Annotated in this window: 41 protein-coding genes (1 of these 41 running past the window's edge); 19 read left to right on the forward strand and 22 right to left on the reverse strand. The window is 62.9% G+C overall.

The window, feature by feature from the left end:
- From V7M64_RS12220 to gspD, 11 genes are all read left to right on the forward strand, one after another.
- Positions 1-533 (forward strand): ATPase, T2SS/T4P/T4SS family (locus tag V7M64_RS12220; RefSeq protein WP_333679427.1); only part of this gene is annotated, 533 nt, incomplete at its 5' end.
- A 390-nt stretch (positions 534-923) separates the two neighbouring features.
- Positions 924-2141 carry a type II secretion system inner membrane protein GspF gene (gspF, locus tag V7M64_RS12225; protein ID WP_333679428.1) on the forward strand — a complete coding sequence of 406 codons (1218 nt, stop codon included), beginning with the start codon at positions 924-926 and terminating at the stop codon, positions 2139-2141.
- 60 nt (positions 2142-2201) lie between these two features.
- Positions 2202-2642: a type II secretion system major pseudopilin GspG gene (gene gspG, locus V7M64_RS12230; protein ID WP_333679429.1), complete on the forward strand. Its 441-nt coding sequence runs from the start codon at positions 2202-2204 to the stop codon at positions 2640-2642.
- Positions 2643-2785: 143 nt separating this feature from the next.
- Positions 2786-3286 (forward strand): GspH/FimT family protein, encoded by a 501-nt coding sequence (locus V7M64_RS12235; protein ID WP_333679430.1) that lies wholly within the window; start codon positions 2786-2788, stop codon positions 3284-3286.
- Positions 3283-3693: a type II secretion system protein gene (locus V7M64_RS12240; RefSeq protein WP_333679431.1), complete on the forward strand. Its 411-nt coding sequence runs from the start codon at positions 3283-3285 to the stop codon at positions 3691-3693. Before V7M64_RS12235 ends, V7M64_RS12240 begins: the two co-directional genes overlap by 4 nt.
- Positions 3694-3752: 59 nt before the next feature.
- Positions 3753-4427 carry a prepilin-type N-terminal cleavage/methylation domain-containing protein gene (locus V7M64_RS12245; protein ID WP_333679432.1) on the forward strand — a complete coding sequence of 225 codons (675 nt, stop codon included), beginning with the start codon at positions 3753-3755 and terminating at the stop codon, positions 4425-4427.
- Positions 4424-5302, forward strand: a complete 879-nt coding sequence (locus V7M64_RS12250; RefSeq protein ID WP_333679433.1) for a type II secretion system protein GspK — start codon at positions 4424-4426, stop codon at positions 5300-5302. Before V7M64_RS12245 ends, V7M64_RS12250 begins: the two co-directional genes overlap by 4 nt.
- Complete coding sequence (locus tag V7M64_RS12255; RefSeq protein ID WP_333679434.1) at positions 5299-6459, forward strand: PilN domain-containing protein; 1161 nt, start codon at positions 5299-5301, stop codon at positions 6457-6459. The genes V7M64_RS12250 and V7M64_RS12255 overlap by 4 nt, the downstream gene beginning before the upstream one ends.
- A complete protein-coding gene (gene gspM, locus V7M64_RS12260) occupies positions 6456-7124 on the forward strand; it encodes a type II secretion system protein GspM (protein ID WP_333679435.1) in 669 nt (222 codons plus the stop codon). The genes V7M64_RS12255 and gspM overlap by 4 nt, the downstream gene beginning before the upstream one ends.
- Entirely contained in the window at positions 7121-7849 is a 729-nt protein-coding gene (locus V7M64_RS12265; protein ID WP_333679436.1) for a hypothetical protein, read from the forward strand. Before gspM ends, V7M64_RS12265 begins: the two co-directional genes overlap by 4 nt.
- Before the next feature lie 3 nt (positions 7850-7852).
- Positions 7853-10249: a type II secretion system secretin GspD gene (gene gspD, locus V7M64_RS12270; protein WP_333679437.1), complete on the forward strand. Its 2397-nt coding sequence runs from the start codon at positions 7853-7855 to the stop codon at positions 10247-10249.
- Positions 10250-10338: 89 nt separating this feature from the next.
- Here the strand turns inward: gspD and V7M64_RS12275 are convergent, their stop codons facing one another.
- From V7M64_RS12275 to V7M64_RS12290, 4 genes are all read right to left on the reverse strand, one after another.
- Entirely contained in the window at positions 10339-11184 is an 846-nt protein-coding gene (locus V7M64_RS12275; RefSeq protein ID WP_333679438.1) for an aldose epimerase, read from the reverse strand.
- A complete protein-coding gene (locus tag V7M64_RS12280; RefSeq protein ID WP_333679439.1) occupies positions 11174-12190 on the reverse strand; it encodes a glycoside hydrolase family 43 protein in 1017 nt (338 codons plus the stop codon). The genes V7M64_RS12275 and V7M64_RS12280 overlap by 11 nt, the downstream gene beginning before the upstream one ends.
- 33 nt (positions 12191-12223) lie before the next feature.
- A complete protein-coding gene (locus V7M64_RS12285) occupies positions 12224-13708 on the reverse strand; it encodes an MFS transporter (RefSeq protein ID WP_333679440.1) in 1485 nt (494 codons plus the stop codon).
- Positions 13709-13813: 105 nt separating this feature from the next.
- Entirely contained in the window at positions 13814-16711 is a 2898-nt protein-coding gene (locus V7M64_RS12290) for a TonB-dependent receptor (protein WP_333679441.1), read from the reverse strand.
- A 439-nt stretch (positions 16712-17150) separates the two neighbouring features.
- On the opposite strand from V7M64_RS12290, the gene V7M64_RS12295 reads away from it, so the two are divergent.
- Complete coding sequence (locus V7M64_RS12295; protein WP_333679442.1) at positions 17151-18413, forward strand: MFS transporter; 1263 nt, start codon at positions 17151-17153, stop codon at positions 18411-18413.
- A 90-nt stretch (positions 18414-18503) separates the two neighbouring features.
- Positions 18504-19928: a glucuronate isomerase gene (gene uxaC, locus V7M64_RS12300; RefSeq protein ID WP_333679443.1), complete on the forward strand. Its 1425-nt coding sequence runs from the start codon at positions 18504-18506 to the stop codon at positions 19926-19928.
- 348 nt (positions 19929-20276) lie between these two features.
- On the opposite strand, the gene V7M64_RS12305 is transcribed toward uxaC, so the two are convergent.
- The 7 genes from V7M64_RS12305 to V7M64_RS12335 form a co-directional block, all read right to left on the reverse strand.
- Positions 20277-21887, reverse strand: coding sequence for a DUF5597 domain-containing protein (locus tag V7M64_RS12305; RefSeq protein WP_333679444.1), 1611 nt, complete (start codon positions 21885-21887; stop codon positions 20277-20279).
- Positions 21884-23374 carry a mannitol dehydrogenase family protein gene (locus tag V7M64_RS12310; RefSeq protein ID WP_333679445.1) on the reverse strand — a complete coding sequence of 497 codons (1491 nt, stop codon included), beginning with the start codon at positions 23372-23374 and terminating at the stop codon, positions 21884-21886. The genes V7M64_RS12305 and V7M64_RS12310 overlap by 4 nt, the downstream gene beginning before the upstream one ends.
- 199 nt (positions 23375-23573) lie before the next feature.
- Positions 23574-24602, reverse strand: coding sequence for a sugar kinase (locus tag V7M64_RS12315; protein ID WP_333679446.1), 1029 nt, complete (start codon positions 24600-24602; stop codon positions 23574-23576).
- Between the two features lie 119 nt (positions 24603-24721).
- Entirely contained in the window at positions 24722-26872 is a 2151-nt protein-coding gene (locus V7M64_RS12320) for a glycoside hydrolase family 3 C-terminal domain-containing protein (protein WP_333679468.1), read from the reverse strand.
- Between the two features lie 246 nt (positions 26873-27118).
- The gene (gene manD / locus V7M64_RS12325; RefSeq protein ID WP_333679447.1) at positions 27119-28369 is read right to left on the reverse strand and encodes a D-mannonate dehydratase ManD; all 1251 of its coding nucleotides are present in this window, start codon (positions 28367-28369) and stop codon (positions 27119-27121) included.
- An 8-nt stretch (positions 28370-28377) separates the two neighbouring features.
- Entirely contained in the window at positions 28378-30333 is a 1956-nt protein-coding gene (locus tag V7M64_RS12330) for a sialate O-acetylesterase (protein WP_333679469.1), read from the reverse strand.
- A gap of 29 nt (positions 30334-30362) precedes the next feature.
- Positions 30363-32504: an alpha-glucuronidase family glycosyl hydrolase gene (locus tag V7M64_RS12335; RefSeq protein ID WP_333679470.1), complete on the reverse strand. Its 2142-nt coding sequence runs from the start codon at positions 32502-32504 to the stop codon at positions 30363-30365.
- Positions 32505-32692: 188 nt separating this feature from the next.
- Between V7M64_RS12335 and V7M64_RS12340 the strand changes: the two genes are divergently transcribed.
- Positions 32693-33769, forward strand: coding sequence for a LacI family DNA-binding transcriptional regulator (locus tag V7M64_RS12340; RefSeq protein WP_333679448.1), 1077 nt, complete (start codon positions 32693-32695; stop codon positions 33767-33769).
- Between the two features lie 127 nt (positions 33770-33896).
- On the opposite strand, the gene xylA is transcribed toward V7M64_RS12340, so the two are convergent.
- A complete protein-coding gene (xylA, locus tag V7M64_RS12345; RefSeq protein ID WP_333679449.1) occupies positions 33897-35234 on the reverse strand; it encodes a xylose isomerase in 1338 nt (445 codons plus the stop codon).
- 315 nt (positions 35235-35549) lie between these two features.
- On the opposite strand from xylA, the gene hrpB reads away from it, so the two are divergent.
- Positions 35550-38048: an ATP-dependent helicase HrpB gene (gene hrpB, locus V7M64_RS12350; protein ID WP_333679450.1), complete on the forward strand. Its 2499-nt coding sequence runs from the start codon at positions 35550-35552 to the stop codon at positions 38046-38048.
- Positions 38049-38292: 244 nt separating this feature from the next.
- Positions 38293-39276, forward strand: a complete 984-nt coding sequence (locus tag V7M64_RS12355; RefSeq protein ID WP_333679451.1) for a DUF3472 domain-containing protein — start codon at positions 38293-38295, stop codon at positions 39274-39276.
- 494 nt (positions 39277-39770) lie between these two features.
- On the opposite strand, the gene V7M64_RS12360 is transcribed toward V7M64_RS12355, so the two are convergent.
- Positions 39771-40787, reverse strand: a complete 1017-nt coding sequence (locus tag V7M64_RS12360; RefSeq protein ID WP_333679452.1) for an NAD-dependent epimerase/dehydratase family protein — start codon at positions 40785-40787, stop codon at positions 39771-39773.
- Positions 40788-40878: 91 nt separating this feature from the next.
- Here V7M64_RS12360 and V7M64_RS12365 point away from each other — a divergent pair, with 91 nt between their 5' ends.
- The 3 genes from V7M64_RS12365 (at position 40879) to V7M64_RS12375 (ending at position 45619) form a co-directional block, all read left to right on the forward strand.
- Positions 40879-41811, forward strand: coding sequence for a LysR family transcriptional regulator (locus V7M64_RS12365; protein ID WP_333679453.1), 933 nt, complete (start codon positions 40879-40881; stop codon positions 41809-41811).
- Between the two features lie 28 nt (positions 41812-41839).
- Entirely contained in the window at positions 41840-42538 is a 699-nt protein-coding gene (locus tag V7M64_RS12370; protein WP_333679454.1) for a helix-turn-helix transcriptional regulator, read from the forward strand.
- A 657-nt stretch (positions 42539-43195) separates the two neighbouring features.
- Complete coding sequence (locus V7M64_RS12375) at positions 43196-45619, forward strand: protease pro-enzyme activation domain-containing protein (RefSeq protein WP_333679455.1); 2424 nt, start codon at positions 43196-43198, stop codon at positions 45617-45619.
- Positions 45620-45816: 197 nt separating this feature from the next.
- Here V7M64_RS12375 and V7M64_RS12380 read toward each other — a convergent pair whose 3' ends face one another.
- From V7M64_RS12380 to V7M64_RS12420, 9 genes are all read right to left on the reverse strand, one after another.
- Positions 45817-47130 (reverse strand): carbohydrate porin, encoded by a 1314-nt coding sequence (locus V7M64_RS12380; protein ID WP_333679456.1) that lies wholly within the window; start codon positions 47128-47130, stop codon positions 45817-45819.
- Positions 47131-47315: 185 nt separating this feature from the next.
- Positions 47316-48839, reverse strand: a complete 1524-nt coding sequence (locus V7M64_RS12385) for a CoA-acylating methylmalonate-semialdehyde dehydrogenase (RefSeq protein ID WP_333679457.1) — start codon at positions 48837-48839, stop codon at positions 47316-47318.
- A 23-nt stretch (positions 48840-48862) separates the two neighbouring features.
- Positions 48863-49660 carry a 5-deoxy-glucuronate isomerase gene (gene iolB / locus V7M64_RS12390; RefSeq protein WP_333679458.1) on the reverse strand — a complete coding sequence of 266 codons (798 nt, stop codon included), beginning with the start codon at positions 49658-49660 and terminating at the stop codon, positions 48863-48865.
- 106 nt (positions 49661-49766) lie between these two features.
- Complete coding sequence (iolE, locus tag V7M64_RS12395; protein ID WP_333679459.1) at positions 49767-50684, reverse strand: myo-inosose-2 dehydratase; 918 nt, start codon at positions 50682-50684, stop codon at positions 49767-49769.
- Positions 50674-52563, reverse strand: a complete 1890-nt coding sequence (gene iolD / locus V7M64_RS12400) for a 3D-(3,5/4)-trihydroxycyclohexane-1,2-dione acylhydrolase (decyclizing) (protein ID WP_333679460.1) — start codon at positions 52561-52563, stop codon at positions 50674-50676. Before iolD ends, iolE begins: the two co-directional genes overlap by 11 nt.
- Positions 52560-54506 (reverse strand): 5-dehydro-2-deoxygluconokinase, encoded by a 1947-nt coding sequence (iolC, locus tag V7M64_RS12405; RefSeq protein ID WP_333679461.1) that lies wholly within the window; start codon positions 54504-54506, stop codon positions 52560-52562. The genes iolD and iolC overlap by 4 nt, the downstream gene beginning before the upstream one ends.
- 226 nt (positions 54507-54732) lie before the next feature.
- Entirely contained in the window at positions 54733-55521 is a 789-nt protein-coding gene (locus tag V7M64_RS12410; RefSeq protein WP_333679462.1) for an ATP-binding cassette domain-containing protein, read from the reverse strand.
- A 10-nt stretch (positions 55522-55531) separates the two neighbouring features.
- Positions 55532-56677, reverse strand: coding sequence for an ABC transporter permease (locus V7M64_RS12415; RefSeq protein WP_333679463.1), 1146 nt, complete (start codon positions 56675-56677; stop codon positions 55532-55534).
- Positions 56678-56699: 22 nt separating this feature from the next.
- A protein-coding gene (locus V7M64_RS12420) for a sugar ABC transporter substrate-binding protein (protein WP_333679464.1) crosses the window boundary here: on the reverse strand, positions 56700-57671 show its 3' portion. The gene runs 69 nt beyond the window's last position; the window shows 972 of its 1041 coding nt (coding positions 70-1041); its start codon lies beyond the right edge, outside the window; it ends in the stop codon at positions 56700-56702.

The raw sequence follows: 57671 nt of genomic DNA on the forward strand, positions 1-57671 counted from the left end.
TCATGATCGGCGAAATGCGCGACCTGGAAACCTGCCGCATCGCGATCCAGTCCGCACTGACCGGCCACTTGGTGCTGTCCACCCTGCACACCAACAGCGCATCGGGCGGCGTCACGCGCTTACTCGACATGGGCGTGGAAGATTACCTGCTCGGCTCCACCGTCAACGGCATCCTTGCGCAGCGCCTGGTGCGCCGCCTCGACCCGGAAACCGCCATCCCCTACGACGCGCCGCCGGAAGTCATCAAGGAATTCGAGCTGGAGAAATACACCGACGAGCGACCGATCCGCTTGTGGAAACCCGGCACCAGCGCGTCCAATCCCACCGGTTACCGTGGCCGCCGCGCCATCATGGAATTCCTGGTGATGAGCGACTCCCTTCGCCGCCTGGTGATGCAACGTGCCGATGCCAGCGAAATCGAACGCCAGGGGCGCGCCGAGGGCATGCGCACGATGTACGAGGACGGCATCGCCAAGGCCGTGGCGGGCATCACCACCATCGAGGAGGTGTTGCGTGTTACGCAAGAGGGTTGAGGGCCGCGAGCTGCATCGACTTATTCCCTCCCCTACGTGCAATAGGGGAGGGCTAGGGTTGAGGTATCCCGACGTTTTTGTTCGTCATTCCGGCGAAGGCCGGAATCCAGTGGAACACGATGTGCGAAGCACTCAGAATAAAAAAGTAATGTGTGCTGCACACGACGTATTTGGACTGGATTCCGGCCTTCGCCGGAATGACGATTCGCTTCGAAATGGACTCCATGTAACCCCAGGATTTTTCCGAGTTAGCTGGCAAAAAAACCTGTGGATACCTCAGGGGCTGGGGTGGGGTGAAGTCCCCAGTTCCGCGATGATTTCAAACATCACGGCAAGCTCGAACAACCCCCTCCCCACCTCCCCCTGCTTGCAGGGGGAGGAGCCCCATCTATGAGCCAGTTCCGCTATCGCGCCGTCAGCACCTCCGGCGAAATCGTGGAAGGACAGATGGAGGCCGCCAGCCTCGACGAAGTGATCGTGCGCCTGCAGGACCAGGGCCACACACCGCTGGAAGCCAAGCCCGCGGATGCGGAAGGCGCCGGCGGCGGTTTCGCACGCTTGTTCAAGCGCGGCCCTTTCAGCGGCGACCAGCTGGCGCAATTCACGCATCAACTGGCGACGCTGCTTGGCGCAGGCCAACCGCTGGATCGCGCACTCGGCATCCTGATGGATCTGCCCGAAGGCGAGCACGCCAAGAAACTGATCGAACGCGTGCGCGATCGCGTGCGCGGCGGCACGCCGCTGTCGCAAGCGATGGACGAAGAACACGGCGTCTTTCCAAAGCTCTACATCGCATTGGTGCGCGCCGGCGAAGTCGGCGGCTCGCTGGAAGACACGCTGCGCCGCCTGGCCGACTACCTGGAGCGCACGCAACAGCTGCGCGGCAGCATCATCAATGCGCTGATCTATCCGGCGTTCCTGATGGTCGGCGTGCTCGGTTCGCTGCTGTTGCTGCTCACCTACGTGGTGCCGCAGTTCGTGCCGATCTTCCAGGACATGCAGGTGCCGATTCCCTGGATCACCCGCGTCGTCCTTGCCTTGGGCACGACCATGCAGGACTGGTGGTGGCTGATCATCGCGATCGTGGTCGGCGGCGTCATGATCTGGCGCTCGCGCATGCGCGATCCGGTATCGCGCCTGGCCTGGCACGAGCGGTTGTTGAAGATGCGCCTGATCGGCCCGCTGGTGCTGAAGGTGGAAACCGCGCGCCTTGCACGCACGCTCGGCACGCTGGTGAAGAACGGCGTGCCATTGCTGTCCGCCCTGGGCATTGCGCGCATGGTCACCTCCAATCGCGCACTGGACGAATCGCTGGTGCACGCCACCGACATGGTGAAAGACGGCAACGGTTTGAGTCTCGCGCTCGGTCAATCGCAGCGTTTCCCGCGCCTGGCCATCCAGATGGTGCAGGTGGGCGAGGAAGCCGGGCAGCTCGACACCATGCTGCTGAAGGTGGCCGACACCTTCGAGCTGGAGAGCCGGCGCTCGATCGATCGCCTGCTGGCCGCGCTGGTGCCCGCGCTCACCATCGTGATGACGGTGTTCGTGGCCATCATCATGGCGGCGATCCTGCTGCCGCTGCTCAGCCTTACCAGCAACATCCAATGATCGCCGTTGTCCGAATTCCATAGTTTTTTATTCCACGCTTCGATACGGAGAAACCAACCTATGCAGTACAGATATCCGCGGACCCGGCAGCTGCGCCACCCTCATCGCAGCGCGGGTTTCACTTTGCTGGAAATGCTGGCCGTGATCGTGCTGATCGGCATCGTCGGTGCCATCGTGGTGCGCCAGGTCGGCAGCAGCGTGGACAAGGGCAAGTTCGGTGCCGGCAAAGCCCAGCTCACCACCTTGAGCCAGGCCATCGACGCCTATGCCCTGGACAACGGTTCGCCGCCCGGGCAGATCGGGGATCTGGTCAGCAAGCCTGCCAATGCCACCAACTGGCAGGGCCCGTACGTCAAGCCGTCGCAGCTGAAGGATCCGTGGGGTCACGACTTTGGCTACAAGTATCCGGGCGAGCACGGCAACTATGACCTGATTTTCTATGGCCGCGATGGCAAGCCCGGCGGGGAGGGCTATGACGCGGATGTGGGGAACTGGCAGTGATTGATGCGCGCGCCCGACTTCTTTTCCCCATGGGGAAGAGGATCAGGGCGAGGAACTGCTCTCGCGACGAGAGCGGTTCCAGGCACGTATTTGAAAGCACCACCGATTCGTCGCCCCGGCGAACGCCGGGGCCTAGCGACTTGGTGGGGCGAGCAAGACACAGGCGCCCGACGTGCGCCGGGACGACGAGAGAGAAAAGCGCGCGCGGCTTCACCTTGCTGGAAATGCTCGCCGTCATCATCCTCATCGGCATCGCCGCCGCGGCGGTGTCGATCTCGGTGGCGCATGGCCTGGCCAGCGCGCGCATCAATGCCGCGGCCGGCGAACTGGCCGCATCGCTGCGCGCCACGCGCACACAAGCCATCGTGCACGGCGAGCAGCGCGTGTTCGAGGTGGATACCACCGGGGCCACGTATCGCGGCGCGGACAAGCACGACATACGTCTGCCGAAAGGGTTGGCGCTTTCCGTTACCAGCGCCGCCAGCGATCAATCCGGCGGCCAGATCGCACGCATTCGTTTTTTCCCTGACGGCAGTTCCACCGGCGGACGCATTACTTTGCGCAGCGGCCAGCGCGAATGGCACGTCAACGTGTCGTGGCTGACGGGCGCCATCACCATTTTCGATACGGCCAAGCACACGTGAGCCGATCGCTTCGCCGCCATGCACGGGGATTCAGCCTGCTGGAAGTCATCGCCGCCATCATGTTGCTGGCAATCGCTTTCGGCGCACTGATGGAAGTGGCTGGCGGTTCGATCCGGCTGACGCAGAAGGCCTCCGACTATACGCAGGCGGCGTTGTGGGCGCGCTCGGCGCTCGATACGCGTTTTGTACTGGAGCCGTTGCAGCCTGGCGTAACGCAAGGAAAGTTCGACAAGCGCTTTCGCTGGCGCTTGCAGGTCTCGCCCTGGACGCTGCCGAACAGTGCGCCGGCAACTACGCCCTACGCGTTCCGGATGTACAAGCTTGATCTCGATGTGATGTGGGGCGCGGCGCCGTTCGAGCACACGGCGCGTTTCAGCACGCTGCGGATCGGTAGCAACGCGCCATGATGCACTTCATGCGCCAACCCTGCCGCAAAGCTCACCCCTCTCCCTCCGGAAGAGAGGCGATGCGCCAATGCAAACAAATGGCCGGCTTCACCCTGCTCGAAGTCCTCGCCGCCATGGCCTTGCTCGCGCTGCTGCTGCTCGGCGTGTACTCCGGCGTGCGCTCGGCCACGCACACCGTGCAGGCCGGCTCGGTGAAGATCGAGCAGCTCGACGAAATACGTTCCGCACAACAGTTCCTGAGCCGCGAACTCGCGCAGGCAATGGCGCAGCCGATGGCGCACGACAACGACGGCAACGGCGTGTTCTTCGTCGGCAGCGGCGACAGCATGCGTTTCGTCGCGCCATTGCCCGGCTATCTCGGGCGCATGGGGCCGCAGCTGATCGAAGTGAAACTGGTCGATGGCGAACACGGCAAGCAACTGGTCGCCAGCCTTGCCGTATTGCCGCCCGACGGCGGCGAGCCGAAGGCGCTGGGTGAACCGCAGGTGCTGCTGGACGGCGTGGTCGATGGCAGCTTCAGCTATCGCGGCCTCAACCAGCAAGGCCAGCCGATGGATTGGCAAAACAATTGGAACGCGCCCGCGACCATGCCGAACCTGGTCACCATCAAGTTGGCGCTGGATAAAGACCGCCCGTGGCCGACGCTGAGCGTGCCCTTGCGCGTGAATGCGGCGGCCATGCAGGGACCGGGCAACCTGCTGCGCGGCTTGCGCGGACCGGGAGTGGGGCCATGACGCGCACGCTCGGCAGACATCAACGCGGCGTCGCCTTGCTGTTGGTGATGTGGGCCTGCACCTTGCTCGCCATCCTGCTGGGCGGATACGCGGTGCTGGCGCATACCGAAGGCTTGCAGTCCAGCTACCAATTCGAACAGGCGCGGGCGCATTACGCCGCGGAAGCGGGCGTGATGCGGGCGATCTATGCGCTGCAGGCGCCCAACGTCAACGACCGCTGGATTGCCGACGGCCGCGTCTATCCGTTCGAATTCGAGCATGCCAAAGTCGGTGTATCGGCCACGGCGGAAAGCGGCAAGGTGGATCTCAACGCAGCGTCGCCCGATGTGCTCACGCGTTTGCTGCAGAACGCGGGTGTCGATGTGCCGCATGCGAGCCAGATCACGCAAGCGATCGTCGATTGGCGCAGCTTTCCGATTTCGCCGCAGCAGATCGCGCAGCGCAAGGCGGCCTACGTTGCGGCCGGCCGCGACTATGGTCCGCGCAACGGCCCGTTTGCCAGTGTGGAAGAGTTGCAGATGGTGCTGGGCATCACACCCGATCTCTACGCGAAAATTGCGCCGTACGTCACGATCTGGTCAGGCCGCGCCAGCCCCGATCCCAACACCGCGCCGCTGCTTGCCCTGGCGTCGGTTCCTGGCATGGATCTGCAACATGCCGCAGCGATCATCGCCGCGCGTCCCACCTCGTCGGCAGGCGCCAATGCTGCAGCGGGGCTGGTCGCCAACAATGGCATCACGCATAGTATTCGTTCAGAGGCCGAGCTCGCCGACGGCACGCGCGCTATCTTGCGTGTCACGGTACGCTTGCAAGGATATCGGCCCGGTTCGCAGGCTTTTGCGGTGCTGCGCTGGCAAGAGGGAGACGGGGAGTGAATTCCGCAACGCAGACACTGCGACCGCAACTTGAGCGCGCACGCCGTGCATGGCGCGGCTCGCCGTTGCCGGCCTTCTTCGCCTGGTGGTGGGGCGAGTTGCGCGCGCTGCTGCCGGTGCGCTGGCAGGCATTTTTCGGCGGCGGCAACGTATGGTGCCTGCTGCACCATCACGACGGCCAATGGTCCGTGCGCCGCAGCGGCCAGCCGCAAGCATCGGCGCCGTGGGCCGACACGCTGGATGCGCCCGAGCAGCAAGCCCTGTTGAATGCCGCCGTGGCTGACGTGGACAAGCAAGATCTGCGCTTGGCGCTGTGCCTGCCGCAGGAAGCGGTGTTGCGCCGTCGCCTGCTGTTGCCCGAAGCCGCGCGCGACAACCTGCGCCAGATAGGCGCGTTCGAAATGGATCGGCAAACGCCGTTCCGTGTCGACCAGGTTTACTACGACCTGCGCGAACTGAAGAGCCCTGCGCCGGCCGGCCGCATCGCCGCCGAACTGGTGGTAGCCCCGCGCGCCGCGGTGGATGCCAAGCTCGAACATCTGCGCAATGCCGGCATTGCCATCGACGCGGTGGATTTGTGCGACGGCGATGCGCGCCTCGGCGTGAACCTGCTGCCACCGGAACGCGCACGCGCGCATCGCGATCCGCGGCGACGGCTCAACCTTGCGCTCGCTGTGGGGGCATTGCTGCTGCTGGTGCTGTGCCTGGGCCAATACCTGCACAACCGCCAGGAAGCGCTCGCCGCCATGCAGACCCAGGTCGACGACATGCGCGCCGATGCTCAGAAGATCGCGCAGCTGCGCAAGCAACTGGAAGACAGCACCGGCGCCGCCGGTTTCCTGGCCAAGCGCAAGACCGATTCCGTTGCCGTAGTGGACGTGTTGCAAGACCTCACCGCACGCATTCCGGACGACACCTGGCTGGAGCGCTTCACCGTCGACAGTTCCGGCCGCGTCGGCATCCAGGGGCAGAGCGCCAAAGCCGCTTCGCTGATCGACGTCCTGCAAGGCAGCAAGCTGCTCACCGGCGCGAACTTCCAGGGTGTGATCCAGCGCGACCCGGCCACCAACAAAGAGCGTTTCTTCATGGATGCGCAGCTGCACAAGCCTGCCACCGGCAAGCCTGCCGCGAGCAGCAGCGCAGGAGGCACGCCATGAAGATGCGGCCCATGAAGCCGGCGGAAAGCCGCATCGCGGCAATAGGCCTGCTGCTGCTTGTGCTGGTGCTGGCGTATTTCCTGCTGCTGCATTGGTGGTTCGTGTCGCCGCTGCGCGACGTCGACAGCCAGATGGACGACCTGCGCGACACGCAAAGCCGCTACGCCGCCGCCATCGCGGAAAAGCCGCAACTGCAAAAACGCATCGAAGAACTCGGCCACAACCAGACCGACAGCAGCACCTTCCTGCCGGAAAGCGATCCCAATGCAGCATCGGCCGCGCTGATGCAGCGTGTGGTGGACGATGCCGCCAAGTTCGCGCAAGAAGGCAGCTGCGAAGTCAGCCAGAAAATGCCAGTGAACAATCCAGGCGCGACCTCCACCGATCCTTATCAGAAGGTCGTGGTCAGCATCAGCCTGCATTGCGACATGCAGCCGCTGGTCGGATTGCTCTACACGCTGGAGAAAGGCAAGCCGTACCTGTTCGTGCAGGACTTCAGCGTGTACCGCAATCCGCTGGTCAACCAGCAAAAGAACGTCGCGCCGCTGGAAGTGCAGTTCACGCTGGCCGGCTACGTGCGTGCATCCAATGCGTCCGGCACGCCGCCGGCCAATGGCAATGGGGCGAACCCGACCGAACAGCCGGCAGGAGGGGACGAGGAATGAACGCCGCCTCGCAACGTCGTCTGACGCCTGTGTTCGCGGCCGCCGTGGCGGTGCTCGGCATCGTGCTGGTGTCGCTGCTGTTCGGCGTGGGGCATGGCGTCAGTTGGGATCCGCCACGCCCGGTGCCGCCGCTGCCGGCCGCGCGCGCCGTGATGCTGCCTACGCCCGCGCCGCTGCCGAGCTATGCGCAAACCTGGGAACACCCTTTGTTCAGCGCCGACCGCAAACCGATCGTCACCCAGGGCGGCGGTAGCGAAGGCGTAAGCCTGGGCGACCTGCAGCTCACCGGCATCATCCTTACGCCCAAGCTGCACATCGCCTTGCTCGGCCCCGTCAACGGCAAAGATGAAGACAAACAGGTAAGCGTACGCGAGGGAGCGACCTTGCCCGACAGCAACTGGAAGTTGATCCAGGTATTACCTCGCTCGGCCATTTTCACCTCGCCCAGCGGACGCACGGAACTGAAACTGCCTGCCGGTGCGCCCATCGACCAGCCGGCCCCCCAGCCCAATGCGCCAGCAGGCGCGGTACCGATGAACCCGCCGCCGGGACCGGGGCCGGGCACACCGCAGCCGCAAAACGGCGAGATGATGCATCCCACGCCGCCATCGCCCTCACCCAACAATGCGCAAGCGGAGCGCTTGCAAAAACTCCGGGCCGCCATCCTCAAGCAGCGTTCCCAGCAGCAACAGCAACGGCAACAAGGGAACCAGGGAGAACACTGATCCATGTCACACACGCGCACGCAACCTAACCCACGCCATGCCCTGCGCATCGGCGCGATCGCGCTGGCGGTTTTCCTGAGCGGCTGCGCGGCCAACAAGCCGATGGTGCAGGACAACCACGAGCTGGAACGCGAGGCAGTCGCCGGCACCGAAAAGCCCGCGCCACAGCCCGAGCCGCTCAACAACAATCTCAACAACACGCCACCGGCGCCGGCGGTGGCCAGCATCAAGGAAGGCACCGGGCAGTTCGTCAAGCCGACCGGCCTTGCCACGCCACGGCGCGCCGCTTCCGGCGCCGGTGCGGTGACCTTCAACTTCGAAAACCAGCCGGTGCAGGCGGTGGTGAAAGCGATCCTCGGCGACCTGCTGCACGAGAACTACACCATCGTGCCGGGTGTGCAGGGCAACATCTCCTTCTCCACCTCCGAGCCGGTGGACAGCAGCCAGGCGATGCCGATCCTGGAGACGCTGCTGTCGTGGACGCATAACGCACTGGTGAAAACCGATGGGCGTTACGTCGTGATGCCCGAGAAAGACGCCGTGGCAGGCAATGTTGCACCCAGCCTTGGCGCTGCGGCACCTGCTGGTGGCTTGCAGGCGCGCCTGTTTCCGCTGCACTACATCGCTGCCGACCAGATGCAGAAGCTGCTGAAGCCGTTCGCACGCGCGGATTCGATCTTGCTGGTCGACAATGCCCGCAACGTGATCGTTGTATCGGGCACGCCCGACGAACTCGATAACTACAGCCGCACCATCCACACCTTCGATGTGGATTGGCTGCGCGGCATGTCCGTCGGCGTGTTCAACCTGCAACACGCCAACGTCGAAGAGTTGATGCCGCAGCTTGATGGCATGTTCGGTCCAAAAGGCGATACGCCATTGGCCGGCATGTTCCGTTTTATTCCTATCAAGCGCACCAATGCGCTGGTGGTGATCAGCACGCAGCCGAGCTATCTCAGTGAAATTCGTGACTGGATTGCGAAGATCGATCTGGGTGGCGGCAACGAGCCGCAGTTGTACGTCTATGACGTGCGCAATATTGCTGCCGCTGACATGGCGCACTATCTGGCGCAAATCTACACCGACAATGGCGGCGGATCTTCTGACCGCGGCGGCAGCGTTGCGCCTGGCGCAGGCGGCGCCACCACATTAGGTATAGGCAACAACGCCAGTGGCAATAGCAGTGGTATGGGCAGTACCGCCGGCAGCTTCGGTAGTTCTACTGCAGGTGGCACCGGCAGCGGGCTTTCCAGTGGCATCGGTGGCAGCAGTAGTATTGGCGGCAATTCTTATTCGAGCGGAGGCTTTGGTTCCTCGTCGACAGGGGGGACCGGCACTGGTACCGGTATAAGTGGCGTTGGCTCGAACGGTGGTCTAGCCAATACACAAAGTCAGGACCAGGGCTACAGCTCGAAAGACGGCAGCATTCGCATCGGTTCGGTTAGTGCCAACAATCAGTTGCTGGTTCGTGCGCGCCCCGCACAGTGGCTCGAAATACTCAGCGTGATCAAGCAACTCGACGTTGCACCATTGCAGGTGCAGATCGAGACGCGGGTGTTCGAGGTATCGCTGACGGGTGAATTCCAGTTCGGCGTACAGTGGTATTTGCAGGGACTGGCCGGCGGCCAGCAAACCAGTAATGGATTTACGCCAGGCTATCCTGGTGCGCACCGCTGGATTGGCCTGGGCGGTGGAATTGGCAATGGCAGTGTCTCAACCAACACGTACAGTGGGCAGCCCTTCTACTATTCATTCCTGAGTCCAGGCGGAAAGTTCCAGGTTGCGCTCAATGCACTGGAAACCAGCCAAAATACAAAAACACTGTCCGCGCCGTCGCTGGTTGTTCTCAACAATCAAGTCGCGCACATCGCGGTAGGTGACCAGATACCGGTGAACCAGACCTACTACCAAGGCGTAGGCACAGGTACAGGCACTACCGTGGGCGAAGTTCAATACATCAATACAGGTGTCATTCTCGACGTGCAGCCCCGTGTGAACCCAGGTGGCCTGATCTACTTGAATATCGACCAGCAGGTCAGTCAATCCCAGGGCATTGCCAGTGGCGCGAACAATCCCACTATCTCGCAACGCCAGATCGCCACTCAGCTAAGTGTGCAGAACGGCCAGACCGTGCTGCTCGGTGGCCTTATTCAACAACAGGATATCGGTGCCAATTCTGGCGTTCCGTTTTTAAGCCGTGTTCCTATTCTCGGTAAGTTGTTTGGTTCAACTGACAACAAAAAGGATCGCACGGAGCTGATTGTGCTGATCACGCCGCGTGTGATCAGTAGCAGCGACGATGCCAAGCAGATCACCGACGAATATCAGGAGAAGTTCGAGTCGCTGGCGCCGTTGCACGGCCAGAAAGCACCGCCGCTGGAATATCCGTTGCGGCGATAAGTAACTAGGCTGGGATGAGCAACGCAAATCCCAGCATCCAGGCTACACGCCTTCGGCAAGCGTTTCTGCGACCCCAACGGCGGGTTGTCTTATTTCAGCCATTTCAACAGCAACCAGACGGATAGCGATGAATCCGGCGACAAATACGCCGCGCGCCCAAGATTGAACGCATCGGGCGGCCCACTTTGTGGCTCGATGCACGTCGCGTGCGTCGGTTCGTCATAGACCACGATGTGATCGCAACTTGACGTAAGCTGGACGCTTTGCCCCTGCCCGTGAATGACTACGGGCTTGTCGTTGAGAAAGCAATCGTTCCAAGGGCCGGGCGGCGGATCGGCCAAGGGCAGGGTAGCAATATCTTCCGCGTCGCGCGGGTAGACAAGGCCAGGGTGGATATCGACGCGATTAGGTTTGTGAAACCATGGGTGCCATCCGATCGTCACCGGCATCGCACGCTCGCCTGCACGTACCGTCAGCGTCATCCTCAGCTGATCTTCGCTCACCTCGATGTGTTGGTGAGCCGAGCCGCCGAAAGGCCAGTGCGCATCGGTAGGCAGCGCAAGCGATAGTTCGACATGCGCGGGTGCATGCGCATCGACCCGCCATGGCATGGCCAGCGCAACACCATGAATTGCGTGATGGTCCAGATTGATCGGCAGCTGATAATCCCGACCCTCAAAGCGAAATCGTCCATGCCGGATGCGACCCGCCCAAGGCAGCATGGGATAGGAGCCCCACGCAATCATCGCGGCATGATTCGCATCGTAATCGACCAGCCAAGGCAAACCGTTACGCGTGATCTGCGCGATGCGACCGCCCGCTTCTGGAGCAACATCAACCACCATTTCGCCATGGCGGATCCGTAGACGAGCGCCAGGCGCCAACGGCGTCAGCGCATGGGCGCGCGGCAGTATGTTTCCCGTGTCAACGTCCATAGGGATCAATACGCAGAATTCGGCCCTGCGCATCATGCTGCAATTCCGTCATCTTGATCGAGCGCAGATGCGTGGCGCCGCCCGACAAAACCGAGTCGTGGTAGAACAGGTACCACTTGCCGGCGAACTGGCAAATGGAGTGATGTGTGGTCCAGCCGACCACTTCGCTCAAAATCTGCCCCTGGTAGGTAAATGGCCCATAGGGATTGTCGCCGGTGGCGTAGCAGATGAAATGCGTGTCGCCGGTGGAGTACGAGAAGTAATAGGTGCCTTCGTGCTTGTGCAGCCACGGCGCTTCGAAGAAGCGGCGCGCATGATCGCCTGCCCGCAGCGGATGTCCATCCTGGTCGAGAATGACGACCTCGCGCGATGCTTCCGCAAACTGCCGCATGTCATCGCTCAGCCGCGCGATACGGGGCCCTAGCGCGGGCTCGTCGCCGGCAGGTTCCTCGTGGCGTTCGTCATACGCATTGTCGCGATAGTTCTGCAGCTGCCCGCCCCAGATGCCACCGAAATACATGTAGTGGGCGCCGTCATCATCCTCGTATACGGCGGGATCGATCGAATAGCTACCGCGAATGGGTTCTGGTTCCGCCGTGAACGGACCTTCCGGCCGCTCCGCCACCGCCACGCCAATCTGAAAAATGCCGTCCGCGCGCTTGGCTGGAAAATAAAGGTAGTAACGCCCGTTCTTGCTGGCAGCATCCGGAGCCCACATCTGCCGCGCTGCCCACGCGACGTCTTTCACGTGCAGCGCTACGCCGCAATCGATGGCCTTGCCGTCGGGGGAGTCCATGCGAAAGACGTGATAGTCCTCCATGCAGAAATGATCGCCGTTGTCGTTGAACGGCGTGCCGCCTTCGATATCGTGCGAGGGATAAATGTAGATCGCGCCATTGAAGACATGCGCGGAAGGATCGGCGGTATACAGGTGCGTGACCAAGGGCGCTGAGATGGCATTGGCGGCCAATGCAGGTAGGTCGCGCTTTTCCGTTTCGTCGGACATCAAACAAATCCATCGAGAAAGTTGTTTTGAAATTCAGGAAGGCAGGGCCGCCTCAAGCCGGCGTGCGCCCAGTTCCTGCTCGATACGCAGCTCCAGTGGCTTGTCGATCTCATACAGGAACATCAACGCCACCGCGGCCAAAAAAGGCAGGGAGCACAGCACGCTCACGGCCAGGCGAATGCCGGTGACGGCATCGGCCGATTGCACCGGCGCGTCGGCGTGATAACCGTAGAGCGCCAGAATGCCCGCCACCAGCGCGCCACCGACGCTCAGCCCCACCTTCAACCCGCACAACATGGCGGAAAAGATGATGGCGGTTGCACGGCGGCGGTTTTTCCATTCGGAGTAATCGGCCACGTCGGCAATCATCGCCCACAGCAGCGGAATGGTGATGCCGTAGAAAAAGCCGTGGAAGATATAGGAAACGACAACGGGCGCCACCGCCGTTGGTGGATAGGCATAGAACGCAAGCAGAAACAGCGTCGACGCCAGCAACGCGCCACGGAACACGTTGCGCTTGCCGAACCGGTCCGCCAGCCGCTTGGAAAAACCGATGCCGACCATCATGAAAATGATGCCGAGCGCATTGAACAGGCTGAAGGCCGACGTCGGCGCATCTTTCGGCCAGCGGAACTCGGTCAGGCCAAGCGCGGCAAGCAGTCGATTCAAGCCCGCGATAAAGCCGTTGAAACCGACGCCATCGAGGAACGAAGCAAGCTGTGCGTCGTTGAGGTAATACTTGAAGTAGTAGATGTACATCCCACCCTTCAAGGCGAGATTGACGAACACCAGAATGGTCACCGCCAGCATGATCTGCCACGGCCGATTGCGCAGCAGGTCCGCCAGGTCGTCGCGGATGCTCGACGTCTGGTCGCGTTGCGGCACGATGCGTTCCCGCGTCGTAAAGAAGGTGATCAAAAAGAACAGCGTGCCAACGATGGCGAACAATGTCATGACGTTGTGGAAACCGCGCGCCTTGTCGCCATCGCCAAGAATCAACACCAGCGGCAGCAACAACACCTGGATGATGAATTGCGCCACCATCACTGCCACAAAGCGATATGACGAAAGACTGTTACGCTCGGCCATGTTGCCGGTCAGCACGCCGCTCAACGCCGCATACGGCAGGTTGTTCGCGACATACACGAACACCAGCAGGGAATAAGTCGCCCAGGCATAAGTCACCTTGGCTTGCGGCCCGAGCGCAGGCGTACTGAAGGCAAGCAGTGACAGCGCGCCGAACGGAATCGCCGTCCACAACACCCATGGCCGGAATTTGCCCCAGCGCGTGTGCGTGCGGTCCGCCATCAACCCGATGGCCGGTGTGAACACGAACGCGCCAAACATGCCGACGACGAAGATGATGCTGGCGGCGGTCGCGGCAGGAATCCGGAACACGTCGGTGTAGAAGAACGCCAGAAAGGTCACCAGCGTTTGAAAAATCAGGTTGGCAGCCAGGTCGCCAAGGCTGTAGCCGATTTTTTCCAGGACCGTAAGCGTTCGCGGAATGCTATTCATGCGTTCTGACTCGTGGCTCCCTCGGGCGTCGTCGAAAGTTGGATACGATACGGCCCGCCTGTCAATGCGATTGAGCGAGGCGGGCCACCGGTTCATCAAGTGCGATCAGAAACTGCCGCGGATGCCGAGCATGACCGTAAAGCCCGGGGTGTAGAACGCATACGTGGCGTTGGAGTAGGTGAACGTCTGCCGGAAGTTGGCTTTGGTTAGGTTGGTCGCATCCAGCGTGATCATCGGCTTCGATGGCAGATGCTCGAACTGGTAGCTCGCGCCAAAGTCGAGCTGGCCGCGCGCATCCGTCTTGATCTGCCCGAACGGCAGGCCGTTCTGATTCAGCGTGGAGCTGATCTGCGCGGAATTCCACACATAGGCCAGGCGCAACGTCGCACCATGACCTTCCCAGTAACCGGTAAGGTTGTACGTGTGCGGCGAGATGCCGATCGCCTGGGCCGGCACGCCCGAACCGATATTTCGCTGCGAGACGACGGTGTAGTTGGTCTGGATGCCAAGGCCCTTGTAGATGAAGTCCAGCGGCTGCACCCAGGTTACTTCGGCGCCCTTGATGGAAAGCGTGCCGTTCGCATTCACCTGCTGCGTCACCTGCACCTGCGCCGAATCGGGGCCGCCGCGCAGATCGAGCGACTGCTGCTGTGTCGGCGTCAGGCTGTCGAACGCCACGCCCAGCGAGTTGAAGGGCACCAGGCTGGTCTGGTTGACGGTAAAGCCGGTGATGCGCTTGCCGAACAGGTCCAGCGCCACGTAGCCCTCGTTGCCGGTGTACCACTCGCCGCCGAAATCCAGGTTGGTCGCCAGATAAGGCTTGAGCTTGTCATTGCCTTCGCTGGCGATTTCCGCGGCCGGATCGGTGTAGTTGACGCCGGGCGTCATCGCGCTCGGGTCGGGCCGTGTCATCGAGCGCGAGGCCGCCAGGCGCAGCACGATGTTGTCCGTCGCGTTGAAGGCGGCGTTGAACGAGGGCAGATAGATGCCATAGGCGTTCCTGTCTTCGACGGTGCCGGCGCCGACCTTGCCGGTGGAGGTAATCACCGGGCCGGTGACGGCCTGGCCGGTATAGGCGTGACGGACACCGCCGTTGATCCGCAGGTCGTGGCCGCCAAGGTCGAACTTGCCGTTGCCTTCGATGTACCACGCCCAGGTGCTCTCCTCGATACCGCCGACGTTGGCGCCCGTAACCGCGCCCGTTGCCATTGGCGCAATCGATGTGTAGTACGGATAGTGGGTGGCATTGAGCACGCTGTTGAAGTTCGGCGCGATAAAGCCGTCCGGCCCAGGCATGAAATACGAGGGAATCGCCGACTTCGGAATGGCGCTTTCGCCGTAGCCCTGCCATGCCGTGCTGTCGACATACGCCTTGATCTGGCGTGCGATATCGTCGTAGGCGATGCCGGCGCGCAGATTGTTGTCGTCATCGCCCCATTGCAGGTCCACGCGCGCACCCTTGTTGGCGGTGACGCGCGTTTCGTTGGCCACTTGCAAGCGATACCACGACCAGCCTGCATTGGGATCGTTGAGATCGAGGCTCGGTGTGATGGTGGGGAAGGGGCCGCCGGTATTGCTGAAATTCACCGTGGTCGTCGGCGAGATCACGCCCACCGTCGGTTGATAATTGCTGTACCAGCTGCGTTGCGTATAGCCCTGGAAATCGAGCTTGATGTTTTCATCGGCGCCGAACAGCAGCTCGCCACCCGGATTGATATTGTAGAAATGCACATGTTCCCGATAGGGAATGGCTTCCAGGAAGTATTGCGCGTTGGCAAACGTGGCGTTGGTGACCACGTCGTTCTTGTCCACCTGCATGTTGAGTGGAATCATCGAACCGCTGCGGCCGATCAGGTCCATGTCCAGGCGGTTGAAGTCGCGCTCCTGCTTGGAGAACAACGTATCCAGGTAGAAATGCGCGCGTTCGTCCGGGCGGAATTCGAACGACAGCAAGCCCGCCTGGTGATCGTTGGTGCCCTGGATGTAGGCCGGGCGCCCCAGGCGCGGAATCAATGCATTTTCCAGCTGCGACGCGTTCAGGTCAGGATTGTGCTGCAGCAGCCAGGCGCTGTTGATGGCTTGCCCGGGAACCAGGCCATTGCCTGCATTCGCCGGCACGGTGCGCGGAATCACCCAGCTGCTGCCGCCCGGGCTCTGGCACGGACCGGAAATGCCGACGCACTGCGCGCCAGCGGGCGAGGGTGTGGTCCAGCCGATGGTTTCGAAGCCGCGGACATCGTAGTCGCTGCGCGAGGCGGTCAGGCCGACCAGTACGCCGAACGTGTTGGACTTGTTGGTCCAGCTGCCGATGACGGCGCCGCGAGGCTTCACGTCGTGGCCGATCGAGTTGTAGTCGCTTTGCGCCGAGTACGTCAGGTGCGTACCGGGATTGTCGAATGGGCGCGTCGTGCGCATGTCCACCACGCCGGCAATGCCGCCCTCGGTCATGTCTGCCTGCGGCGTCTTGTTGACGGTCAGCTGGGTGAAGAATTCGCTCGGCAGGAGATCGAGGTCGACTTCGCGATTCTGGTTTTGCCCGCCCAGCGTGCCGGATGAAGCGACCGCGATCTGGTCGCCGTTGAGCAGGATCTTGGTGAAGTCCGTACCCAGGCCGCGAATCTGCACGTTCATGCCTTCGCCATCCACGTCGCGCGAAATCTGCACGCCGGGTACGCGATTGAGCGATTCGGCGATATTGGTGTCCGGGAACTTGCCAATATCTTCGGCATACACCGAATCCACCACATTCGTCGCATCGCGCTTGGCGTTGGTGGAGAACTCGATACTGTTGCGATAGCCGCCGCTGACATTGACAGTCGCCAGTTGCTTGGGCTGCTTGGATGACGCTGGCTGCGCCTGATTTTGCGTGTTGGCTGATGGCTGATTCGGCGCAGGCGCCGGCGATGGCGTTGATGTGTCCTGCGCATAGGTCGCACCCGCGGTACCGAGCAACGCAAGTGTCAGGGCACGCGACAACAGGGTTCTTGCAACTGATTTTTGCACCGTACTCCCCTCCCAAAATTCTTATGGCTCTGGTTATGCCGTCGAACGTCCGGTGAAGTGACTTGGCGTGATGTCTGCCTGGCGCGCCGGCCGCCCTTGGTTCGCCAACGGTAGCGCTAACATTTTCGGGTGGCACGCTGCATGGCAGCATGAGAGGTGGACGGCACGCCGACTTCGGGAAAATAACGGGAAAACAGCCAAATCAGGCTGGTTACGAAGCGCGGAAAAGGGGCTTTGCGGCTATGCAAGGTGGTTTTTGTCATTGCCTGTGTTAATGATAGCGCTAACAAATATGCGCCCGCCCCGGTTGGCGGAGCGGTGCCGGGCAAAGGCGCCGGGCCGGTCCAGGCAGGGTATGCCGATGTTCGATGAGGGGCCGCGCAAGCGGCCGGATGCGAGTGGGGCTGTACGTGACATGGATAAACCAGGCGAAGCAAGCATGACCACATCGCCCGTTGCGAGGGTCGGCAGGTATCGCTGGCGCGTCTGCGCCATGCTGTTGCTGGCCACCACCATCAATTACACCGACCGCCAGGTGCTAGGCGTGCTGGCGCCGTTCCTGCAGCAGAGCATGGGCTGGAGCGAGCTGCAGTACAGCTACATCGTCACCGCGTTCCAGACGGCTTATGCCATTGGCCTGTTGGGCGCCGGCTTCATCGTCGACACGTTCGGGACGCGTATCGGTTACGCCTTGTCGATCGGCATCTGGAGCCTCGCCGCGGCCGGCCATGCGCTGGCCACCGGCGTCGTCAGTTTCGCGGCGGCGCGTTTTGCGTTGGGCTTGGGCGAATCCGGCAACTTCCCGGCAGCGATCAAGGCGGTCGCCGAATGGTTTCCGCAGCGCGAGCGTGCACTGGCCGCCGGCATCTTCAATTCGGGTTCGAACATTGGCGCGCTGGTGGCGCCGATGCTGGTACCGGTCGTTGCGACACGCTGGGGCTGGCAGGCGGCTTTTCTTTGCACCAGCGTGCTCAGCGCGCTGTGGCTGGTGATGTGGCTGAGCACGTATCGAACGCCCGGCGAACAAGCCAAATTATCCGCGGCCGAACGGGCTTATATCGGGCACCAACCCGCCGTTGCGGTGCGCGTGCCGTGGTCGCAATTGCTGCGGCATCGTCAGGCCTGGACCTTGGTCGCGGCCAAGTTCATCACCGATCCGATCTGGTGGTTCTTCCTGTTCTGGCTGCCGAAATTCCTGCATGCGCGCTATGGCTTGAGCTTGCTGGAACTTGGCTTGCCACTGGTGGTGATCTTTCTGATGGCCGATCTGGGCAGCATTGCCGGCGGCTGGCTGGCGGGTCGATTCATCCGCCGCGGCTGGAGCGCAAACCACGCGCGCAAAGCCACCATGCTGATATGCGCACTGCTGATCATGCCGGTCGTTTTTGCGGCACGAGCCAATCATCTGTGGCTGGCCGTGGCGTTGATCGGCATGGCGACAGCCGGGCATCAAGGCTGGTCGGCCAACGTCTATACGCTGGCCTCGGATATGTTTCCGCGCCATGCCGTGGCCTCGGTGGTCGGCATGGGCGGATTCGCCGGCGCGGTCGGCGGCATGCTGATCTCCACCGTAATCGGGCTGCTGCTGCAAGCCACCGGCAGTTACGTGCCGGTATTCATGCTGGCCGGTTCGGCTTACTTGATTGCGCTGGCCGTGGTGCATGCGCTGGCGCCACGCTTGCAGCCGGTGCTGTTGCCATGACGCGCTCTGCTTTCTCGGCCGGCAAATCGCCATGCGTCGAACCATGCGTCGGCTGAGCCGATCTCTCACTTCCTGGAATGTCCGTACGCCATGAAACTTGCCATGCTTCCCTTCAAGCTGCACCAGGATCGTCTGTTTCCGTCCGATCCCACGCAGCGGTCGATCGCGCGCCAGTTGTATGCGCAGGTCGCCGGTTTGCCGATCATCAGCCCGCATGGCCATACCGATCCGGCATGGTTCGCGGACAACGCGCCGTTCGCCAATGCCACCGAATTGCTGCTGGTGCCGGATCACTACGTGTTCCGCATGCTCTACAGCCAGGGCATCTCGCTCGACAGCCTGGGCATTCCACGCCGCGACGGTTCGCGCGCCAACGTCGATCCACGCGCCGCGTGGCGGGTGTTTGCGCAGAATTTCCATCTGTTCCGCGGCACGCCGTCGAGCATGTGGCTGAATCACGTTTTCCATGAGGTGTTCGGCTTGCGCATCCGGTTGGAGGCGCGCACGGCGGATATGTATTACGACCACATCACCGCCGCGCTGGGGCGACCGGAGTTCCGTCCGCGCGCATTGTTCGAACGCTTTCGCATCGAAGTGCTGGCGACCACCGAATCGCCGATCGATGCGTTGCAACATCATGCCGCCATTCGCGCCAGCGGATGGGACGGCAAGGTGATCACGGCCTATCGCCCCGATGTGGTGGTCGATCCCGGGCACGAACATTTTTCGTCGGCGTTGCAGACCTTCGGCGAGATCACCGGCGAGGACGTATACAGCTGGAGCGGCTATCTGCGTGCGCACCGCAAGCGCCGCGCGTTCTTTGCCGCAGCGGGCGCCACCTCCACCGATCACGGCCATCCCAGCGCGGCGGCCGCGAACCTCGCCGCCGCCGAAGCCGGCAAGCTGTTCGACCGGGTGGTGCGCGGCAAGGCGAGCGCCGACGACGCCGAACTGTTCCGCGCGCAGATGCTGACCGAGATGGCGGCGATGAGCCTGGACGACGGGCTGGTCATGCAACTCCATCCCGGTTGCTTGCGCAATCACAATCGTCAGCTGTTTGAGCGCCATGGCCGCGACAAGGGCGCGGATCTGCCGCTGCGTACCGACTATGTGCATGCGTTGAAGCCGTTGCTGGACCGCTTCGGCAACGAGCCGGGCTTCAAGCTGATCCTGTTCACGCTGGATGAAAGCACATATGGCCGTGAACTGGCGCCGATGGCCGGGCATTACCCGTCGCTATACCTGGGGCCGGCGTGGTGGTTCCACGATGCGCCGGAAGGCATGTGGCGCTTTCGCGAATGGACGTTGAGCAGTGCGGGGTTCTACAACACGGTCGGCTTCAACGATGACACGCGCGCGTTTTTATCGATTCCGGCGCGGCACGACGTGGCGCGTCGGGTGGATTGCGCGTTTCTTGCCAAGCTGGTGGCCGAGCATCGGCTGGAAGAGGATGAGGCGGCGGAGTTGGCGGTGGAGCTTGCGTATGACTTGCCGAAGCGCGCTTACAAGTTGTGAGACAAGTTCCCTCCCCTGCGATAGCAGGGGAGGGCTAGGGTGGGGTGCGAGCGAAGCGAGCGGCGAGGACCGGGCGTCACTGCAAAATAGATCTGGTGAATTCGGCTACACGCTAAAGCACAAGCAACCCCGCTCCTCTCAGGTTTTCCCACGTTTTTTGCTAGATATTCCAGAAAAAGTTTCTGGCTTACATCGAGACATTTCGGAGCGAACCGTCATTCCGGCGCAGGCCGGAATCCAGTGAAGTACGATGTGCGAAGCACTCAGCATAAAAATTGATGTGTGCTGCGCACGACGTATTTAAACTGGATTCCGGCCTTCGCCGGAATGACGAGAAAAACGTGCGCGTTACCGTTCCGCGGCATACAGGCGCACGCGATAAATCCGCATCTGAGTGGGATCCATGCTGAGCTGCCGGCCCTGATTGCTCTGATCGCCATTCAAGCGCCGAACAACTTTCCAATCGGTGTCCGTTCGCGACACTTCTTCAATGCTGGCGATGCCCGCCACACGAGCATCCACGTCTGGATCGCGCGTCATGGTGACAGTGAGGCCACTGCCCACGACATAGAACTCACCGGGCTTGGATTCGAGCAGAAGCATCGCGCCATCGTTGGTCAGCAAGTGCTTGTCCGGCCATGAGCGCGACAGTGTTGCCGTGAACAGATAGCCGCCCAGTGAAACCGTCTGCGTGGGGCGAGGGCTTGTCGCATGCAGCACCAGTCCGCGCGTGCGGCCGGCAACCTGCGCTTGCACCAGTTCGCCGCCAAGCTGACCGAGGGCGCCATAGGCCTGCATCACCAGCGGTTCCGCGTCATGCTTGTCCTTGGGCGGATTCAAGCTGTCGATGCCGAACGGGCAGAAGCCGAAGCCCTTTGCTTCGCCGTAGAGAAACAGGGCGTTGTACGGCGCGCTCTCGATTTTCGCTTCCGGCACGAACACCGGGTTGCCAAGCGCCTGGTAACGCTGCACCCAGTGTGCAAAGTCGGGCCAGTAGATATCCGGCGCATAGAAGTCGATGTGCGTGGCGACGGCCTGGTAGATCTGCTGGTAATAGGGATACGACGCGCCACTTGGATACTCGCCCGCGCGTTCGAGCGGCGCCGGCAGCTGTGCGTTCATATACATCGGCAGCGCGTACTGCTGCTTGCCGGCGCTCGCCACCGCGTCGGCGTAGGCGGCATAGCGCCACACCATGAAGGCTTCGTCCGCGGCATCGCCGAAGACTTCTTTCCAGGTGTGTCCCTGCGGATGGAAGTGTGCGGCAAGTTCCGGCGTCAACGCCGCGCGCTTCGCCAGCAATGCCTGGATCAACGATGCCGGTACGTTGCCTGCAAACGCGCGGTCGGCTGACGCGGAGCGATCGCGTCCATCGCCCACCAGGCCCACCTCGTTTTCGACTTGCACCATCAGCACGGTTTGCTGCGGATCCTTCGTCCGCAGATGTGCCATCAATGCGGCAAAAGCCCGGCTATCCAGGCGCAGGGTTTCCTCGCCAAAGGTCGAGAGGATATCCAGCGGTGCGCCATCGATCGCGCGTGCGCGTGGAAAGCGACGCGTATCGGCTTTTACCCAGGCTGGCGCGTAATCGGAAAAGCCGTTCTTCCAGCTGCCGAACCATAGCAGCACCAGATGCATCTGGTTTTTGCGGGCCACATCGATCCAATGATCGAGTAGGCGGAAGTCGAAATGGTCTTCGGTCGGCTCGATCTGCTCCCAAGCTTCGGGTATCAATGCCGTATTCACACGCAGTGCGGCCAGGCGCGGCAGGATCGCATCGGCTTGTGCTGCGGTACCGGCGGACGAATTGCCGAGTTCGCCGCCGAGAATGAGATAGGGCTTGCCATGCACGATCAGCTGGCTGGCGCCGTTTTCCATCACGACCTTCGGCAGTTCCGCAGCGACAACCGGCGCGGTGAGCAGGGCGAACAGGCCAAGCATGGCCAGGAAGCGTTTCATCGTCGGTCCCCGTGCATGGCGGCGGTCAAGGCGTGTGTGATCGCTGCCGGTGAGGCATCTGCGAGCGCGGCATAGGCGGCGTGCAGTGCGTGGATGAATCGTGCATCCCGCGATAGCGGTGCGATGAAAACCGCGTCGAGTTGCAGGAAGGCGTCGACGTCGCTGGCAGCGTGGCCCGTGCACGCGCGACCCATGGCGGCCAGCGACTCATGAAGAGGATCGACCAGCGCCACGCCTCGATGCGCCTGCCTGCGCACGAACTGCATCCACGCCGCGATCGAAAGGCAGAGACTGGCGATCGGCTTGTTCGCGGCGAGCGCATCGGAAATCGTGCTGAGCAAGCGCACCGGCAATTTCTGCGAGCCATCCCATGCGATCTGCGCAAGGCGGTGGCGGATCGCCGGATTGCGGAAACGCGCAAGGATCGCATCGATATACGCCGGTGCCTGCAAACCTTCCGGCAAGGCGATCACCGGCGCGATGCTCTCGCGCATCAACCGCTCGATGAAACCGGCAAGCAGCGGCTCGCCCATCGCGTCAGCGACCGTCTCCAGGTTCATCAACGAACCGAGGTATGCCAAGGTGGAATGCGCACCGTTGAGCAGGCGCAGCTTGGCGCGATCGTAGCCGGCAATATCGTGGCTCATGGTGGCGCCGGCCAGCTCGAACGGCGGCCGCTCGTTGCCGAAGCGATCCTCGATCACCCATTGCGTGTAGGTTTCGCGCTGGATCGGCCATGCATCCGTGCAGCCAAGCTCGCTGCTGACACGCTCGCGCAAGGCGTCGTCCGTTGCTGGCGTAATGCTGTCGACCATGGAACGGGGAAAACTCACCCGCGCCTCGATCCAGGCGGCCAGCGTTTCATCGACCCGCTGCGCATATTGCAGCACTGCCCGGCGCAAGCGATGGCCGTTATCGGCAAGGTTGTCGCAACTGAGCACGGTGTAGGCTGCGAGTCCCAGCTTCCGGCGCTGGCGCAAGCCGGCGACGATGTAGCCGAGGGCGCTGCATGGGGCGTCCGGGAGTGCAAGGTCGTGCACGATATCCGGATGGCCAACATCGAGATCTTCGCCGGCCAGGCAATAGCCCTTCTCGGTAACGGTCAGCGTCACCAACCGCACGGCGGGATCGGCCAGGCGCGCGAGGATGGCAGTGGACTCGTCGCGCGCGCAGAGCAACTCGCGGATCGAGCCAATCACGCGCAGCTGCGTTTCTTGCCCGAGCAGCAACAAGCCGTACAGGCCATCCTGGGGGTGCAGTGCGTCGCGCACTTCGGTGCTGTGCAGGGATACGCCGCAAATCGCCCAGTCCGGATCTGTTGCCAGGAGATCGTCGATGTAGACCGCCTGGTGCGCGCGATGAAAGGCGCCTGTGCCGATATGCACGATGCCGATGCGTGTGTCGTCGAGCCGATAGTTCGGTTTGGTGACGATCGCGGGCAGGTCGTCCAACGCCTGCTTGGATAGCCGCGGCTTGAGATCAATCATGAGCCACGCCCGCTCCCAAAATTACGTTGAACCGTCATCCCGGCGAAAGCTGGACGTAGCGCGCAGCGCGGAGAACGTCCGAATGGACGGCCCCGAAAGGGGGGTGCGAAGCGAATCACCCAGTGACTTTGACGCCCTTCAAGGTGCTGGGCCCCGGCTTTCGCCGGGGTGACGGAGTAGGTAAGGTTCGCGGCCATCATCAACGTCTCACCTCAAAGCCGCCATGCGCGAGAAAGGCGAGCATGTCGGCTTCGCGCAGCAGATTGACGTCACCGGGAATCGAGTGCTTCAAGCACGCGGCGGTGATGGCGAAATCGAGCATGGCCTCGTCCGGCATGCCGCGGAACAAGCCGTGCAGCAGTCCCGCTGCAAACGCGTCGCCACCGCCGATGCGGTCAACGATGCCAGACAAGGTATGCGTGGCCGTCGTCAGCATGCGGTCGCGCGTCGCCATCAGGCCGAGGAGATCCTGGTCGTCCACGTTCCGGTGCAGGCGTTCGGTCGATGCCATGCGCTGCAGGTGCGGCCACGTGGCGAAGGCGGCATCGGCCGCAGCGCGAAAACGTGCAATGGCATCGACGTGCGGAAAATCCGCGCCGAGCATCAGCGCGATGTCGCGGTCATTGCCGAACAGTACGTTGGCGTGGCCGACGATCTCGCGCAACATGGCGGGTGCGCGCAGGGCGCGTGCACCCCACAGCTTGCTGCGATAGTTGCAATCGAAAGAGATCGACATGCCCGCTGCGCGAGCCGCATGCACCGCCGCCAAGGCCGCGCGCGAGGTGGTTTCGCCCAGTGCCAGGTTGATGCCCGACAGATGCAGCCATTGGGCGCCGGCCAGCACCTGCGGCCAGTCGTAGGCTTCGGCCGGTGTGCGCGCGAACACGGAATCGGCGCGGTCGTACAGCACTTCCGAAGGACGGTGCACGGCGCCGGGCGAGAGGTAATACACGCCCATGCGTCCTTCCACGTGGCGGATGCTGCCGGTCTCCACGCCGTGCTTGCGCAGTTCGGCGGCGCATGCGCGGCCCAGCATGTTGTCGGGCAAGGCGCTGATCATCACGCTGTGGTGGCCGAGGATGGCGAGCGAGGCAGCCACGTTTGCTTCCGCGCCGCCAAAGTGCACGTTGAAGCGTGGGGATTGCAGCGGAAGTTCGCAGCCGGGTGGCGAAAGGCGCATCAGCAGTTCGCCGAAGCAGGCGATGCGGGTGGCTGTGCTGTTAGGCATGTTGGTTCCGGATGACATGATGCTTGCCGTGATCAGCTCCCTCCCCTACGGCAGCAGGGGAGGGTTGGGTTGGGGTCTCTCGTCATTCCAGCGAGAGGGTGATCCCTGGAGTGTCGTGATCATTGTTCAACCACAAAATCCTGCGCCAAACGAATGTCGGAACTGGAGGCACCAACCTGCACCCGGTATCTACCCGGATCGACAGCATACGCATGCTGCACTTCGTCGTAATACTTCAGGTCCGTTGCCGGCGAGATATCAAAGGAAACGGCCTGTGTTTCGCCCGCTTGCAGGTGCATGCGTTGAAAGCCATGCAGCTCCTCGTTCACGCGCGCATGCGTCTCACCCAGCGGCTTGAGGTAAAGCTGCACCACTTCATCGCCAGCACGCTCGCCCGTGTTCTTCACTTTCAGCGTGACCTTGATGTGATCGCCAGGCGCAGCCTTGTCGCGATCGAGCTGCAGATCCGCATAGGCGAAGTGCGTGTAAGACAGGCCGTAGCCGAACGGATAGAGCGCCTCGCCCTTGAAGTAGCGATAGGTGCGGCCTTCCATGTGGTAGTCATCGAACGGCGGTAATTTTTCATCGGCCTTGTAGAACGTGATCGGCAGGCGGCCGGCTGGATCGGTATGGCCGAACAACGCGTCCGCCACCGCCGTGCCACCGCGCTGGCCGGGATACCAGGCCAGCAGGATCGCCGGCACATGCTGCTTGGCCCAGTCGATGGCCAGCGCCGAACCGCTGGTGAGCACCAGCACGACCGGCTTGCCGGTGGCTTGCAGCGCTTGAAGCAGTTTTTCCTGTGAGGCGGGCAGGCGCAGATCGGTGCGGTCACCACCGGCAAAGCGCGGGTAGTTGACCTTCATCTCCTCGCCTTCCAGGTCGGCGGTAAGGCCGCCGACGAAGATCACCACGTCGGCCTGTTGCGCGGCATGCAGGGCATCGTCGTGGGCTTTGGCCGGATTGGCGAGGCCGTCCTTGATGCCTTCGACCAGGTCCGCGCCAGGTGCATAGGTCACTTCCGCGTGCGGCGCGGCCTCGCGGATGCCCTGCAGGATGGTCACCGGCGCTTTCGGCGTGCCATGGTAATTGCCAAGCAGCGGCGCCACGCCATCGGCGGTCGGGCCGATCACCGCAATGCGGTGGACATCAGGCGACAGGGGCAACACGCCGTTGTTTTTCAGCAAGACGATCGATTCGTCTGCCGCGCGGCGCGCCAGCTCATCATGCTGCGGAGATTGATTGACCGAGTAAGACAGCGTCGACCACGGCACGCGTGCCGGCGGATCGAACATGCCGAGCCGGAAGCGCGCCGTCATCAGTTGCCTGAGCGCGTTGTCGATGTCGCTTTCCGCAACCAGGCCATCGTGCACGGCCTGGGTGAGCGCCGCATAGGTCGTGCCGCAGTTGAGGTCCATGCCGCTCTTCACCGCCAAGGCGGCGGCCTGTTCGGCGCTCGGCACGAGCCTGTGCTGCTTGTAGATGTCTTCCACCGCATCGCAGTCGGAGACGGTGTAGCCGTTGAAGCCCCATTGCTTGCGCAAAATGTTTTGCAGCAGGCGCGGATTGGCGGAGGCCGATTCGCCATCCACGCGGTTGTAGGCGCCCATCACCGCATCGACCTTCGCTTCCTGCACCAGTGCCTGGAAGGCGGGCAGGTACGTTTCGTAGAGGTCGCGCTCGCTGGGGTGCACGTCGAAACGGTGGCGTTCCGATTCCGGGCCGCTATGCACGACGAAATGCTTGGCGGTGGCATCGAGCTTGCGGTACTTCGGATCGTCGCCCTGCATGCCTTCCACGAACGCAACGCCCATGCGCGAGGTCAGGAACGGGTCTTCGCCATAGGTTTCCTGCCCGCGGCCCCAGCGCGGATCGCGGAAGATGTTGATGTTGGGCGACCAGAAGGTCAGGCCTTCATAGCGCGCGTGCAGGCCTTGCCGCTGGAACTGGTTGTACTTGGCGCGCGCTTCGTCGCTGATGGTGGTGGCGACCTGGTGCATCAGCGCGGTGTCGAAGGTTGCCGCCAGGCCGATCGCCTGCGGAAAAACCGTCGCCTGTCCTGCGCGCGCCACGCCGTGCAGGCCTTCGTTCCACCAGTCGTAGGCGGGAATGCCCAGGCGCGGGATCGCTGGGGCGACGTTTTGCATTTGCGAGACTTTTTCCTCGAGGGTCATGTGCGCGACGAGGTCGGCGGCGCGTTGTTCGAAGCTCAGCTCGGGATTCTTGTAGGCATCTGTTTGCGACCATGCCGATGCGCTGAGCGCCAGCATGATGGCGGCAAGTATGACCTTGCCAGGTAACTTGTTCATGAGAATCCTTTTGCCTACATATGAATGTGTCGATAAAACATGTCCCGCCTCACGTCATTCCGGCGAAGGCCGGAATCCAGTTCAAATACGTCGTGTGCAGCACTCAATATAAAAAGTGTCGTGTCCTTCGGACGCGTATTTAGACTGGATTGACCAGCTTCGCTGTTGTAAAGCGCCTCGGCCTTCGCCGGAATGACGGCTCGTCGCTCACCAATCCCACATCGTCCCATCCTCCAGCCGCGCCACCGGCAACTGCTTGGGCGCATACGGAAACCGCGCCGCCAGCTTTTCATCGATGTCCACCCCATGCCCCGGCGCGTCGCCGACATGCAGCCGCCCGCCGCGGAATACGTAGTCGTGCGGAAACACCTCGTTGGTCTCGTCGGTATGGAACATGTATTCCTGGATGCCGAAGTTCGGCACCCAGGTATCGAAATGCAGTGCCGCGCCCATGCACACCGGCGACAAGTCGGTGGCGCCGTGGAAGCCGGTACGCACCTGATGCAGCGCCGCGAAATCCGCCAGGCGACGCAGATGCGTGATGCCGCCACCGTGCACGATGGTGGTGCGGATGTAATCGATCAGCTGGTTCTCGATCAGGTGCTTGCAGTCCCAGATCGAATTGAACACCTCGCCCACGGCCAGCGGCGTGGTGGAGTGTTGCCGGATCAGTTCGAACGACTTCTGGTTTTCCGCCGGCGTGGCATCTTCCAGCCAGAACAGGCGATAGGGTTCCACGCTGCGTGCAAGCCGCGCCGCCTCGATCGGCGAGAGGCGATGATGCACGTCATGCAGCAGATGGACATCGTTGCCGTGATCGGCACGCAGGCGCTCGAACAGCTGCGGCACGACATCGAGGTATTGCGGCGTCGACCACACGGTTTCCAGCGGTAGTTCGCTTTCCGCCGGCTCATAGGCCTTGCCGCTGGAAATGCCGTAGGCCTTCTTCACGCCCGGCACGCCGCATTGCGCGCGCACGGCAAGAAAACCCTGTTCGATGAAGCGGCCGACGGCATCGCTGGCCTCGGCAATGTCGCGCCCGTTGGCATGGCCGTATACCAGCGCGCCTTCGCGCGAACGCCCACCGAGCAACTGGTAGACCGGCAAGCCGGCAAGTTTGCCGAGGATGTCCCACAGCGCCACGTCCACCGCGGCAATGGCGGTCATGGTGACCGGGCCGCGCCGCCAGTACGCGCCGCGATAGAGGAATTGCCAGATGTCCTCGATACGCCCGGCATCGCGGCCGATCAGGTTCGGCACCACGTGGTCCTGCAGATACGAGGCCACGGCCAGCTCGCGCCCGTTGAGCGTCGCGTCGCCCAGGCCGGTGATGCCCGAACGCGTTTCGATCTTCAGCGTGACGAAATTGCGGCCGGGGCAGGTGACGATGACGCGCGCATCGACGATCTCGCGATCGCGGTGGGAACCGTGTGAGGTAGTTTCAGAAGATGCATTCATGGCGATGTTCAATGGGTTGACGTGATGGTCAGCTGGAACGGACCGGCCGGCAGTCCGGCCTGGTCGTACAGCGTGCAGATCGGGCTGTCGGCCCAGCAGTAGCGCACGCGTGCGGCGTTCTGTGCCGAAGCGTGTGCATGCAGCACAACCTGGTTGCCGTGGATTTCGGCCAGGGCGTAGTGGCACGAGCCCGGCTGGTCGCCACACAATTCGAAACCGATCGGATTGTCGGCGCTGTAGGCGACCAGCTGGCCGGTGACGTCATGGAAGGTGAGCGTCACCGTGTCGCCGGTTTGTCGTGCCGCTGCCGGCGTCGGACCGGAGGGCGGCAACGCTGCGCCGTAGATGACATGGCGCGCGGCCCGCGCCAGGCGGCGCCCCAGTTCCTGCTTGTTGGCCGGATGAATGTCGTAGCGTTCGCCGATATCCACGGAGACGGCCAGTCCGGAATGCGGATCTTCCGCCGCCGCCAGGCGCTGCGCTTCGCGCACGTCGGCCCAACCGCTTTCGCCCGGATGCCTCGGCGACGGACCATAGCTCGACAATTGCGCGATCAGCACCGGCAAGTCGGCGCCGAAGCGTTCGCGTTCGTCCGCGCGCCATGCTTCCAGCAGTTTGCGATAGCTGGCGGCATCGCCGGTATTCGACTCGCCCTGGTACCACAGTTCGCCACGGAAGGCGTAGTGGCCAAGCGGCGCGATCATGCCGTTGTAGAGCGTGGTGAGGCCGGAGGTCGACTGCCATGGCACATTCGGCGGCGCGCCATAGGCGAGCGGCACCACTTTGTACTGCCACGTCCCGAGCGGCACATTGGAGCCGTCGGCCAGGTGCAGTGCACGCTTCGATGACGGTCCGTAGATGCCGCCATCGCGATAGGTATTGAGCACGTTCACGGCAATCAGGTTTTTGCCTTCGTGCAGCACGCCCGGCGGTATCGCATAACCGCGGACATCACCGTTGCCATAACCGGTACCGACCCAATGCCCATTCACCCAGGTCTGGTCGATTTCGTTGGCGGTAAAGTTGAGCGCCGCGTGTTGCGCGGCCTGTGCCTGGGTCAAGGTCACGCTGGTGCGGTACCAGAGCATGCCGGTGAAGTTGGCGAGTTCCGGTTTACCCCAGTGTTGCCACGCGCCGCTGTCGATCGGCGCGGCGAGCCAGCCGTTGTCGTTGGCGTCGGCCGGGTTCCATGGCTCGTCGTTCTTCGCGATGCCGGGACGCGAATGCCACCATGCCTGCCATACGCGGCTCCATTGCTGGCCGGCATGCACCGGATCCTTGCGATACTCGGCAAGCAGATCCAGCGATGCGCCATAGTCGCCGACCTTGCGCAGCGCGGCCTCGCTCATCCACGGTTCGATGCGCGAGCCGCCCCACGCGGCAACGACCAGGCCCATCGGCACCGGCACGTCTTTCTGCAGTTCGCGCGCGTAGAAATAGCAAGTGGCGGAGAACTCGGCGATCGTTTTCGGCGTCGTCGCCAGCCAATGATCGGAAGCGGGAATGCTGTCCAGCGGCTTCACGCTGCTGATGTCGTCCACGGTCAGTACGCGGATACGGTCGTTGGATGCATCCTGCACTTCGGCACGTGCATCCAGTGCCCGCTTCACCTGTAGCTGCATGTTGGATTGGCCGGAACACAGCCACACATCACCCACCAATACATCGTGGATAGTTTGCGTGTCGCCGTCGGGTGTGGCGACGGTGAGCGTATAAGGTCCGCCTGCAGCGTGCGCCGGAAGCGACGCTTGCCAACGCCCGTCGGCATCGGCCTGTGCGTGGATGTCATGGCCGTCAAAAGAAATGTTCACCGCCTCGCCAGGCTTGGCATGCCCCCACACCGGATCGGCCCGATCGCGCTGTATCACGGCGTGATCCTGGAAGAGGGGGTTCAACAGCGGTGCATGCTCATCGGCCGCCTGCACCGCCTGTACACCTAAAAGCACCAGCAGCGCAGCAGCCATGCTGCGACGTTTGACTTGCGAAAACTTGCTCACCATGACGATTGTCCCGGTACGTAATGGAATGACAGCGATTCGTAGTACGACAGCGGATGCGGTGGCGGCGCAAAGCCGGGCGGCAATGGCAGGCCGGAAATCTGCTGGAAATAGGCAATGCAGGCGTCGCGCCACCACTGCGCTTCGCGCTCCTGGATGGCGAGGAAGGTGGCGGCCTTGCGGTAGCGGTCGGCGTCGATGTAGCCGTCCAGATGGCTCCAGGTTTCGCGCATCTGCCTTACGTCGTCCACGCCATGCGTGTAATGCGCCACCAGTTCGTACCACAGCGTGTTGCCGGAGCGCATGCGGTAATCCCATGGCAGGTGATGGAACCACAGCAGCAGCGTGTCCGGCGTTTGCGTGACGTCGTTGAATCGCGACGCGATCGGTGGCGCATATTGGTCCGCCGCGTCGCTGCCGCTGCGCGTGCGATCGAAGCCGATGCCCTGGTGGTCCGCGCGGTGGTAATAAGGCGGCTGCCAATCCGCGCGCGCGAGGCTCTTGTCCCATGGCGCAGGACCATAATGATGGCCGGGGCCCATCAGGTGAGCCAGGCCAAGCGGCGTCATGTAATCGACGGCCGCTTCGCGCGAACCCATCATCATGTCGACCACGGGCTTGACGAAGGCCGCGTCGTTGCTGAAGGTCATGCGCACCCATTCTTCGGCGATGGCGCGCGTGGAGAGGGTCGGGTCCCAGGCCAGGCGCCCGAAGACGTACCAGTTGGCCTGGTTGAAATCGGAGCCGCACCAATCGCGGTCGGTGCCGATGTTGGCGACGCCGGCGATACCGCTCAGCGCATGTCCGTCCAGCGTACCGTCGATCACTTTCGCCACGGTGGAACCTTGGCCCTTGGCCATCGTGTCGGACGACAGCACTTCCTCGTACAGCGGGCCGAGATAGACCAGATGCGTGGCGAAGCCGAGGTATTCCTTGGTGATCTGGAATTCCATCATCAGCGGCGTCTTCGGCATCGCGCCAAACAAGGGGCTGAACGGTTCGCGCGGCTGGAAATCGATCGGGCCGTTCTTCACCTGCAACAGCACGTTGGCGCGGAAGCGGCCGTCGAGCGGCTTGAATTCGCCATACGCCTGCTTGGCGCGATCGTCCGCGCTGTTTTGCGAATAGACAAACGCACGCCACATCACCACGCCGCCATGCGGTGCGAGCACATCGGCGAACAGGTTGGCGCCGTCCGCGTGCGTGCGCTGGTAATCCTGCGGACCGGGCTGGCCTTCGGAATTGGCCTTGACCAGGAAGCCGCCGAAATCCGGAACGAGCTTGTAGATTTCGTCGGTCTTCTCGCGCCACCATTTTTTCACGGCAGGATCGAGCGGATCGGCGGTTTTCAAGCCTCCGATTTCAATCGGTGCGCTGAAGCGCACGCTGAGATACACGCGGATGCCATACGGGCGAAACACATCCGCCAGCGCCGCTACTTTCTTCAAGTACACGGGGGTAAGGATCAGCGCATCGGCATTGACATTGTTGAGCACCACGCCATTGATGCCGATCGAGGCATTGGCGCGTGCGTAATCGGTGTAGCGTGGCGACGTCCAGTCCGGCAGTTTCCACCAATCCCAGATGGAGGCCCCGGCATAGCCGCGCTCGACGCTGCCGTTGAGGTTGTCCCAATGATCAAGCACGCGCAGCTTGATGCGCGGCACCTCGGTGATATCCAGGTGATCGATGGACTGCCCGGTCTGCAGCAGCCGCAGGAAGTGGAAACTGCCGTACAGCACGCCGATATCGTCATGGCCGACGATGGCGGTGACGGCGTGGCCATGCAGCGTGACGCTGCGGATCACGTAGCCGTCTTTGCCAAGGCCGGAAGTATCCACATGCAGCTGCGCCACCAGCGGCGAGGAAGCCGGCGTGCCGGCGATGATCGCGCCATCGCGGGTGACCGAATCCGACACGGGCGGCGCGGCACCCAGCAAGCCGTGCAGGCCGCGCAGCAGTTCCGCGCGGGCAGCCGCGCGCGTGGGCGTGGCGGCGTCGGCGATCAGTTGCGAGGCATGGCTGCGATCGCGCTGGATCTGCTCGGCGGCCAGCGGGTGGTAGCGCAGCCATAGCTCATAGCCGTCTTCGGCGTGTGCCGGCGCCATCCACGACATCGCGGCGAGCATCAGCGCCATGCCGGCGAGCGTTCGGAAAAACAGCCATATGGCCGGCCGCCGGCGCCCGCCGATACCGTCGCCGGTCGCTCCTGTTATCGCTAACATATGCAAAAATGCGCTCATATCCGCCTTGAAATGACCGACGATGCCAGCCGTAACCACGTTGCGTTGCTGACCGCGGCGGATTCGCCTGAAAGGAAACGACCTTGAAGAGGACAGACAAGAAATCGGTGCGACGCAAAGGTGGCGCCGTCACCATCGATGAAGTGGCCGCGCTTGCCAAGGTCTCGCCGATGACCGTATCGCGCGTCATCAATAGCCACAGCAAGGTGCGCGACACGACGCGCGAGAAGGTGATGCAGGCCGTGAACAAGCTCGGCTACGTGCCCAACGCGGCGGCCAGCTCGCTGGCGGCGGCGCAGGATGCGCGCATCGCGCTGATCTACACCGATCCCAGCGGCGCCTATTTGCGCGAGTTGCTGATGGGCACGCTGCATGGCGCCGCGCGCTCGGCCGCCCAGCTGGTCATTGCCGACTGGGACGAGCTTGGCGTGGGCACCGAGCGCAAGGCGGCGCGCGCGCTGGCGCGCAAGGTGGCCGGCGTGATCCTGCCGCCGCCATTGTGCGAATCGAAAACGGTGATCGACGAACTGGTGAAAGCCGGCGTGCACGTGGTGGCGATCGCCGCCGGGCGTTTCGATCCCGATATCTCCAGCGTGCGCATCGACGATTTCCTGGCCGGCAAGGAAATCACCCACTACCTCATCAAGATGGGACACACGCGCATCGCCTGCATCAAGGGCAATCCCAGCCAAAGCGCCAGCACGCGTCGCTTCGAGGGCTATCAGGCCGCGTTGAAGGAGGCGGGCATTCCGCTGGACGCCGCACTGGTGCGGCAGGGCTATTTCACCTACCGCTCCGGCTTGCCGGTGGCCGAAGAATTGCTCGCCTTGCGCAAGCCGCCCACCGCCATCTTCGCCGGCAACGACGACATGGCGGCCGCGGCGGTGTCGGTCGCGCATCGGCGCGGCATCGACGTACCGCGTGACCTGTCCATCGTCGGTTTCGACGATAGCTCCGCGGCGACCACGATCTGGCCGGAGCTCACCACCATTCGCCAGCCGATCCTGGCGATGGCGGATGCGGCCATCGATATCCTGTTGCGCGCCATTCGCCGCAAGGAAAGCGAACCGCGCGTGGTGGTGCACCAGGTGGCCGCGCATCAGCTGGTGCTGCGCGATTCGGTGGCGCCGCCGCATGCGGTGGCCGGCAAGAAAGCCTAGGCATGAGGCGGACGAAGGTTGGGGTGAGGCACAGCCGAACCCCAACATTGCACGCCAACAACCGCGGACGTCGGTATCCGCGCATTCGTTGAAACGGCGAGGCAATTCAAGCGGCTGATCGCGCATCTCAGCGCATCAGGTATTGATTGAGCAGATTCTCGTAACGCTCCTGCTTGCCGCTGCGCTTGGCGGGCTCGCCTTGCTTGGCGGCGAACTCGCGCAAATCGGCGAGACTCAGTTTGCCCTGCTCGAAATCCTTGCCCGCTCCCCGATCGAAGCTGGCATAGCGTTCGGCGCGCAAGGTTTCCCAGGGCGAGCGCGTCAGCAGCGCATGCGCCACTTCCAGGCCGCGCGCAAATGCATCCATGCCGCCGATATGCGCCAGGAACAAATCGTCCGCATCGGTGGATTCGCGCCGCACCTTCGCATCGAAGTTCAGGCCGCCAGGTGCCAGGCCGCCCTGGCGCAGCACCACCATCATCGCGCCGACCGTATCGTAGAGATCGGTCGGGAACTGATCGGTATCCCAGCCGTTCTGCGCATTGCCGCGGTTGGCGTCGATGCTGCCGAGCAGGCCGTGGTCGGATGCAACTTGCAGATCGTGCTCGAACGTGTGACCCGACAGCGTGGCGTGGTTGGCTTCGATATTGAGTTTGAAATCCTGGTCCAGGCCATGCTGCTGCAGAAAACCGGCGACTGTTGCGGAATCGAAATCGTATTGATGCTTCATCGGTTCCATCGGCTTGGGCTCGATCAGGAAGTTGCCCTTGAAGCCGATGCTGCGGCCGTAGTCGCGCGCCATCGCAAGAAAGCGCGCGAAGTGATCCAGCTCGCGCTTCATTTGCGTGTTATGCAGCGAGGCATAACCTTCGCGTCCACCCCAGAACACGTAGTTCTCGCCGCCGAGCTCGACGGTGGCCTCCAGTGCGGCCTTGATCTGCACGCCAGCGCGCGCGACGACCGCGAAATCCGGATTGGTCGCCGCGCCATTCATGTAGCGCGGATGGCTGAACAGGTTTGCCGTGCCCCACAGCAATTGGATGCCGCTGGCCTTCTGGCGCATCTTGGCCAGGGCGACCATGTGCTTGAGGTTCTTCTCGTATTCGACGACGTCGTCCGCATCGGGCGCCATGTCGATATCGTGGAAGCAGTAATAGGGCACGCCCAGCTTGGTGAAGAACTCGAACGCGGCATCGAGCTTGGCTTCCGCACGCGCGATCGGCGAGCTTTCGGCATCCCACGGATAGTTGCGCGTGCCGGGGCCGAATGGATCGTGGCCCGCGTTGCAGAAGCTGTGCCAGTAGCACACCGCAAAACGCAGGTGCTCGGCCATGGTCTTGTCGCCGAGCTTGCGGTTGGCGTCATAGTGCTTGAACGCCAGCGGGTTGTCCGACTCGCGGCCTTCGAAGGGAATGCGGCCGATGCCGGGGAAGTATTCGCGTTTTCCGATGAAAGGCGTGCTCATGAGGTTTCGATCCCTGTCGATGGGTCATGCGGAAAACCGATGGCAATCGGCCGCATGCACCGCTGCGTGCGTCCGCAAAATGTTAGCGCTATCACTACGCTATCCGAGAAGCATCCAGCTGGCAAGTTCGATGCTGGCCTATAGGCCGTAAGGCATGGGCGAAGGGCGCGGCAAAGCATGCGTATAGCGTGGCGCCACTCGATGGTGCGCTGCGCTAATTACGCTCGCTTGCGAGGAAGAAATCCTTGATGCCACGCGCTCGGATTCGATTTTTGCAACGCGACGAAGATGGGCGAGGCCACTATCATGGCGTGCATGAGCGCATTGCCCTTTCCCATCACGCCGCTACTCCCCGATCTGCGCAACACACTGGCCGCCCGGCCGCGCCTGGTGCTGGAGGCGCCGCCGGGTGCCGGCAAGACCACGCAGGTGCCGCTCGCGTTGCGCAACGAAAGCTGGCTCGACGGCAAGAAGATCGTGATGCTGGAGCCGCGGCGTATCGCCGCGCGTGCTGCCGCCCAGTTCATGGCCCAGCAACTGGGTGAGCCGGTCGGCCAGACCGTCGGCTACCGCATCCGCTTCGAATCCAAAGTCAGTACGGCCACCCGCGTCGAAGTGGTGACCGAAGGCATCCTCACGCGCCTGATCCAGGATGATCCGGAACTCACCGGCATCGGCGCGATCTTGTTCGACGAATTTCATGAACGTCACCTGGCAGGCGACCTGGGTGCCGCCTTGGCATTGGATATCCAGCACACCTTGCGGCCGGACCTGCGCATCGTGGTGATGTCGGCCACGCTGGATGGCGAACGCATCGCGCAATGGCTGGATGCGCCACGCATCAGCAGTCCGGGGCGCAGCTTTCCGGTGCGCGTCCAATACCCGCCGGCGCGTACGCAGGAAAGCATGGAACAGCATCTGTTGCGCGTCATGCGCCAGGCGCTGGAGGAAAATCCGGGCGACGTGCTCACCTTTCTGCCTGGCCGTCGTGAAATCGCGCGCGTAGAGGGCATGCTGCAAGCGTGGCAGCGCGATGACGTGGAAGTGGTGGCGCTGCACGGCGAACTTTCGCTGGCCGAGCAGCAGCTCGCGCTGGCGCCAGCGGAACAGGGCATGCGGCGCATCGTGCTTGCCACCAACGTGGCCGAGTCCAGTGTCACCTTGCCCGGCATTCGTGCGGTGATCGATACCGGCCTTGCACGCGAGCCGCGCTTCGACCCGAATTCCGGTTTCACGCGACTGGAAACGGTGGCCATCTCGCAAGCCTCGGCCGATCAGCGCGCGGGCCGCGCGGGCCGTGTGGCCGAAGGCAGCGCGTATCGCCTGTGGCCGCAGAGTCGTCGACTCGATGCATCGCGCACGGCGGAAATCGCGCAGGCCGAACTGTCGGGCCTTGCCTTGGAGCTGGCGGCGTGGGGCAGTGCGCAACTGCCGTGGCTGGACGCGCCGCCCACCGGTGCCCTGGCGCAAGCGCGCGAACTGTTGACGCGTCTGGGCGCGCTCGATGCGCAGCAACGCATCACCGCCCTGGGACGCCGCATGCTGGAACTCGGCGCCACGCCACGGCTTGGCGCGGCAGCATTGCGCGCACCGGAAACCTTGCACGCCTTGGTGGCCGATCTGCTCGCCCTGATGGAAGCGCGCTCGCCGCTGCGTGGCGAACAGGCGCGCAGCGATGATTTTCGTGCCCGCGTTGCCGCACTGCATGCGTGGCGTGATCGGCGCAGCGCGACGGGTTCCAGTCACGGCGCCGATGCCGGCGCATTGGCGGCGATCGAGCAGGCGAGCAAAGGCTGGCGCCAACGCCTGGGGTTGCGCAGTGCGGCCAGCGGCGTGCCGCACAGCCATGCGGTGGGCGATCTGTTGCTGCATGCGTTTCCCGATCGCATCGCACGCCAGGACGAAGGCAGCCCGTTGCGCTACACCCTGGCGAACGGTCGCGGTGCGCGTTTGCACGAGCAGACGGCGTTGATGGGCGAACCTTGGCTGGTGGTGCTGGATCTGCGCCACGAAGCACGCGACAGCCTGATTCTTTCCGGCGCGCCGCTCGACCCGCGCGTGCTGGAAGAAGACTATCCGGCACAGTTCCAGCGTGTGCGCAACGTGCGCTGGAACGAAGGTCGCGGTGCCGTGGAGGCATTCGAGGAACGTCGCTTCGGCGCCATCGTGCTTGAGCGCCGCAGCGTTCCCGTGCAAGCGGAAGATGCCGTGCCTGCCTTGCTTGCGGCGATTCGCCAACGCGGGCTCGATGTGTTGCCATGGAGCGAAGCTGCACGCCGCTTGCGCCTGCGCATGCAGTCGCTGCGCGGATGGATGCCGGACTTGGGTTTGCCCGATGTCTCCGATGCGCATCTGTTGGCGACGCTGGAACACTGGCTTGCGCCTTACCTGCAAAACAAGCGCAAGCTCGACGCGTTGTCGGAAGAGGATCTTTCGCAGGCGCTCGCAGCGTTGTTCGACTTCGAGCAACGCAGGCAGCTGGACGCGCAGGCGCCCGACAGCCTTACGGTGCCGAGCGGGCAGACACGCCGTCTCCAATACAGTCCCGGCGAGCCGCCGGTGCTGGCGGTGAAGCTGCAGGAATTGTTTGGCCTTGCCGATACGCCGCGCGTAGCGGGTGGACGCATTCCCGTGACCTTGCATCTGTTGTCGCCAGCGGGACGTCCGATCCAGGTAACGCAGGATTTGCAGGGTTTCTGGGAGCGCACCTATCCGGAGGTGAAGAAGGAATTGAAGGGGCGTTATCCCAGGCATCCCTGGCCGGATGATCCGTGGACGGCGACGCCGACGCATCGGGCGAAGCGCAGAATGTGATTTCCGTCCGGTCGAGGAAATGGGACGCGAACGCGATACATGAGCGTCCTATCTGGTCTGCCTCTCGTGGATCAGGTCATGACTGTCATCCATATCGCACATTTCGCGCATTCCATCGAGCCGTTTTCATCATGCCCTCACGAAAATGGATGACTAAGATACGCGTGCGGTTTGTGGAGTTCCATCCCAACCCGCAGGGCAATCCTGCCCAATCCACGCGTAAAATTTCTTGGAGTTCCACCTCATGGACATTGGGGCATTTTTAAAGAATCTGAAATTCGCAGCCTTGGGCATTGCACTGATTTCCCCCGCCGCATGGGGGCTTACTACGACGCCGTCCGGTGGCTTTGTGCTCAACAAGGGAAATAACGCCAGCATTGATTTCTCTTTCCAGGTACAGAGTGATCCAGGTAGCAAGAGCTACGTCTTCTGGGCCCAGCAATTCTGGTTCGAATCGGGTCCGGGCGGTTATCTCGGCCTGCAGAGAGTCGGCCAAACAAAAAAGATCATCTTTTCCATCTGGGATGCAAAAGCGTCGCTTGCGTCCATGCCTGGCGCGATCGCCGAGCCTTTCGGCGGCGAAGGCGAAGGACAGCATGTTCTGGCGGCATTCGATTGGCAGGTGGGGCATACCTATCGCTTCCGGCTGGAGAACGTCGGCGGTGCAGGCCCGTGGTGGCAAGTATCCGTGACGGATGTCGATACGAAGGGCCAATGGGTGCTTGGACGCATTCAAGCCCTGCCCGGATGGGGCAACCTGCAACGGAATGTCACCACATTCACCGAGGTGTTCGTCAACGGAGAGCGCTGCGAAAACATACCGTACGCGAGGGGCGCCTTCTATGCGCCGGTCGCTGACGGCGGCTTGGGCGTGACTGCCAGCATTACTCCACGAACTTACGGCAATTTCAGCGCGCCGTGCTCGCTATTGCAGGTATCTGGCGCCAAGGATGGCATCAACGTTGGCACTCGCTCGGACAAGGTCGACTCCGCGATCGTTCACCAGATCGGTTTGAGCAACGGCCCCCAAAATTGGGACGACTATGACCGCAAGGGGAAAATCGGCTCCATTTACAAGTACCAAAACCCATACACCCAAAAGACCGAATATTTCAAATTGCAGTGGGTGGATGCAGGCGGGCGTTACGGATACTTCCCGATCGATGGAACAAACAACGCCTATTGGCAATATCTAGGCACAACCGAGCCGTCCTATAACGGGATCTAAGTACGGCTGAATCGTTCTGTGACTGGGGCCGGCATCCCCGTCTGAAAAAAACTGGGCGCCATTGGCGATACCTGTGCCGTAAGCATGGGGCAGGTGTCAGCTATGGCTTCAGGCTGTCTTCCTAGGTTTCGGATAGATTCCGTGGATACTTTCCTGTCATTTCCGCTCGCCGCCCGTATCGGCCATATGGGGGCAGCAACGTTGCCAAATAGGGTGCTGCACGGCCGCCAGCTGCTCGGCTTTCCGGGCAGCCGGAGGCCGTGGTCAGAAGCGCGTAGTCGGGCTAGCGAAAGCGTGCCCGAGATTGCCTCCGCCGCGCTGATGATTACACCAAGACCCGTCTGGACAAGGCGCAATTTGGTAGGCCGGGCCGCAAACCGCAGCGTCGCCATGTATGTGCTTTCCGATGCTGGGATTTGTACCTCAGCCTACGCAACTTATATGTTCGTCGTCCCGGTTCTCGCGGAACGACGGATTGGGGTGTTGCCTTAACTTCACTGCTGAGCCGTTGCGTAAGCTTTCGGTTGATCGCGTTTTTCCCCTGGCAGCACTTCGCGAAGCTGGCCTTGCACCTCGATGCATCCGAGTCCAGCCAGCGTCGCACGCAACGCTTCGTCCAGCGGCGTATAAGGCCTGCTGCCGAGAAGCGCCGCCAGCTTGGCATCATCCAGCCGAACGGGTGTTTTCCATAGATAGCGCATCTTGCGCAGCTCGCGCAGCGTTTCCGTGAAGGGGGCAGCCAAGGCCGTCAACCACCACGGGAAACGCCGGAGTGCGATATGCGGATGGTGGGTCGCGCGGCGCACCGCATCGGCCATCGCATAAGCATCCAGCCAATAGCCGCCGAAGTGATACGCGTCGAAGTCGGCAAGTTCGTGCTCGAGCAATTGCGCGATCGTTTCCGCCACGTCGGGCAGATACGCCCAGGCATGATGATGCGCGTAATCCGCCGGGTAGCGCAGCGTTTTGACCGGTTTGCCGGGTCGCACCAGCCCCTGGCCAAACCAATTATTGCCCGCATGCGGCCCGAAAAAGTCGCCGCAGCGAAGAATCAGCGCGCGTACGCCCGCGCGTGATGCCGCTGCAAGGCGCTGTTCCATCTCCGCGCGAATCTCGCCTTTGCGTGTCGGCGGATGTTGCGGCGAGTCCTCGCGCAACAACGGAAACGCGTCCGGCCCATAGTTGTAGATGGTGCCGGGCAGCACCACGCGTGCGCCGTTCGCCTTGGCGGCGGCGATGGTGTTGTCCAGCATTGGCAGCACCAGTGTGTCCCAGTTGCGGTAGCCCGGAGGATTCACCGCGTGAACGATCACCGCCGTGCCTGCCGCTGCCGCAAGTACGTCGTCGCGTTGCATGGCGTCGCCCCGGATCCATTCGATGCCGTCACACGCTGCCGGCACATGGCGTACCAGCGCACGCACCTGCCAGCCGTGCCGCTGCAATGCCAGGCAGGCTTCGCGGCCGATGCCACCGTTGCCGCCGATCACCAATGCCGTTCTGGATGTATGCATGACTTTGCCCTCCGTTGTGATGGACAAAGTCTGGTCCCGCACGGGGTGAAAGAAAATTGCCTAATGCCGTAGAGCTGTTATACAAATATGCATGGCTAGCAAAGAACCCGGTTGGGAGCTGTATCGATCCTTCCTCGCCGTGATGCGCGAAGGGAGCTTGTCCGGCGCGGCGCGCATGCTTGGCATGACGCAACCGAGCCTGGGCCGGCATGTCCGTGAGCTGGAAGAAACGCTGGGTGTGTCGTTGTTTGCGCGCTCGCCGCAGGGGCTGTCTCCCACCGAGCTGGCGCATGCCTTGCAGCCGCACGCACAATCGATGGCATCGGCCTCGGCAGCCTTGCGCCGGGCCGCCAGCGCGCGGCACGACGCCATGTCCGGCACGGTACGCATCACTGCCAGCGAGGTGATTGGCGTGGAAGTGTTGCCGCCCATGCTCGCCGCGTTCCACGAGCGCCATCCGGGCGTAGTGATCGAACTGTCGCTGTCGAACCAGGTGCAGAACCTGCTGCGCCGCGACGCCGACATCGCCATCCGCATGGGGCGGCCGGCACAGGAGGCGCTGGTTGCGCGGCACGTGGGCAACATCGCGGTGGGCCTGTATGCGCACAAGCGCTACCTGAAAGCGCATGGCCATCCAAAGACGATGGCCGACCTGGCATCGCACACGCTGATCGGTTTCGACCGCGAAACGCCGTACATCCGCGCCATGCTGCCGGCGGGCGTGCCGTATGCGCGCGAGTACTTCGCGCTGCGTACGGACAACGATCTGGCGGCGCTCGCCGCGGTGCGCGCCGGCTACGGTATCGCTGGTTGCCAATGCGGCATAGCGCAACGCGATGCAGCGCTGGTGCGTGTGTTGGAAAGCTTTCAGCTGAGCATGGAAACATGGGTGGTGATGCACGAGGACATGCGCCGCAATGCATTGGTGCGCGCGCTATACGACTACCTTGCGGCGGCCCTGGTGGAGTACGCCGCCGTTGCTCCGCCGCCCAAGGCGAAGCTTCGGGCACGGGCGAAGCGTTGAACCGGAGGCAGCAACTAGACTTGCCGCCATGACCGAAGTCAGTCCGCTTAACCGCTATCAATTGGCCGAACTGGGCGCCCTGCTGGCCGAGCCGGCGCGTGCGGCGATCCTGCTGGCGCTGATGGACGGCACCATGCGACCCGCCGGCGAATTGGCGGCCATCGCCGGCGTGAGCGCCGCCACCGCCAGTGCTCATCTCAAGCGCCTGCTCGACGGCGGCCTGCTGGGCCTGCATGAGCAAGGGCGACACCGCTATTACCGCTTGGCGAACGATGACGTGGCGGCATGGCTGGAATCCATGGCATTGCCCAACGCGACGCGTATCACGCCAAAGCGAGCCGTGCGCGATACGACATTGTGTCGTGCCCGTTCCTGTTACCGGCATCTGGCCGGGCAGCTGGGCGTGGCGCTGTGCGAAGCATGGCTGCAGCGCGGTTGGTTGCGCGCAGAAAGCGACGGCATGCTGTTGTTGCCTGCCGCAACGGATGCCCTGGCACAAGCGGGATGGCCGTCGGCGTCGCTGCACGGCTTGCTACAGCTGCGCGGGCGCGGTTGCCTGGATTGGACCGAGCGCCGTTTGCATCTGGGCGGCCCGCTGGGTGTTGCCATCACCGGCGCCATGCTCGACGCGGGATGGTTGCGCCGCGCGCAACGCAGTCGCGCGTTGTTGCCGACCCCGGACGGATTGCGCCGGCTCGCGGCACTCGGCGTACGCATCGAACGCTAGCGTGCGTTAGCGGGCATTCATGCTTGTCGGCACGCGTTAACGTCTGCAGCGTGAATGCACGATGGATTGGATCGTGCCAACGTGAAATTGCGGTGCAGGAATTTCGCGCGTTGGCTTTCGCGTGGCTTACGCCGCAGGCATTGCGATTATCGCGATCTATCAAAAAATGTAGCGCGCGCGTGAAGGCAGTTGCACAAGCGAAGCCTGGGGACGCCACCGCAATTTCAAATAGGCCAGGCACGTATCGCTTGATTTCGCGCTGGACAATGCAGCAGCCAGGCCGGGTCAGGGCGCGCTGCACGATAGATAAAAGCAATTAAGCATCGTGAAGTTTTCGTGTGCATCGTTTTCGCGAGAGTTCACGCCGCCGTTTGCTTGACGCTGATTTTTTCGGCCGATACTTTCAAATGCATTCGTCGCAGGGAGTCGCGCGGCGATGGATTCCAGGACGACGCAGGGTCGTAAAAAGGGGCGTCGTTGAGCACTGCAGCCGGCGCTGCCTGCGAGGGGAACGCAGGGGGAGCAGCACGCCGGGGCTCGGGGAATCGCAAGCGTTCATGGTTCCAACGGCGTCGCGCGCAAGCGTGACTTCACTGTCATGGGGTACGTGCGACCTCATAGGGTCCGTGCGTCCTTACTATTCCTGGGGAGTGATTTATGTCCAGCCGTTTTCGTATGAAGGCCATGCTTGTTGCCATGGGCTTGGTGTCGATGAGTGCCGTCTACGTCGAGGCAAGCCCGTTGCCGACTGCGGACAGCGCGGTATCGGCAACCAGTTCGGCGATGGTGGCGATCCATCCCGCAGTCAGCTTGCGTAGCGACGACCAGGTCGTAGGCGCATTGGCGTTTTCGCATCCGATGCACGTCGTGGTGACGCTCAAATTGCGCAACGAGCAACAGCTCGATCAGTACATCGCCAAGCCGGGCTTCAAGCCGCTGACCTCCGCACAGTTCAACGCGCAGTACGCACCGACTGCGGCACAGGCGCAAGCCGTGGCGGATTACCTGACCCGTGCCGGCTTTACCAACGTCCAGATTGCGCCCAATCGCGCATTGGTGGAGGCCGATGGCCGCGCCGATACCGCGCAGGCCGCTTTCAGCACCAGCTTCGTGCACGTGAAGACACACGATGGTCGCGATGCGTTTGCCAATAACAGCCCCGTGCATATTCCCGCCAGTTTGCAAGGCAGCGTCAATGCCGTGCTCGGCATGCAGAACGTGCATGTGTCGCACGTGTTTGCCAAGCGACTCAATCCGAACGTGGTCCACGGCAATACCGTGCAACCGTTCGCGACGGGTTCGGCGGTAGGCCATGCACCGTCCGACTTCCCGTCGATCTATGGGGCGAGCGGCATGGCGGCCGCAACGTCGGTAGCGGTGGGTTCGATTTCCTCGGGCAATATGAGCAACATCAAGAGCGACCTGGCGACGGCGGATCCTGGCGTCAGCGTCAGCTACAAAGGCAGCACCAGTGGCAGCAGCACCAGCGGCGATGGCGAGTGGGACCTGGATGCGCAGGACATCATCCCCATGGCGGGCGTGAACCAGTACACCTTCTACGTGGCCACCGACTTGAGCGATGCCAGCCTGCAGACCGACTACAACCTGGTGGTGTCGGACAACTTGCTGAAGGCCATCGATGTGTCGCTGGGCGAATGCGAAACCTCCGCGCAGTCGAGCGGTGCGGCTTCGTCGAACGATGCCACGTTCAAGCAGGCGGTCGCGCAAGGCCAGACCTTCTTCGTCTCGTCCGGCGATTCCGGCGCGGATGAATGCGGCAATGGCGGCGTCACGCCGAGCTGGCCGGCCAGCTCGCAATACGTGACGGCGGTGGGCGGCACGGAGTTGTACACCAGCCCCAACACCACCTGGCAAAGCGAAACGGTATGGAACAACTTGAGCTCGAACGAAGGCGCCACTGGCGGCAGCCCCAGCACCTTCGAGCCGATTCCGAGCTGGCAGCAAGGCGTGTCCGGCATCACCAACCAGAGCCATCGCGGCGTGCCTGACATCGCCTTCGATGCCAGCCCGGTCAGTGGCGCCTTGGTGTATGTAGACGGCCAGGCCAACCAGCAGATCGGCGGCACCAGTCTCGCCGCGCCGCTGGCGGTCGGCATGTGGGCACGCGTGCTGCAAGCAAAGGGCACCAGCCTGGGCTTTGCTGCGCCGGTGATCTACCAGGTGGCGCAATCGTCAGCGAGCAATTACGCGGCAGCGTTCCACGATGTGACCTCCGGTAACAACAGCGGCGAGAATGCCGCCGCCGGTTGGGACTACACCACCGGTTGGGGCAGCGTGGTGGTCAACCAGCTGGCCAACCTTGCCGGCGGCGGTGGGGGCACGGGTGGCAATCCGGTCGCCAACTTCACCGATAGCGTGAGCGGCTTGACCGTCAACTTCACCAATACGTCCACGGACAGCGGTGGCACCATCAGCGCGTACTCCTGGACCTTTGGCGACGGCGGCAGCTCGACCAGCGCGAGCCCGAGCCATACCTACACGGCGGCGGGCACGTACACCGTCACCTTGAAGGTGACCGACAACACCGGTGCCACCAACAGCACCAGCAAGTCGGTAACGGTGAGCAGCGGCGGTGGCGGTGCGGTGCAGGTGATCGGCAATCCAGGCTTCGAGACCGGTACTGCTTCGCCCTGGTCGATGAGTTCGGGCGTGCTATGCAGCAACAGCGGCTGCTCGGGCGAAGTCGCGCACAACGGTTCGTGGTTCGCATGGCTGGATGGCTACGGCACCACGCATACCGACACCGTGTCGCAGAGCGTGAGCATTCCGTCCGGCAAGACCAGCGCTACCTTGCAGTTCTATCTGCATATCGACACCGCTGAAACCACGGCCACGACGGCTTACGACAAATTGAAGGTGCAACTGGTCAACAGCAGCGGGACAGTGCTGGCCACGCTGGGGACTTTCTCCAACCTCAATGCAGCATCGGGCTATCAGGTGCATAGCTATAACGTCAGCTCGTACATCGGCCAGACCGTGCGGTTGAAGTTCACCGGTACCGAAGACACTTCGCTGCAAACGTCGTTTGTGCTGGATGACGTCACTTTGAATGCGCAATAGCGCTTAATGGGGCGTGCAGGGATGCTTGTTGCAAGCGGGCGGGGCTGTCACGTGACAGTCCCGCTTTTTTTTGGCGGATTGAGTACGTAGCCCCGCCCTAGCGGAGAACTGTCCCCTTCCCTGCGCCAGTAGGGGAGGGGGAGGGGGCATGTCACTGCAAGCGTCGAGATACGCGCTTATGGAAAGCGCCACTGCGCTCAGAACGTAACGCTGGTCTTCAAGCCGAATACGAACGCGTTGCGGTTTTGCGTGATGCCGCCGGGGTTGACAACGTACTGCAGGTTGGGTCGCACGCTGAGCGAAGGAATCGGATACCAGTCGTAGAACACCTCACTGGCGAATTCATAGGTGTCTGCCACCGGCATGGGAACCCCTGCGTTGAGCTGGTTATAGAGCCGCGCGTAGCGAATCAGTTCGCTGCTGCCGTGCGTGGTGCCCACAGCCACGCCAATCCTGTCCTTGCTGGGATGGAACGGCCGGTTGAACATCGCACCCAACGCGAACTGCCGATCCACCGCCGAGGTACTGCTGTCGGCCATGGTGGCGTTGAAGAACAGGCTGATTCCTTTGCCGGCAGCATCGCCGGTGATCTGTTGCTGCAAGGTGAGGTAGCCGCCGTGCCGCGCGCTTTCCTGTAGCGGTGCCTCGCCGGTGAACGCGATCGGCCGATTATGGATGTCGTAATAAAGATGTTCGCCGCCGGCGTTGTTGTACCAGCCGCCGAGCTTGTAGCTGCCCGGCAGGCCGCCGGGTGTCGGCGTCCAGCCGAATTCAAGCGGCAGCAGGGCGCCCGTAGTGCCGCCGGGGAAATTGAGCTTCCAGCCATTGCTGCGCGCCCAGGTGTTGTCGACGTAGCGCGGATTGAGCTGATACGCGCCCAGCCTTACGTAGGTCTGGTCGGTGGTGTTCCATTTCAGCGTGGTGGCCCATTGACTAACCGGCCAGTTGATCCAGTAATCGCCGACGATATTGCCGGGCTGCGAACCGCAGAAAGTGAGATTCTGGAAGTCGCACGGAAGGCTGTCGAAATCGGTGCCGACCGGCAGGCGGCCGACGCGCCATTGGAGCTTGCCGTCGAAGAACTGCTGCTTGAGCGCAAACACGGTGAGCAGCCAGGTCTGGCCACGGCCGTACACTTCTTGCACCTGTTGATACACGCCAAGGTTGGCGTCGTCGCTGAGATTGCGGCCGTTGCGGTTGGTGACCACCAGCTGGAATTCACCGCCCTGCCATCCCCACAGCTTGTCCAGGTCGAGCGTGCTGCCCAATACCCATTGATCGGCGTAGCGCGTGGTGTGTCGCGTACCCCCACTGAAGTTGTGCGCGGCCTCGCCGGTGTAGCCGAAGTCGAAGCGGATGCCTTTATCGGCGAGGCGGGTGCGTTCGCCATTCCAGTCGCCGAGGAGATACGGTGCATCGTCGGCGGCGAAGGCCGGTGTCGCGACGAAGCCAAGCAGGGCAGTGAAGAGACGAACGGCGGACGATGTCTTCGAACGGCGGGGCATTTCCATTGCGGACTCCAACAAAAAATGTGGAGTCGATTTTCCCGAGGTTTTCGCTGCAATGCTTTCAGACAGATACGAAATTGAGGCCTATTGCTTGCGTAGGTGCGCGCCTATGGATGTGCAGCCCGGATTCGCCTCACCGCGTGCCGGCCTTCGCCGGAATGACGAAATCGATATTTCGTGGGGATGAATCAATGCGTGGGCATCGCGAACTCCGGCCCGCGACTGTCTTCGCTTGCCAACCAGCGCTGCGTCACCGCCTTCTGCCGCGTATAGAAGCGCACACCTTCCGGCCCGTGCGCGTGATGGTCGCCAAACAGGCTCCTCTTCCAGCCGCCAAAGCTATGGAACGCCATCGGCACGGGGATCGGCACGTTGATGCCGATCATGCCGACCTGCACGCGATGCGCGAATTCGCGCGCCACATGGCCGTCGCGCGTGAAGATGGCGGTGCCGTTGCCAAACTCGTGGTCGTTGACCAGCTTGAGTGCGGCACCGAAATCCGGCACGCGCACCACGCACAGCACGGGGCCGAAGATTTCTTCGCGATAGATGCGCATGTCCGGGCGCACGTGATCGAACAGGCTGCCGCCAAGAAAGAAACCCTGCTCGCAGCCCGATACGCGATGGCCGCGTCCGTCCACGGCCAGTTGGGCGCCTGCCGCGAGGCCATCCTCGATATAGCCGGTGATCTTGTCGCGATGCTGGGCAGTGATCACCGGGCCCATGTCGACCTGTGCATGCATGCCGTTGCCAACGCGCAAGGCCTGCACTTTGGGCGTGAGCCTGGCCACCAGCTGGTCGGCGGTGGCGTCGCCTACCGCCACCGCCACCGAGATGGCCATGCAGCGTTCGCCCGCCGCGCCGTAGCCAGCACCGATGAGTGCATCCGCCGCTTTCTCGATATCGGCATCGGGCATCACGATCATGTGGTTCTTGGCGCCGCCGAGCGCCTGCACGCGCTTGCCGGCGGCGGTGCCGCGCGCATAGATGTATTCGGCGATCGGCGTGGAGCCGACGAAACTCACCGCGCGAATGTCCGGATGATCCAGGAGGGCATCCACCGCCGTCTTGTCGCCTTGCACGACGTTGAAGACGCCGTCCGGCAAGCCGGCTTCCTTCAATAACTCCGCCAGCATCAACGAAGCGGATGGATCGCGTTCGGAAGGCTTGAGCACGAAACTGTTGCCGCAGGCGAGCGCCATCGGGAACATCCACATCGGCACCATCGCCGGGAAATTGAACGGCGTGATGCCGGCGCACACGCCCAACGGCTGGCGCATGGTCCAGGCGTCGATATCGCCGCCGATCTGCTCGGTGTATTCGCCTTTCAGCAGCTCCGGAATGCCGCAGGCGTACTCGACCACTTCCAGGCCGCGCATCAGTTCGCCCTTGGCATCGGAAAACACCTTGCCGTGTTCGCGCGTGATGACGTCGGCAAGCTTGTCCATGTCGCGCTCGATCAGTTCCTTGAAGCGGAACATCACACGCGCGCGCTTCAGGGGCGAGGTTTGCGACCAGCCATGGAACGCCTCGGCGGCTACTTTCACGGCGGCGCTCACTTCGGCCGGCGTCGCCATGGCGACCGCGCCGATCACCTCGCCCGTGGCCGGGTTGTAAGACGGAAGGCTGTCGCCACGGCCGGCATGGCGGCGGCCGTCGATGAAATGGCCGATGGCCTGCGGCGCAGTCGGTTGGGAAACTTGTGCGGACATCAGTGGATCCTCTCGGAGATATTTCAGCGTTGCATCAGCCAGTCGTGCGCCGGGTCGTTCTTGAAGTGCCACGCGCGCTGCGCGCCGGCCATCACGTTGAGGTAGTAACCGCGATAGCCGTGCGGCATCACCACCGGGTGATAGCCGCGCGGCACCATCACCACGTCGTGGTCGCCTACCGCCATCGATTCGTCCAGGTCGCGCGCGTCGGTATACACGCGCTGGAAGGCAAAGCCCTGCGGCGGATCGATGCGGTGGTAATAGGTTTCTTCCAGTGCGCTCTCCCGGGGCAGCGCATCGGTGTCGTGCTTGTGCGGCGGATAGCTGGAGGAATGCGCGGCGGGCGTCACCACTTCCACCACCAGCAGCGATTCGGCCGGTTCGGATTCCGGCAGGATGTCGCAGATGTAGCGGGTGTTGGTGTCCTGGCCGCGCACCGAGCGTTTCATGCTGGTGGCGGGGATCAGGCGCACGGGATGCATACCTTTGGCAGGTGCGGTGGCGAGCGCCAGTTCCACCGCATCGTGTGCGGTGATTTCAAACGTTGTATTGGGCGGTGCGTAGACCGCATCGGGCGAGCGATCGTCGAATACGCTGTTGCGGCCGCCCAGCTTGTCGAACGATTCTCCGCCCGCGCGGATGTCTGCGTTGCCGGTCAGCACGACGAGGCAGCCTTCGCGATCGGCGGGCAAGGTGATTTGCAGGTTTTCGCTTGATGCAAGGCGGAAGGCTTCAAAGCCGACGTGTTTCCAGCCAGCGGATGCCGGGGTGACCTTGACGATCTCGCGCCCTTGCGCGTGACCTTTGACCAGCAAGCTCATGCGAGTGCTCCTTGCATGCGCTTTTCCTCTTCTCCCCTGCACCCCCTCACCCCAACCCTCTCCCCGGAGGGGAGAGGGAGGGTCGTGCGATTGGCGTAATACGGATTCATGCAACCTCCTGCAACGGCGCACCATCCACCAGCGCACGCAAGGTGCGATAGCCCTTCTGCGCATACGCGTAACTCGGCGCCAAGGCCGGATCCTGTTCGGCTTCCACCACCAGCCAACCGTGGTAACGGTGCGTGCGAAGCACGGCGACGATGCCCGCAAAATCGATCGCCCCATCGCCCGGCACGGTAAAGACACCGTTCAACACCGAATCGAGAAAACTCCAATGGCGATTGCGCGCATGTCGCACGATGGCTGGCCGGACATCCTTGCAATGCACATGGCAGACACGATCGATGTGCTTGCTGAGCATGGCGACCGGATCGCCACCGCCAAAATACGCATGCCCGCTGTCGAACAGCAGGCCGACGTCTTCGCCGGTGTGGAGCATCAGGCGGTCGATGTCTGCCGGAGCCTCTACATAGGCGCCCATATGATGGTGATAGGCCAGTCGCACACCATGGCCGAGCAAGTGGCGGCCAAAGGCGGTGAGCCGGTCGCCGTAGCGCTTGAAGGCATCCTCGTCACGGAAGCGCGGGCGCTTGTTAAGCGGAATGCGGCGCTCGCCCTGGATCGAATCGGCGACTTCGCCATACACCATTACCTTGCAGCCGTTCTCGGCAAGCAGGCGCAGATGCGGTTCGACGGCGGCGATTTCCTCTTCCACTGAGCGCGCGGCAAGGCAGCCCGAATACCAGCCGGAAACAACCTCCAGCCCGTAGCCGGCCATCAGCTGGCGCAACGCCGCGGGCTCGCGCGGAAATTTGTTGCCGAGTTCGAAGCCTTGATAGCCGATCTCGCGGCCTTCGCTGAGTGCCGTCGACAGCGGCGTCTCGCCACCCAGCGAAGGCAGGTCGTCATTGCTCCAGCCGATCGGGTTGATGCCGATCCTTAGGTTGAAACCGTCATGCGTCATGGGACTTGCCTGGGTAGGGCTGTTGCCGTTGCTTGGCTGTTTCATAGTCGCGCCGTGCGGCTCGCACGGCATCGCGGTCGGAGACTTCCGGCACGGCCACCTCCCACCAGGCGCCGCCGGCTTCAGTGGTGCGCCGATGGTCGGTGTCGATGGCGATCAGATACGTGTGCGTCGCAGCGCGTGCGCGTACCAGCGCCTGCTCCAGCTCGCCTATGCTGTGCACGTGTTCGGCATGTGCGCCCATCGCACGCGCATGCGCGGCGAAGTCGATGGCCGGTGCGCCGTCGGCACCCTGCAGGCAATCGTCGAGCATGTTGTTGAACGGCGCGCCGCCGCAAGCCTGCTGCAAGCGGTTGATGCAGCCGAAACCGCGGTTGTCCAGCACCACGATGATCAGTTTCAGACCCAGCATCACCGAGGTGGCGATTTCCGCGTTGAGCATCAGGTAACTGCCGTCGCCCAGCATCACGATCACTTCGCGCTCGGGTTTGGCCATCTTTACACCCAGGCCACCGGCAATCTCGTAGCCCATGCAGGAGTAGCCGTACTCCATGTGGTAGCCGCCGGGCGTGTCGGTACGCCACAGTTTTTCCAGTTCCGCCGGCAGCGTGCCAGCCGCGCACACGACGATGTCGCGGTGGGTGGAATCGGCATGCGAACGCTGCACGGCGCCGATGATCTCGCCGTCGCAAGGAAGCGTGCCGGCGGGAAGTTCGCGGCGCGACGTGATGTCGTCCACGCTGTGGCGCCATGCCTGCGCCAGATGTTGTGCGCGTGCTTGCCAGCTGGCATCGCCACGCCACGTGCCGAGCGCGGAGGAAAGTGCTTCCAACCCCAGGCGCGCGTCGGCCAGCACCTGGGCGTCGCCGCCTTTCAATGCGTCGTAGCCGTTGACGTTGAGTGTGACGATGCGCGCACGGGTGTAAAGCGCGTTGGAGCCGGTAGTGAAATCCTGCAGGCGCGTGCCGACGGCAAGTACCACGTCCGCCTCGGCCAACAGCTCGTTCGCAGCGGTGGAACCGCACACGCCGGCCGGCCCGAGTTGCAGGCGATGCTGCCAGGGCAGCGTGCCTTTGCCGGCCTGGGTTTCGGCCACTGGCACACCATGTGTTTCGGCGAAGCGGCGTACGGCATCGCTGGCTTGCGCATACAGTGCGCCGCCGCCGGCGATCAGCACGGGATGCTTTGCATCGCGCAGTGTTTGCACGGCGGTTTCGATATCCTCCTGCGCGGGCGGAAGACGGCGAAAGCCGTGCAGGCGCGTTGCGAAGAATGCTTCAGGCCAATCGAAGGCTTCGGCTTGCACGTCTTGCGGCAGCGCGAGCGTCACCGGCCCGCACAAGGCGGCATCGGTCAGCACGTGCATCGCGCGCGGCAGGGCGGTGAGCAATTGCTCGGGTTTGACGATGCGATCGAAATAGCGCGAGACGGGCCGCAGGCAATCGTTGACGCTGGCGGTACCGTCGCCGAAATCCTCCAGCTGCTGCAGTACCGGATCGGGCGCGCGCGACACGAAGATATCGCCCGGCAACAACAGCACCGGCAGGCGGTTGACGTGTGCCAGCGCGGCCGAGGTCACCAGGTTGGTGGCGCCCGGGCCGATCGAGGTGGTCACGGCCATCATGCGCCGGCGCATCTGCGCCTTGGCATAGGCGATGGCAGCGTTCGCCATGGCCTGCTCGTTGTGCGCGCGGTAGGTCGGCAACTGCGCGCGATGTTGATGGAGCGCTTCACCCAATCCCGCCACATTGCCGTGGCCGAAGATGGCGAAGATGCCGCCGAACAACGGCAGCAGCTCGCCGCTTTCCTCATCGCGCACCTGCTGCGCGGCAAGATAGCGCACCAGAGCCTGGGACATGGTCAATCGCACGCGGTTCACGCCGCCACTCCTTTCGCCTGATGCACGTTGCTGCGCGCCTGCTGCCAGAGCGCTGCCAGTTTGGCGAACTGTTGCGCGGCGCGTTCGACCAGTGCGGCGTCATCGATCTCATGCGCGAGCCACGCGCGTGCCGGTTCGTAGAACAGGCTGCGGCCGACGGCGAAGCCCCGGCAACGGGTACTGTGCGCGGCCACTGCGAAACCTTCCGCCAATTCCGCGAATGGCGCGTTGAGGCCAAGCAGCACCACGCCGCGGCAATACGGATCGCGTTCGGCGATCAAGGCATCGATCGCCACCCAATCCGCCGCCGGCATGGGTTTCAACTTCCACCACTCCGGACGAATGCCGAGGTTGTAGAGGCGTTTCATTGCGCGTACCACGCGTTCGCCCGGCGTACCGATGGCGGCAGGATTGGCAGGCGGAATGATTTCCAGCAGCAACTCATGGCCGCTCTGCCTTACCGCCGCGTAGAGCGCATGCAGCTGCGTTTCCTGTTCAAGCCGGGATTCGGCCTCGCCGTCGGGATCGAATTGCACCAGGCACTTCACCACATGTTCGCGCGGCCATTGCACCAGCTGGCTGCCGATCGAGCGGCCGTATTCGAATTCCAGTGGGTTCGATCCCGGCATTTCCACCGGACGGCCGACCCACCAGCCGCGTCCGGTGGCGGCATGCAGGGCGTCTTCGCCGTAGCGTTGGTCGATCAGTACACCGACGCGATGTTGCAGGCCGAGTTCGCGCTCCGCTTTGGCCACGGCTTCCACCAGCAGTTGCTTCAGGCGCGGCAGGCGGAATTCATCGGCGTCGCACTCGCAGGCCAGGTCGTAGAACTGGCTGCGATGATCGAAGGCAAAGATGTGCAGGTCATGCCAGACCGGACGCGCCACGCTGACGCGATGCAGATGCGCCAGCTCTTCGTCCTGGTCCGGCTGCTGCAGGCGATCGGCGTGGGCTAGGAAATAGTCCAGTTCCGCGCGGCTCGGCATGGCCGGGGCGCATGCATGGCGGGAAACCACCATCGCGCCGCAGGCATTGGCGTAGGCGCAACTGCGTTCGATGCCTTCGTCGCGCAGCCAGCCATACAGGAAGCCGGCCATGAAAGCGTCGCCGGCGCCCAGCACATTGAGTACTTCCACGCGCGTGCCGCGATAGGTGGGCGCTTCGTCGATATTGCCGGGTACGGCGGCTTCGATCACGCTGCAACCGAGCGCGCCACGTTTCACTACCAGCGTGGCTCGGGTGACGGCACGTACCGCGCGCAACGCTGCGAGCAGATCACGGTTGCCTCCGGCAATATGGAATTCTTCCTCGGTGCCGACGATCAGGTCGAACTGCGGCAAGATCCTTTGCAGATGCGCGGTAACGCCGTCGTCGGCAACAAAGCGCGTTTCGCCATCGCCATGAGCGGTAAGGCCCCACAGCACGGGACGATAGTCGATATCCAGCACCGTGCGCACGCCGTGCCTGTGCGCGAAGGCCAGCGCCTTGCTGCTGGCCGCGTGCACCCACGGCGTGGAGAAATGCGTGCCGGTAATCGCGAGCGCGCGGCTGGAGGCGATGAAGTTTTCGTCGATATCGGTTTCGTCGATCGCCATGTCCGCGCAGTTTTCGCGGTAGAAGATCAATGGAAACGTATCGCGATCCTTGATGCCGAGCAGCACCAGCGCCGTGAGACGCTCGCGATCGATGCTGACGTGGCTCACGTCGCAGCCTTCGCGTTGCAGCGTTTCGAGCAGGAACCGGCCCATGTGGTCGTCGCCGACGCGGCTCAGCATGGCGGTGCGCAGGCCGAGGCGCGCGGTGCCGAACGCGGCATTGGCGGATGAGCCGCCTAGGTATTTGGCGAAGCTGGTGGCGTCTTCCAGGCGTGCGCCGGGTTGCTGGGCGTAGAAGTCGACGGCGAGTCGGCCGAGGCAGATGAGGTCGTATTGGCGTGCGTTCATGTGCATGTGCTCGCGAATCAAAACGAAGCCGCGGACCGGTTCCCTCTCCCCTCCGGGGAGAGGGTTAGGGTGAGGGGCTGGGGTCCCAGGGAGCTTCTTGGATGCAGGCAGGCTTTGGCTTTTGCATCTCGCGCAGAACTAACCGCGCCGCGAGATTCGCCCCTCACCCCAGCTCTCTCCCCAGAGAGGAGAGGGAGCACTCCGGCATTGTGAAGAAGCAAGGGCTTCATGCCGCCCGCCCCTCAAGCTCCGCCACCAACCCCTGAATCTCCGCACCTCCGGCCATCATGTCGAGCAACGCCTCCTTGGCAATCTCCTGCTTTGCAAACGTCCCCATCGACTGCCCGCGGTTGAGCAACGTAAAGCTGTCGCCAATCGGATAGGCGTGATGCACGTTGTGCGTAATGAAGATCACCGAGATGCCGCGCGCCCGCGCCGTATGAATCAGCTTGAGCACGTTGCAGCTCTGCTTCACGCCCAGCGCAGCCGTAGGCTCATCGAGGATCAGCACCTTTGCGCCGAAATGGATCGCGCGCGCAATTGCCAGGCACTGGCGTTCGCCGCCTGACATGGTGCCGACGGCCTGATGCGGCGAACGGACGTGGATACCCATGTCGGCCAGTTTTTCTTCCGCCACGCGTGCGGCGTGGTCGATATCCATCACCGGAACCAGGCCGAACAGCTTGCGCACCGGCTCGCGCCCGGCAAAGAAGTTGCGCGCCACGCTCATCAGCGGCACCAGGGCCAGGTCCTGGTATACGGTGGCGATGCCGTGATCCAGCGCCTCGCGCGGCGAGTTGAAATGCACTTCCTTGCCGTCGACGAGATAACTGCCGCGGCTGGGTGGATGTACTCCGGCCAGCGTCTTGATCAAGGTGGATTTGCCGGCGCCGTTGTCGCCCAGCAGGCAGTGCACCTCGCCGCGGCGCAGGCGCAGCGTGACGTCCTGCAGTGCGATCACCGTGCCGAAGAATTTGCTGACGTTTTCCAGTTGCAGGATGTAGTCATCACTCATGAAGGTGCCCTCACTTGCTGCGCGTCGCGTGCAGGCGCACGTAGTGGTTGAACAGCACCGCCAACAGCAGCATGGCGCCCAGGAATACGCGATACCAATCGGAATCGAAGCTGGTGTAGGAAATGCCGATCTGCACCACGCCGAAAATCAGTGCACCAAAGCAGGCGCCGAGCACGGAACCGTAGCCGCCGGTAAGCAGGGCGCCACCGATGACGGCGGCGATGATCGCCTCGAATTCCTTTTGCAGGCCGCGGTCGGCAGCGGCGGAGCCCACGTCGGCCACCTGCAGCACACCGAACAGGCACGCACAAAAAGCGGTGCATACGAACAGGCTGATCTTCACGCGGCGCACCGGCACGCCAACGTTCTGCGCTGCGGCCGCATCGCCACCCACGATGAAAATCCAATTGCCGAAGCGGGTGCGCGAAAGCACGAAGCCCGCGCCCACCGCCATCAGCAACCACCACAGCAATACCTTGGGAATGCCGGCAATGATCGGATCGCCATTGGGCAGCTTGTCGATGACACCTGCCTGCGCGAGCCATACGAACAGGCCGTGCCATGTGCTGCCCTGGAACAGCGTGCTCACCACCGGATCGCTGCCCACCTTGTCCCCCACGCCACTGACGATGGTGCTGTTGGAGAAATACGTGGACAGCACCAGGGTGAGCCCGCGCAGGATGAACATGAAAGCCAGCGTGACGATAAAGCTGGGCAGCCGCGTGCGCACCACCAGGTAGCCGTTCAACCAGCCCAGCGCCATGCAACCGGCAAACGCGAACAGCACCGACGCCCACATCGGCCAGCCCATGAACATCGCCGGCACCGCCATCATCATCCCGGCGAAACCGATCATCGAGCCGATCGAAAGATCGAACTCGCCGGCGATCATCAACAGGCACGCACCGACCGCGATGATGCCGAGGTAGGCCGCGACTTGTGCCCAGTTCATCACGCCATCGAGATTGAACATGCCCGAATCGCCGGCAAAGATGCCGAACAGCACGAACACCAGCACCGCGCCGGCAATGGAACCGAATTCCGGGCGGCTGATGAAGCCACGCCAGGGCGAAATGCGCCGTACCCGTTCATCGTTCTGCACGGAAGTGTTGTCCTTGCGTGTCGTGAGGGGCAGATGGGAAGTCGTGCTGCTCATGCGCATCTCCGCGAGCGGCTTGTCATCGATACTGGCCGGCGTACTTGGCCACGGTATCGACGTTGTCCTTGGTGACGAATGCAGGACCCGAGCTGACGCCCTGGCTGGTATACACCGGCTGCAGGCCGTATTCCTTCAGGCGCGACTGGAAAGCGGGATTGGCTTTGAGCTTGGCGATGATGGTGGCCGGATCGCGTGTGTTGTCTTCGTGTGCGATGGCCAGTGCGGCGATCGCCATATAGCCCTGCAGATACGGCTGCTGGTCGATGGCGAAGTTGATGGCGCCCTTGCGGATGCCATCGATGATGGAGGGGGAAAGATCGAAGGTGGCGAAATAGATCTTGCCGGCCCGCCCCATCCGCTGCAGCGCCAGCAGGCTGGGGTCGGCCGAATTGGGCCCCAGGGCCAGAATGGCCTGCGTGCGGGGATTATTGCGAAGGTAGGCGCTGACCTTGTTTTCTACCACCGTGGGATCGACGCCGGTATCGATCATCGACGTGCGTGCATCCACCCCAATGGCATCCGCAAAACCCTTGCAGCGCTGGAACGCGGCGGCATTGGCGGCGTTGTGATTGACGCACACGAACGAGGTGATGCCGGCGGCCTTTGCACGCTCGCCGGCGGCCTTGCCGGCTTCGTATTCCGGCTGGCCGATATGCATGATCGCGCCAAGCTTTGCGCTTTCCTGCTGCGTGCCGGAGTTGATGGTGACGAGCGGAATGCGCTTGGCGGTGATGCGCAGGGTTGGCTTGGACAATACGTCGAAATCGGCAATGTCGAACGCCACGCCGTCGTAGTTGCGCGCGGCGGCCTGTTCGACCAGGCGCGCCATGTCGGCGAGGTCGCCATTGGGCGGATTGCGGTAGTCGACTTGCACGCCGAAATCGTCCCCGGCTTGCTTGATCGCATTCTTGACCGTGTTCCACCACACATCCGAATCGGCGGCATGGCTGATCAACACGTAGCGCTCTTGGGTGTGCGGCCCAGCGGCAGC

This window comes from Dyella sp., assembly GCF_036746095.1.
Taxonomy (GTDB): Bacteria; Pseudomonadota; Gammaproteobacteria; order Xanthomonadales; family Rhodanobacteraceae; genus Dyella_B.

Bases quoted from the DNA above. Each gene is read 5' to 3' on its own strand.
- gspF (WP_333679428.1), top strand. From the start codon at position 924: ATGAGCCAGTTCCGCTATCGCGCCGTCAGCACCTCCGGCGAAATCGTG.
- gspG (WP_333679429.1), top strand. From the start codon at position 2,202: ATGCAGTACAGATATCCGCGGACCCGGCAGCTGCGCCACCCTCATCGC.
- V7M64_RS12245 (WP_333679432.1), top strand. From the start codon at position 3,753: ATGCGCCAATGCAAACAAATGGCCGGCTTCACCCTGCTCGAAGTCCTC.
- V7M64_RS12250 (WP_333679433.1), top strand. From the start codon at position 4,424: ATGACGCGCACGCTCGGCAGACATCAACGCGGCGTCGCCTTGCTGTTG.
- gspM (WP_333679435.1), top strand. From the start codon at position 6,456: ATGAAGATGCGGCCCATGAAGCCGGCGGAAAGCCGCATCGCGGCAATA.
- V7M64_RS12265 (WP_333679436.1), top strand. From the start codon at position 7,121: ATGAACGCCGCCTCGCAACGTCGTCTGACGCCTGTGTTCGCGGCCGCC.
- gspD (WP_333679437.1), top strand. From the start codon at position 7,853: ATGTCACACACGCGCACGCAACCTAACCCACGCCATGCCCTGCGCATC.
- V7M64_RS12275 (WP_333679438.1), bottom strand. From the start codon at position 11,184: ATGGACGTTGACACGGGAAACATACTGCCGCGCGCCCATGCGCTGACG.
- V7M64_RS12280 (WP_333679439.1), bottom strand. From the start codon at position 12,190: ATGTCCGACGAAACGGAAAAGCGCGACCTACCTGCATTGGCCGCCAAT.
- V7M64_RS12285 (WP_333679440.1), bottom strand. From the start codon at position 13,708: ATGAATAGCATTCCGCGAACGCTTACGGTCCTGGAAAAAATCGGCTAC.
- V7M64_RS12295 (WP_333679442.1), top strand. From the start codon at position 17,151: ATGACCACATCGCCCGTTGCGAGGGTCGGCAGGTATCGCTGGCGCGTC.
- uxaC (WP_333679443.1), top strand. From the start codon at position 18,504: ATGAAACTTGCCATGCTTCCCTTCAAGCTGCACCAGGATCGTCTGTTT.
- V7M64_RS12305 (WP_333679444.1), bottom strand. From the start codon at position 21,887: ATGAAACGCTTCCTGGCCATGCTTGGCCTGTTCGCCCTGCTCACCGCG.
- V7M64_RS12310 (WP_333679445.1), bottom strand. From the start codon at position 23,374: ATGATTGATCTCAAGCCGCGGCTATCCAAGCAGGCGTTGGACGACCTG.
- V7M64_RS12315 (WP_333679446.1), bottom strand. From the start codon at position 24,602: ATGCCTAACAGCACAGCCACCCGCATCGCCTGCTTCGGCGAACTGCTG.
- V7M64_RS12320 (WP_333679468.1), bottom strand. From the start codon at position 26,872: ATGCTGGCGCTCAGCGCATCGGCATGGTCGCAAACAGATGCCTACAAG.
- manD (WP_333679447.1), bottom strand. From the start codon at position 28,369: ATGAATGCATCTTCTGAAACTACCTCACACGGTTCCCACCGCGATCGC.
- V7M64_RS12330 (WP_333679469.1), bottom strand. From the start codon at position 30,333: ATGGCTGCTGCGCTGCTGGTGCTTTTAGGTGTACAGGCGGTGCAGGCG.
- V7M64_RS12335 (WP_333679470.1), bottom strand. From the start codon at position 32,504: ATGGCGCTGATGCTCGCCGCGATGTCGTGGATGGCGCCGGCACACGCC.
- xylA (WP_333679449.1), bottom strand. From the start codon at position 35,234: ATGAGCACGCCTTTCATCGGAAAACGCGAATACTTCCCCGGCATCGGC.
- hrpB (WP_333679450.1), top strand. From the start codon at position 35,550: ATGAGCGCATTGCCCTTTCCCATCACGCCGCTACTCCCCGATCTGCGC.
- V7M64_RS12355 (WP_333679451.1), top strand. From the start codon at position 38,293: ATGGACATTGGGGCATTTTTAAAGAATCTGAAATTCGCAGCCTTGGGC.
- V7M64_RS12360 (WP_333679452.1), bottom strand. From the start codon at position 40,787: ATGCATACATCCAGAACGGCATTGGTGATCGGCGGCAACGGTGGCATC.
- V7M64_RS12365 (WP_333679453.1), top strand. From the start codon at position 40,879: ATGGCTAGCAAAGAACCCGGTTGGGAGCTGTATCGATCCTTCCTCGCC.
- V7M64_RS12370 (WP_333679454.1), top strand. From the start codon at position 41,840: ATGACCGAAGTCAGTCCGCTTAACCGCTATCAATTGGCCGAACTGGGC.
- V7M64_RS12375 (WP_333679455.1), top strand. From the start codon at position 43,196: ATGTCCAGCCGTTTTCGTATGAAGGCCATGCTTGTTGCCATGGGCTTG.
- V7M64_RS12380 (WP_333679456.1), bottom strand. From the start codon at position 47,130: ATGGAAATGCCCCGCCGTTCGAAGACATCGTCCGCCGTTCGTCTCTTC.
- V7M64_RS12385 (WP_333679457.1), bottom strand. From the start codon at position 48,839: ATGTCCGCACAAGTTTCCCAACCGACTGCGCCGCAGGCCATCGGCCAT.
- iolB (WP_333679458.1), bottom strand. From the start codon at position 49,660: ATGAGCTTGCTGGTCAAAGGTCACGCGCAAGGGCGCGAGATCGTCAAG.
- iolE (WP_333679459.1), bottom strand. From the start codon at position 50,684: ATGACGCATGACGGTTTCAACCTAAGGATCGGCATCAACCCGATCGGC.
- iolC (WP_333679461.1), bottom strand. From the start codon at position 54,506: ATGAACGCACGCCAATACGACCTCATCTGCCTCGGCCGACTCGCCGTC.
- V7M64_RS12410 (WP_333679462.1), bottom strand. From the start codon at position 55,521: ATGAGTGATGACTACATCCTGCAACTGGAAAACGTCAGCAAATTCTTC.
- V7M64_RS12415 (WP_333679463.1), bottom strand. From the start codon at position 56,677: ATGAGCAGCACGACTTCCCATCTGCCCCTCACGACACGCAAGGACAAC.